Source organism: Psychrobacter sp. I-STPA10, assembly GCF_021012795.1.
Taxonomy (GTDB): Bacteria; Pseudomonadota; Gammaproteobacteria; order Pseudomonadales; family Moraxellaceae; genus Psychrobacter.
In genome coordinates, this window is record NZ_VFYU01000005.1 from 1 (window position 1) to 57,671 (window position 57,671).

General features: G+C 39.4%; 44 protein-coding genes and 2 tRNA genes (1 of these 46 running past the window's edge). 25 read left to right on the plus strand and 21 right to left on the minus strand.

Features of this window, described 5'->3' with window-relative positions:
* The 5 genes from FHK89_RS02475 to FHK89_RS02495 form a co-directional block, all read left to right on the plus strand.
* A partial coding sequence (locus FHK89_RS02475; RefSeq protein WP_230656369.1) for a CHAT domain-containing protein occupies window positions 1-401 on the plus strand: 401 nt, incomplete at its 5' end.
* A gap of 116 nt (window positions 402-517) precedes the next feature.
* Window positions 518-1,141, plus strand: a complete 624-nt coding sequence (locus tag FHK89_RS02480) for an RDD family protein (protein ID WP_230656371.1) — start codon at window positions 518-520, stop codon at window positions 1,139-1,141.
* Between the two features lie 218 nt (window positions 1,142-1,359).
* Window positions 1,360-2,070, plus strand: coding sequence for a hypothetical protein (locus FHK89_RS02485; RefSeq protein WP_230656373.1), 711 nt, complete (start codon window positions 1,360-1,362; stop codon window positions 2,068-2,070).
* Between the two features lie 70 nt (window positions 2,071-2,140).
* On the plus strand, window positions 2,141-5,866 hold the full coding sequence (locus tag FHK89_RS02490; RefSeq protein ID WP_230656376.1) for a CHAT domain-containing protein: 3,726 nt from the start codon (window positions 2,141-2,143) through the stop codon (window positions 5,864-5,866).
* A gap of 314 nt (window positions 5,867-6,180) precedes the next feature.
* Entirely contained in the window at window positions 6,181-7,062 is an 882-nt protein-coding gene (locus FHK89_RS02495) for an IS982 family transposase (protein ID WP_230656379.1), read from the plus strand.
* Window positions 7,063-7,226: 164 nt separating this feature from the next.
* On the opposite strand, the gene FHK89_RS02500 is transcribed toward FHK89_RS02495, so the two are convergent.
* Together FHK89_RS02500 and FHK89_RS02505 are read right to left on the minus strand one after the other, a co-directional pair.
* Entirely contained in the window at window positions 7,227-8,066 is an 840-nt protein-coding gene (locus tag FHK89_RS02500; RefSeq protein ID WP_230656382.1) for a phosphodiester glycosidase family protein, read from the minus strand.
* A 228-nt stretch (window positions 8,067-8,294) separates the two neighbouring features.
* Window positions 8,295-10,016 carry an FMN-binding glutamate synthase family protein gene (locus FHK89_RS02505; protein WP_230656385.1) on the minus strand — a complete coding sequence of 574 codons (1,722 nt, stop codon included), beginning with the start codon at window positions 10,014-10,016 and terminating at the stop codon, window positions 8,295-8,297.
* Window positions 10,017-10,509: 493 nt separating this feature from the next.
* On the opposite strand from FHK89_RS02505, the gene ndk reads away from it, so the two are divergent.
* From ndk to FHK89_RS02555, 10 genes are all read left to right on the plus strand, one after another.
* Window positions 10,510-10,941, plus strand: a complete 432-nt coding sequence (gene ndk, locus FHK89_RS02510) for a nucleoside-diphosphate kinase (protein ID WP_230656387.1) — start codon at window positions 10,510-10,512, stop codon at window positions 10,939-10,941.
* Window positions 10,942-11,257: 316 nt separating this feature from the next.
* Window positions 11,258-12,466, plus strand: a complete 1,209-nt coding sequence (gene rlmN, locus FHK89_RS02515; RefSeq protein ID WP_230656390.1) for a 23S rRNA (adenine(2503)-C(2))-methyltransferase RlmN — start codon at window positions 11,258-11,260, stop codon at window positions 12,464-12,466.
* 174 nt (window positions 12,467-12,640) lie between these two features.
* Entirely contained in the window at window positions 12,641-13,615 is a 975-nt protein-coding gene (gene pilW, locus FHK89_RS02520; RefSeq protein WP_230656393.1) for a type IV pilus biogenesis/stability protein PilW, read from the plus strand.
* A gap of 79 nt (window positions 13,616-13,694) precedes the next feature.
* Window positions 13,695-14,630 (plus strand): helix-turn-helix domain-containing protein, encoded by a 936-nt coding sequence (locus FHK89_RS02525; RefSeq protein WP_230656396.1) that lies wholly within the window; start codon window positions 13,695-13,697, stop codon window positions 14,628-14,630.
* Window positions 14,631-14,847: 217 nt separating this feature from the next.
* On the plus strand, window positions 14,848-15,963 hold the full coding sequence (ispG, locus tag FHK89_RS02530; RefSeq protein WP_230656399.1) for a flavodoxin-dependent (E)-4-hydroxy-3-methylbut-2-enyl-diphosphate synthase: 1,116 nt from the start codon (window positions 14,848-14,850) through the stop codon (window positions 15,961-15,963).
* 199 nt (window positions 15,964-16,162) lie between these two features.
* Window positions 16,163-17,467 (plus strand): histidine--tRNA ligase, encoded by a 1,305-nt coding sequence (hisS, locus tag FHK89_RS02535; RefSeq protein ID WP_230656402.1) that lies wholly within the window; start codon window positions 16,163-16,165, stop codon window positions 17,465-17,467.
* A 102-nt stretch (window positions 17,468-17,569) separates the two neighbouring features.
* The gene (locus tag FHK89_RS02540) at window positions 17,570-18,469 is read left to right on the plus strand and encodes a YfgM family protein (protein WP_230656405.1); all 900 of its coding nucleotides are present in this window, start codon (window positions 17,570-17,572) and stop codon (window positions 18,467-18,469) included.
* Window positions 18,470-18,614: 145 nt separating this feature from the next.
* Entirely contained in the window at window positions 18,615-19,829 is a 1,215-nt protein-coding gene (gene bamB / locus FHK89_RS02545; RefSeq protein WP_230656408.1) for an outer membrane protein assembly factor BamB, read from the plus strand.
* A 91-nt stretch (window positions 19,830-19,920) separates the two neighbouring features.
* Complete coding sequence (gene der, locus FHK89_RS02550; protein WP_230656411.1) at window positions 19,921-21,330, plus strand: ribosome biogenesis GTPase Der; 1,410 nt, start codon at window positions 19,921-19,923, stop codon at window positions 21,328-21,330.
* A 169-nt stretch (window positions 21,331-21,499) separates the two neighbouring features.
* Window positions 21,500-23,350 (plus strand): sensor histidine kinase, encoded by a 1,851-nt coding sequence (locus FHK89_RS02555; protein ID WP_230656414.1) that lies wholly within the window; start codon window positions 21,500-21,502, stop codon window positions 23,348-23,350.
* Window positions 23,351-23,482: 132 nt separating this feature from the next.
* Here the strand turns inward: FHK89_RS02555 and FHK89_RS02560 are convergent, their stop codons facing one another.
* Together FHK89_RS02560 and FHK89_RS02565 are read right to left on the minus strand one after the other, a co-directional pair.
* Window positions 23,483-24,637 carry a D-alanyl-D-alanine carboxypeptidase family protein gene (locus FHK89_RS02560; RefSeq protein WP_230656418.1) on the minus strand — a complete coding sequence of 385 codons (1,155 nt, stop codon included), beginning with the start codon at window positions 24,635-24,637 and terminating at the stop codon, window positions 23,483-23,485.
* 356 nt (window positions 24,638-24,993) lie between these two features.
* Complete coding sequence (locus FHK89_RS02565; protein WP_230656656.1) at window positions 24,994-25,425, minus strand: MCR_0457 family protein; 432 nt, start codon at window positions 25,423-25,425, stop codon at window positions 24,994-24,996.
* A gap of 429 nt (window positions 25,426-25,854) precedes the next feature.
* Here FHK89_RS02565 and FHK89_RS02570 point away from each other — a divergent pair, with 429 nt between their 5' ends.
* A complete protein-coding gene (locus FHK89_RS02570; RefSeq protein ID WP_230656421.1) occupies window positions 25,855-26,709 on the plus strand; it encodes a peptidoglycan DD-metalloendopeptidase family protein in 855 nt (284 codons plus the stop codon).
* Window positions 26,710-27,038: 329 nt separating this feature from the next.
* Here the strand turns inward: FHK89_RS02570 and FHK89_RS02575 are convergent, their stop codons facing one another.
* Both FHK89_RS02575 and FHK89_RS02580 read right to left on the minus strand, forming a co-directional pair.
* Window positions 27,039-28,421: a peptidylprolyl isomerase gene (locus FHK89_RS02575; RefSeq protein ID WP_230656424.1), complete on the minus strand. Its 1,383-nt coding sequence runs from the start codon at window positions 28,419-28,421 to the stop codon at window positions 27,039-27,041.
* A 179-nt stretch (window positions 28,422-28,600) separates the two neighbouring features.
* Window positions 28,601-31,729 carry an LPS-assembly protein LptD gene (locus tag FHK89_RS02580; protein ID WP_230656426.1) on the minus strand — a complete coding sequence of 1,043 codons (3,129 nt, stop codon included), beginning with the start codon at window positions 31,727-31,729 and terminating at the stop codon, window positions 28,601-28,603.
* A 419-nt stretch (window positions 31,730-32,148) separates the two neighbouring features.
* On the opposite strand from FHK89_RS02580, the gene FHK89_RS02585 reads away from it, so the two are divergent.
* On the plus strand, window positions 32,149-33,315 hold the full coding sequence (locus tag FHK89_RS02585) for an aminoglycoside phosphotransferase family protein (protein ID WP_230656429.1): 1,167 nt from the start codon (window positions 32,149-32,151) through the stop codon (window positions 33,313-33,315).
* A 54-nt stretch (window positions 33,316-33,369) separates the two neighbouring features.
* Entirely contained in the window at window positions 33,370-34,098 is a 729-nt protein-coding gene (gene murU / locus FHK89_RS02590; protein ID WP_230656432.1) for an N-acetylmuramate alpha-1-phosphate uridylyltransferase MurU, read from the plus strand.
* Window positions 34,099-34,119: 21 nt separating this feature from the next.
* Here murU and FHK89_RS02595 read toward each other — a convergent pair whose 3' ends face one another.
* Window positions 34,120-34,800 carry a metallophosphoesterase family protein gene (locus FHK89_RS02595; protein WP_230656436.1) on the minus strand — a complete coding sequence of 227 codons (681 nt, stop codon included), beginning with the start codon at window positions 34,798-34,800 and terminating at the stop codon, window positions 34,120-34,122.
* A 142-nt stretch (window positions 34,801-34,942) separates the two neighbouring features.
* On the opposite strand from FHK89_RS02595, the gene FHK89_RS02600 reads away from it, so the two are divergent.
* Window positions 34,943-35,188, plus strand: a complete 246-nt coding sequence (locus FHK89_RS02600; protein WP_230656438.1) for a hypothetical protein — start codon at window positions 34,943-34,945, stop codon at window positions 35,186-35,188.
* 122 nt (window positions 35,189-35,310) lie between these two features.
* On the opposite strand, the gene FHK89_RS02605 is transcribed toward FHK89_RS02600, so the two are convergent.
* The 9 genes from FHK89_RS02605 to FHK89_RS02645 form a co-directional block, all read right to left on the minus strand.
* The gene (locus tag FHK89_RS02605; protein WP_230656441.1) at window positions 35,311-36,360 is read right to left on the minus strand and encodes an aldo/keto reductase; all 1,050 of its coding nucleotides are present in this window, start codon (window positions 36,358-36,360) and stop codon (window positions 35,311-35,313) included.
* Window positions 36,361-36,534: 174 nt separating this feature from the next.
* A complete protein-coding gene (locus FHK89_RS02610; RefSeq protein WP_230656444.1) occupies window positions 36,535-37,446 on the minus strand; it encodes a YwqG family protein in 912 nt (303 codons plus the stop codon).
* A gap of 56 nt (window positions 37,447-37,502) precedes the next feature.
* Entirely contained in the window at window positions 37,503-37,781 is a 279-nt protein-coding gene (locus tag FHK89_RS02615) for a DUF3144 domain-containing protein (RefSeq protein ID WP_230656658.1), read from the minus strand.
* A gap of 278 nt (window positions 37,782-38,059) precedes the next feature.
* Window positions 38,060-39,226 (minus strand): methionine adenosyltransferase, encoded by a 1,167-nt coding sequence (metK, locus tag FHK89_RS02620; protein ID WP_230656447.1) that lies wholly within the window; start codon window positions 39,224-39,226, stop codon window positions 38,060-38,062.
* Window positions 39,227-39,373: 147 nt separating this feature from the next.
* Window positions 39,374-39,970, minus strand: a complete 597-nt coding sequence (locus tag FHK89_RS02625) for a DJ-1/PfpI family protein (protein WP_230656450.1) — start codon at window positions 39,968-39,970, stop codon at window positions 39,374-39,376.
* 221 nt (window positions 39,971-40,191) lie between these two features.
* Window positions 40,192-40,446 carry a Txe/YoeB family addiction module toxin gene (locus FHK89_RS02630; protein ID WP_230656453.1) on the minus strand — a complete coding sequence of 85 codons (255 nt, stop codon included), beginning with the start codon at window positions 40,444-40,446 and terminating at the stop codon, window positions 40,192-40,194.
* Between the two features lie 16 nt (window positions 40,447-40,462).
* Complete coding sequence (locus FHK89_RS02635; protein ID WP_230656457.1) at window positions 40,463-40,723, minus strand: type II toxin-antitoxin system Phd/YefM family antitoxin; 261 nt, start codon at window positions 40,721-40,723, stop codon at window positions 40,463-40,465.
* Window positions 40,724-40,795: 72 nt separating this feature from the next.
* Window positions 40,796-41,491 (minus strand): endonuclease III, encoded by a 696-nt coding sequence (gene nth, locus FHK89_RS02640; RefSeq protein ID WP_230656458.1) that lies wholly within the window; start codon window positions 41,489-41,491, stop codon window positions 40,796-40,798.
* A gap of 98 nt (window positions 41,492-41,589) precedes the next feature.
* Window positions 41,590-42,546: an RnfABCDGE type electron transport complex subunit B gene (locus tag FHK89_RS02645; protein ID WP_230656461.1), complete on the minus strand. Its 957-nt coding sequence runs from the start codon at window positions 42,544-42,546 to the stop codon at window positions 41,590-41,592.
* 545 nt (window positions 42,547-43,091) lie between these two features.
* On the opposite strand from FHK89_RS02645, the gene FHK89_RS02650 reads away from it, so the two are divergent.
* Window positions 43,092-48,452, plus strand: coding sequence for an Lcl domain-containing protein (locus FHK89_RS02650; protein ID WP_230656464.1), 5,361 nt, complete (start codon window positions 43,092-43,094; stop codon window positions 48,450-48,452).
* A 14-nt stretch (window positions 48,453-48,466) separates the two neighbouring features.
* On the plus strand, window positions 48,467-49,033 hold the full coding sequence (locus tag FHK89_RS02655; protein ID WP_230656467.1) for an Lcl C-terminal domain-containing protein: 567 nt from the start codon (window positions 48,467-48,469) through the stop codon (window positions 49,031-49,033).
* Between the two features lie 497 nt (window positions 49,034-49,530).
* Here FHK89_RS02655 and nudC read toward each other — a convergent pair whose 3' ends face one another.
* From nudC to dnaQ, 3 genes are all read right to left on the minus strand, one after another.
* On the minus strand, window positions 49,531-50,388 hold the full coding sequence (gene nudC / locus FHK89_RS02660) for an NAD(+) diphosphatase (RefSeq protein WP_230656470.1): 858 nt from the start codon (window positions 50,386-50,388) through the stop codon (window positions 49,531-49,533).
* A gap of 152 nt (window positions 50,389-50,540) precedes the next feature.
* The gene (locus FHK89_RS02665) at window positions 50,541-52,247 is read right to left on the minus strand and encodes a hypothetical protein (RefSeq protein ID WP_230656473.1); all 1,707 of its coding nucleotides are present in this window, start codon (window positions 52,245-52,247) and stop codon (window positions 50,541-50,543) included.
* Window positions 52,248-52,459: 212 nt separating this feature from the next.
* Entirely contained in the window at window positions 52,460-53,884 is a 1,425-nt protein-coding gene (gene dnaQ / locus FHK89_RS02670; protein ID WP_230656476.1) for a DNA polymerase III subunit epsilon, read from the minus strand.
* 247 nt (window positions 53,885-54,131) lie between these two features.
* On the opposite strand from dnaQ, the gene FHK89_RS02675 reads away from it, so the two are divergent.
* From FHK89_RS02675 to FHK89_RS02685, 3 genes are all read left to right on the plus strand, one after another.
* A complete protein-coding gene (locus tag FHK89_RS02675) occupies window positions 54,132-54,758 on the plus strand; it encodes a hypothetical protein (RefSeq protein ID WP_230656479.1) in 627 nt (208 codons plus the stop codon).
* Between the two features lie 105 nt (window positions 54,759-54,863).
* Entirely contained in the window at window positions 54,864-55,169 is a 306-nt protein-coding gene (locus FHK89_RS02680) for a hypothetical protein (RefSeq protein WP_230656482.1), read from the plus strand.
* 193 nt (window positions 55,170-55,362) lie between these two features.
* Window positions 55,363-56,301, plus strand: coding sequence for an ornithine cyclodeaminase family protein (locus tag FHK89_RS02685; protein ID WP_230656486.1), 939 nt, complete (start codon window positions 55,363-55,365; stop codon window positions 56,299-56,301).
* A gap of 46 nt (window positions 56,302-56,347) precedes the next feature.
* Here the strand turns inward: FHK89_RS02685 and FHK89_RS02690 are convergent.
* Together FHK89_RS02690 and FHK89_RS02695 are read right to left on the minus strand one after the other, a co-directional pair.
* Window positions 56,348-56,434, minus strand: a tRNA-Leu gene (locus FHK89_RS02690).
* 141 nt (window positions 56,435-56,575) lie between these two features.
* A tRNA-Cys gene (locus FHK89_RS02695) sits at window positions 56,576-56,649 on the minus strand.
* Between the two features lie 210 nt (window positions 56,650-56,859).
* Here FHK89_RS02695 and folD point away from each other — a divergent pair.
* Window positions 56,860-57,671 carry the 5' portion of a bifunctional methylenetetrahydrofolate dehydrogenase/methenyltetrahydrofolate cyclohydrolase FolD gene (gene folD, locus FHK89_RS02700; protein ID WP_230656489.1) on the plus strand. Its footprint extends 40 nt past the window's final position, so 812 of the gene's 852 nt are visible here — the first part of the coding sequence; its start codon is at window positions 56,860-56,862; its stop codon lies off the right edge, out of view.

The following is a 57,671-nucleotide window of genomic DNA, read 5'->3' on the forward strand; positions in this document are numbered from 1 at the left end:
TCAAATCAGGAATAGCCCTAACAGGAGCAACAGCAAATAGCTACACTGGCAAAGTTACTGCCTTAGACCTGATGGGCATACAACTAGATGGCACAGACATGGTAGTACTCTCAGCCTGTGACACAGGTAAAGTTGACCCACAAGACAGTCAAAGCATCAGCGCCTTAGCTAAAGCTTTTATTCAAGCAGGTGCAAGCAACGTCATGATGAGCTTATGGTCAGTTAATGACCAGCAGACAGCACAGATGATGAAGTATTATTATCAAGCATTGTATAGTGACACTAAGATGAGTCAGGCAGAGGCATTAAGACAAGCTAAGCTTAAGATGATTACAGAGGCTCGATCAGGTAGTGATAAGCCTGTGTATTGGGCTGCTTTTGTGTTAAATGGCGCTGGATAGAGTTGTGTGGAGTAGGGGATATGACTATAGTGCTTTTGGACTGTATGAAAGGATCTTATATTTAGTAGCTATACTGAGTAGAAAGTGTCGATTGAAAACAATTAAAAGGATAAAAAATGTATTGTCAATCTTGTGATGAACAGTTACCTAAAACTGTAAAAGTATGCCCAAGTTGTGGTAGTCGAGACTTTTCTAGTAACACAAAGGTAAAGATGCCACCCAAGCAGAATATGGGTAATCCTCAGCCTTTACCAAATGTTAATACATCTGCTAGTGTCGTGAACTCTCATCCTCAGCCCTCTACAGGACAGACAATAGATAATGGAAAATATAAGTCACGGTTACCCATACGTTCAGCGGCGAGTATGAGCTATGCTGGTTTTTGGCGTCGATTTTTTGCTTATATTATTGATTGCCTTATATTATTGATTCCTGCCACATTCATCTCATTGATTCTAGGACTAGAAGGAGAGGGTATTGATATAGTCGTTGCCATTCTATTTGTCATTTATTCTACTTTGCTAAATAGTAGTGCTCGTCAAGCAACTTATGGTAAAAGATTGATGGGGTTATGGGTATTTGATATGAAGGGGCAGCGTCTGACAACCATGCATGCTTTAGGGCGTATAGTGGCAAAACTATTTTTCATACTTTTGTTTTTTGTTATGTTTTTTACCCAAAGAAAACAAACGGTGCATGACTTGATCGCAGGTACCGTTGTTTTATATTCACCAGAGTAATGGCTAAAAAAGTAGCTGACTATAAATATGGAAAAACTGTGAAATCGCACATACAGACCTTCGGTTTGTATTAATTACTATGTATATTAAATAGTAGGTAATAGTCTGTTACTTATACATAGAGGATCTTGGTTTATATAGAGTTATGATCGTTCCTTTATGATTGTAGTAAACGCTATTTTTTACAGTCAAGTTGTTGGTAAATAGGGAGATGAAATATGTATAGTGTTCGCAGTAAGGTAGTGTTAACTCATTCTTATCATAAACTTTGTTTTTTATTAATCCCTATTTTTGTGGTTATTCTAACTCTGACAGGTTGTGATCGCCATCGTGAAGCAAGAGAAGCCATGCAGTTGCAGATTAGTCAGCAGCAGCAGCAGTTAGATAGTTTAAATGAACATAAACAGCAGCTTGCACTTGAGGTGTCTCACTATGAGCTTAAAATCTCAGATCAACAACTGGCATTAATCAATTTACAGCAAGCCCAAGACGAGAAAGAGGCTAATCTATTAGCATATCTTGGTAGGCATAAGCTGGCAACGGCAGCTTTAGTATCTACAGGGAGTGCAGCAGTTATTATGGCAAGCGATGAAGTAAGAAATTTGGTTGATAATACGACTGGTCAAGGTAGCAGTAATGTGGCTGTTGGTGTAGGTATATTGGGTGTTGGTTATTGTTTTATTAACGCATCTGAGTGTGGAGAGGTAGCAGCAATGTATGCTGCATACAACACAGAAACTGAAAATATGGATGCTAGGAAGGTTGGTATTGAGAGTAGTATCATCCAGTTGCAGATGAGTAAAGATGAACTGATATTGCAGATGAATAATCTAGACCCTAGAATTAAAAAATTAGAAATAGATATCTCAGACTCAAAGCAGCAATTGGCAAATTTGCAGGACGACTCTTGGTTTGGAATTTCTATATAAATATGTAGTTTTCATAAAAATAATTATTCAAAGAAAGAAGGGTGTCATGAAGGTAGTACAAAGAAAGTCAATGAAATTAAATAAATTAGCTTTGTTAACAGCCATTTTTTTAGGTTCACATTCATTAGCGTGGGCAGAGGAAAGTGAAAGCTTAGGGACTACTGTTGATAGTGGTAGCGACGAGGCTATTGAAGAATCGACTCTATCAGCAGCCGAAAAATATTTACAGCCATCTGCAGACGATAAGGCAATCCAAGATGCTCAGACGGTTTTGCAGGATGCTGAATTGGCAATAGAAGAAGCAGAAAATGGTGAGGATTTATCAATTGATGACAATCTTAAATATGAGATTGAAGATTATATCACTAGCAAGCAATTTGCTAAGGCATTTGACTTACAGCAACAGCTCATTGAAACAGAGTCAAGCAAAGATAATAATGTTAGCAAAGATAGTTATTATAAGTTAAGAAGTATATATCATAGTATGTCAAAAGAATTGCAAGATAAGTATCGAGATAGTTTTGTAGAAATGATGACCCGAGCCTATGATGCATATCCAAATGATAGAGATTTCTCTAATAGTGTATGTTGGTATAATTTATTAGCTAATAACATGGATATAGCCACTAGTATTTGCAAAGCGGCTTACGAAAATGATTTGTTTAGTTCTGTAGCTACTATTAATTATGCGCATATACAATACTATCAAGGAAACAAGGAGGAATTTAATAGTTTATTATTACAAAGTATGGCCTTGTTAGATAATAAGGATGATTATAAAATCCTAAAAGAAGATTTTAACGTTTTGTCAAATATATACTCTGAAAGTGAAGCTAAGAAAATAAAGAAGGAGATGGATGAGAAGTGGGATAAAACTTGGAAGAATTACATTGTATTAACTGAGGAAGTACTAAAAAATAATTCAGATGAAAAATATGATAAATCTCTAGAAATACTAGAAAAGCAAAAAAAAATAGTTAAGGAAAATATTGATGAAAACTCAATTGCTTTTGTACAGTTATTAGATACGCAGTTATATTATTATGATAAGTTGAATATTTCAAATAATTATTTTTTAAGTACACTTGAAAAATCATACGATATTTTTAGAGAATTAGGATTATTGGATGCAGTTATAGGAAGGTACGCTAAAAGTATTTTAATAAATGAGTATTTAAAAAATAAAGATTATAAAAGTGCTTTAGGATTGCAAATTATAGATAAATCTGATGAATCATCTAAAGTAACTATTGAGAACAAAAAAAGTGTATTGCAGTTAAATAAATTAGCGATAGAAAAGTATCCAGAGCTTATATATCTTATATTAAATAATAAGTCAATGGATGATAAGGAGCGTCAATTTTGGTTTGATGTTATACTAAGTATGAGTACCGAAAGAATATACAGGCTTTATGATATCCTAAATACTGAAAAATATAAACTTCATTTATTAGATCTGAAATATGAATATATAATTGAAAAAGATAGTATGGGCAAAGTAATGGATAGTAAACTAGATGCTAAAGTTTGGGAGGAGATAAAGAAAAAAAATATTAAAGAACTAAGTGGATATAATCAATATAGCTGGATAAAAATTAATGAAAATCTAATAAAAGATTATAAAGGAACGGATAAAGTATTAGAATTGTTAATTGAGAATAATAGACTGATAGATGATGAGGTCTCGTCTTTAATAGAAAACATGAGTGTTGATATATTGAATACTTCCTTGGATGAGGATAATTCGACAGGTGACTATAACAATTTTTCTTTTTTATTAGAAATACTATCAAACAAGATGTATCTAGCTGATATGTATAATAGTATGGATAAACATGAAGAGGCTTTAGGGACAATTGATTCATATATTAAATTTTTAGATATATATAAAAACAGTGAGCAAGAATCAAAAAAAATATTATATATTTATGGTAACTATGTTTATGCCAAAGTATTATTGGCTAATAATGATAAAAAACAAGCTTTACAATATTTTAAAAAATCAATCGATGCTATTAACCAATTAAGAATAAAACCATTTGCACTAAGTATTGAAGAGCAATCTGATGAATTAATCCAAGTAGATCCTTATCAAATTTATTTAGAGTATATGCAGTTATTAGCTAAGTCAACACAGGTAGAAGATTTAGCGACCGTATTTGCGACCAGTGAGCAGTCACGAGCCAGACACTTACTGAACCAGTTGATCAAAGATAATGCCATAGATAATAGTGACATACCTAAAAATAAAGCACAAAAGTTAAAAGATTATAGTCAACAGATTACAGAGTTAGAAGCTAAGCTAGAAACAGCTAAGCCAGATGAGCAGCAGAATTTGCTAGATGAGTTGAAACAAGTAAATACTGAGTATAATCAGCTAGATGATGAGCTAAGGAAAAAGTATCCAAGATATGCGTCTTTGACTCAAATTAATACTCTAAACAAAGAGACTGCAGTACAAATATTACCTAGCCAGAGTGTGTTTTTATCCTATCTATATAATAATACTGGTGAGAGGCAAGCCATCAGTATGGCATTAACCAAGTCTGGCACATTAAATGTTAATATTCCAGATTTTGGCGAAGTCGAACGGCTTGCTGAAAGCTATCGTTGGTTACATGCACTGACTACTTCTCATCAGCTAAATATAAAAAATTCACCGCTACGTTTTTATCGTTATCAAGATCAAAATTATCTGACACAAGTCGCTACTATGCCTCAAGATGCGGTTGAGTTAAATCCAAATCATTATGATGCTTATCGTAAACTAATGCTCAAGCAGATTGGACAAAAGCTGAGCGAAATATTATTAGCACCTTATCAGCAACAAATAGGCAACGATAAGGATAAGAAAAAGCGATTAATCATTGCTCCTGATGGACTACTGGCAACTATCCCTTGGGATAATTTACCTTATAAAGAGGGTAAGCTTGCAGATTTTGTAGAAGTCACATTAATTCAAAGCTTGTCAGTATATAAGCTATTACAAGATAGACAGCACCAATATCAACAGCAAGGCAGCCGAGATAAGTCTGTATTGGTTGTGGGAGATGCCATCTACGATAAAACTGACAAAAATAGAAAGCAATGTGATTCGCAAAGTGTAAACGACAACAAAACTGAAATATTTTTTGCGATGGCTCAGCAGGAAGTATCAACCTATGACGGTAGCATACGTGCTGCTGAGGCTGCTTATCAAGATATGCGCAGAAATAAGCTGAGCAATTTAGCTTGTACACGTCCTGAAGTTCAGTATATTGCAGGACTGATGAAAGGGGATGCTATTTTGGGTGAGCAAGCAAGTGAATATACCATTAGAAATATGTCAAAGAATAATAAATTAGATACGTATCAACGTATTCATTTTGCAGCACATGGCTATTTAAACACAGCATACCCTAGCCAGTCAGCCATCATATTGACACAGACAGGTGATGGTAGAGATGAAGATGGTTATATTACTGCTGGTGAATGGCCAAAAATCAATCTGAAAAGTGACTTATTAGTAATGAGTGCTTGCGAGTCTGCGTTAGGTAAGGTAGTCAAAGGAGAAGGAATACAAGGATTACCCTATGCGCTGTATGTAGCAGGTAATAGAGATACATTACTGACGCTTTGGAAGGTAGATGATGCCGCAACTGCCCTATTTATGCAGATATTCTGGGATAAAATTTCTAAAGGAAAAACCCATTACCAAGCACTTGCTGAAACTAAGGATGAGTTTAGTAGTGGTGCTGTTGGTAATCGCTATACAGAGCCTTATTATTGGGCGGGTTTTGTATTATATGGCATATAGGGTAGGTGATAAGAGTTTATTATCTATATCTGTTAATCTATTATGAATTATATAATTCGCATGAATCCAGTATTTTAATTGATAGTCATGTCAAAAAACAGCATGGTTATTAGTTTTTAATGATAAATAAGCCTTAAAAGACCTCACTCTCAACTTCAGTCACTATACTAATTTTTCTAGACTTAAAGTTATTTAAACATCTTGGTATAAATTTTAACTCCAACCTGAATTCGGGATAAGCGAGGTATAAAAAAAGAAGTCCAAAATTGTTAAAGTTAGTTTACCAAGACAAGCCTAACAAAAGGACTTCTTACATGGACAACCTAACCGAACTATACTGCCATATTGACGACTTTTATCAACAATTCAAACCAGAATTTGAAAAGCAGCTTATCGAAAATGGCAGAAAGCGATTAAGAGCATGCAAGATAAGTGTACCAGAGATAATGACCATATTGGTACTGTTTCATCAACTACGTTATCGGCAATTTAAAGGCTTTTACTATCATCATATGCTTGGCATGATGAAAGAATACTTTCCTAATCTACCGAGCTATTCTCGCTTTATAGAACTGATACCTCGCAGCATAATGCCGCTATGTGTTTATCTTAAAAGCTTAATGGGACATTGCACTGGTATTAGTTTTATTGATGCTACTAAACTATCAGTCTGTCATAACAAACGAATCAAACGTCATAAAGTTTTTAAAGGTATTGCTGAACGAGGCAAGACAAGTATGGGTTGGTTTTATGGATTCAAGCTGCACGCTGTTATTAATCATCATGGTGAATTACTGGTCATTAGAGTAACACGAGGCAATATAGATGATAGAGTTCCACTTAAACAGGGCATGGCAGATGATTTGTTTGGCAAGCTATTTGGAGATAAAGGCTATGTTAGTCAGGAGCTTAAAGAAACACTCTTGGAAGATGATATAGACTTCATGACTAAGCTACGTAAAAACATGAAAAAGCAGACGCTTGACCCTTTTGATGAAGGTCTACTTAATCAACGTTCTTTGATTGAGACGGTATTTGATGAGTTGAAGAACTTGTGTCAGATTGAGCATTCTCGTCATCGTAGTGTGTCTGGTTTTGCTGCCAATTTATTGGCAGGATTGGTTGCTTATTGTTGGTTTCCACTTAAACCATCATTGAAAAATGTATCTGCTTATAGACAAGTAGCAAAAACTTAATTATTTTCAGTTGGTTAGTAATTCCCTTATTCCGAATTCAGGTTAACTCCAGTAAAATCAATGGTTTAGGAAAACAAGTTGAGAGTGGAGTTTAAAAGATAAGATTATATCGTTTGATTTAGGTATTAATTAAAATTTTTTTAATTATTTTTTAAATTGGTATTTTACTCTGTCGCCACAACACCCACCATCACCCCCATATTTTTATCATCATGTTGTGATATCTCAGGGGCATAAAGGGCAGAGGCAATACCACCATCTAAGAATAAGGCATTAGGACAATGTAGCTTATCTTTAAACAGGCTGGCAAAATGATAAAAATTAACAGGCTCATCACTATTAACAAACTTAATATACCCATCATCACAAACACCAACACCATTACGGAATTTTTTTGATGTGCTTTCAAGGTTAAATTTAGGGTGAATATGACCGTCAATCACCAGCATCGGGCCGGATTGGGTAGCATACCAAGGTGTGGCTGTACCATCATCTAATAAAGTTTGCATTTGCTGACTTTCAGTAATGTGTACCTTGCCAGATTTATCCCACCACAGTACACCATTGGGTAATAAATGAAAGTTGCCACTGCCTTGTTTGAGATTAAGTGAGCGTATCTCCTTACCTTTGATAACTGTATAACCAATGGGGGCAAACTCAGTATTATACATACCAGCATTGGCAGCAAACTGTAATTTGTCTGTGGCAGGTAAGGTAGAAATTAGGTTAGCAAATTTATATAGTGGGGTGATGTCATGGTTACTATTATCATTATTTGGCTTCCAAAATAACTGTAATGACAGATGTTTATCATGCAGTAGTTTGTCTTGGCTGATTTGGCATAATGAATAAGTAAAAGGGACATTACCTCTATCACAATGGTTGTCATTACTATGATTATGATCATGACTATTGATGCTATCTTTGATACTTGTCACCCAGTCACTAGGATCTGAGTCATTACAGCCTCCAAGCCCACTGCTAAATAGGCAAATGAGCAACATAAATCCAAGCTGATGCGATCTTTTTATAGATGTCCGACTGAGCATCTTAAAAAAATGCTTGGGTGATTGTGTGACTGTAAGTGGTTGAGACAAAGTAACCTCAAAATCAGGGTAGAAAATAATGTAATTTAACTCATTGTAATATATCAATTGTAGTGATGACTATACCATCAATCACTTTATAACAGTAGGATGTGATAAATCAAAGTATTAAAAGTATCAAAAGTATTAATAGCTGACAGCGGTTGTATTTTTACCTTTATCTTTTGAGTGTTTGTTATAGGCAATGAGGGCATCATTATTGGCATCAAAGCTATTAGCATCTGCCATCACCCACATTTGGTTATAGATATCTGCTCGAGCATTGCCTTTAACTAATGCGCCTGCATCCATAAAATAAAAATACTTCGATAGTAGTTTGATTTGCCCATCTTGCATACGTCTGGCGATATGATAGGGTTTTAAATCAGCAGGGTGCTGAAGACCAGTTGCTCCCACAATAGATGCCAGCGACTTTAGGGTATTTTTGTGAAAGCTTGCCACACGATCTGCTTTACTGGGTACATCCAAAGCTTGCTGACGGTAAGGGTCTTGAGTAGCTACGCCAGTAGGACAAGTGTTGGTATGACAAGAACGAGACTGGATACAACCAACGGCAAACATAAATCCACGTGCACTGTTACACCAATCTGCCCCAAGAGAAAGCATGCGAGCGATATCAAAACCTGAGACAATTTTACCACTCACGCCCACTTTTATCTTCTCTCGAATGCCTGCACCCACCAAGGTATTATGTACTAATAAAAACCCATCAATTAATGGCATGCCTACACTGTCCATAAACTCAACTGGTGCTGCGCCTGTGCCACCTTCTGCACCATCAACGACGATAAAGTCAGGATAATTATCCGCCTCTAGCATTGCTTTAACAATTGCCATAAACTGCCATGGTTGTCCGATACATAGTTTAAAGCCCACAGGTTTGCCCCCTGATAGCTCCCGTAACTGTTGCCAAAACGCGACAAGCTCACGAGGAGTTGTAAAGGCACTATGACTGGCAGGAGATACACAGTCTTCTCCCATTGGAATACGCCGAGTATCTGCAATTTCAGGCGTGATTTTTTCGGCGGGTAATACCCCACCTTTGCCGGGTTTTGCCCCTTGTGACAGCTTGATTTCAATCATTTTTACTTGTGGCTCGTTGGCATGCTCAGCAAATAAGTGAGCATCAAATTCCCCTTTTTCATTGCGACAACCAAAATAGCCAGTACCCAGCTCCCAAATAAGGTCTCCACCAAATTTGCGGTGATATGGGCTAATTGCGCCTTCACCTGTATCATGGGTAAAACCGCCTATTTTTGCCCCATGATTTAAAGCCATAATGGCATTGGCAGATAAGCTACCAAAACTCATTGCAGAAATATTGAACACAGACAAAGAGTATGGCTGCTGGCAATGCTCATTACCCACCGTAATCCGAAAATCTGTGTCTTTGACTGGGTGGCTGGTTGCAGATTGTAAAAACCACTCTTTGCCTTTAACATATAAGTTATCTAATGTACCAAATGCATTGGTGTCACTGACATTTTTGGCACGTTGATAGACCAATGCGCGCTGCTGGCGAGAAAACGGCACTTGTTCTTTATCATCTTCTAAGAGATATTGGCGTATCTCAGGGCGATAATCTTCAAATAAATAGCGAATATGACCCGCAATGGGATAGTTTTTTAAGATGGCGTGCTTAGATTGCAGCACATCATAAATGCCTAATGCAACCGCCATGGCAGCAATGACAACCAGCCACCACCATGACAAGATAAGCCCAACAATGATGGCAATAATGGCAATCATCATCACTCCAAAGCGTAGTACCAAACCCACTAAATATTGATGGTTGTTACTTGGTGATTTATTTGGTGTGGGGTTTAAATGAGTACGAGACTTAGGCATGGATATGTCCTTTGGACTTTGGCGAGTGAGTAATGTCTGCTTTGAGTTTTTTAAGTAGACAACGCATGGCTGACGCAATTATAACCAAGATGACAGTTAAAACCTACCTTAGTATTTTTATAGTGGCGAAGAAGCGGCACGAAGTAAGAGGACTGCTGTTGAGTCTTTATTTAATATGTGCTTTTCAGAGCAGAGAAATAGTTTGGTGGGTGCTTATTATTATATGTATGATTCGATACAAGAAAGAGACTATGATGCCATCACTAGGCAGTGGGGAGAGATTGTATCAGCATCAAGGTGTTAAAGCGTATTAAAGGGGTTGGTAATATTATTTATATTTTTTAATGCTATATTTTTAGTTTATATTTTTTCAGTTGTCTCGTTTGTTTTATTAAATGATAAACCACTTTCCTCTATCATTTATCCTAAGAGTCGTTATAATAGGCGATTGAATACATTAATTATTTTTTACCATAAAACAAGGAGTTTTATTATGGCTATCGAACGTACCTTATCTATCATTAAACCTGACGCTGTTGGCGGCAACCATATTGGTGAGATTTATACTCGTTTTGAAAAAAATGGTCTAAAAATCGTAGCTGCAAAAATGCTACATCTAGACGATGAAAAAGCGGGCGGCTTTTATGCAGAGCATAAAGAGCGTCCTTTTTATAATGATCTAAAATCATTCATGACGTCAGGTCCTGTTGTTGTGTCTGTTTTAGAGGGTGAAAATGCCATCGCTAAGCATCGTGAAATCATGGGGGCAACCAACCCTGCTGATGCTGCTGAAGGTACAATTCGTAAAGACTTTGCTAGTAGCATTGATGAAAACGCAGTACATGGCTCAGACTCTGCAGAATCTGCAAAGCGTGAAATTGCTTATTTCTTTAATGATGATGAAGTACTTGAGCGTACACGCTAGGTCATATTTTTATTATCAGCAGTTTAGGGTAATCAGTATTTGATATCATCTATCTAAAATTTACTCGCTGAAATAACTGCTATATATAAATACAAAGACCCTCATATTAAACTGATATGAAGGTCTTTTTTATTATTTTTTATTATTTTGATAGTATGTGTGAGTCATTCTTATTTATCACAAAGCCTATATGAGTCACTTTAACATAAAATGAATTATATGACGCTAATAGGCACTAAATTATGACTTTAGGATTGAATTTGACTATAATGGCAAAATTCAGCCAGTCTTCTCTTATCATATCGGCAAGCTTATTATGACAAAAATCCCACTCGTGAATACTGCAACTGATGCACAATCACCGCACAGTGACGACTCTGTAGTGGCAAAAACCAATTTATTAGGTATGACCCAAAATGAACTGGGTGCATACTTTAAGTCACTGGGCGAAAAGCCTTTTCGGGCATCGCAAGTGATGAAGTGGATTTATCAGCATGGAGTGACTGATTTTGCTGAGATGACCAATTTGTCTAAGGGGTTGCGTGAAAAGCTAAGTAAAAAGGCATGTGTTGTGCCTCCAGCCATCATGCACAAGGAGTTTAGTGAAGATGGTACTCGTAAGTGGGTGTTTAAAGTGGCAGGTGGCTCTTTGGTTGAGACGGTATTGATTCCAGCAGATGACAGCAAAGCCAATGGTCGCAAGACATTATGTATATCTTCTCAGGTGGGCTGTGCTTTGGACTGTAGTTTTTGTAGTACAGGCAAGCAAGGCTTTGAGCGTGATTTGACCGCCGCAGAAATTATTGGGCAACTATGGGTTGCCAATGCGTCATATATGCAAGGTGTTGATAACACTGAGTGGCAAAATCAAGTCACCAATGTGGTGATGATGGGAATGGGTGAGCCACTGCTAAATTATAAACCTGTTATTGCCTCAATGCAGTTGATGCTCTCAGATCATGCCTATGGACTATCTAAACGCCGAGTCACTTTGTCCACTTCGGGTGTTGTGCCGAAGATGTATGATTTGTTTAAAGACATCGATGTGGCGCTTGCCATCTCGCTACATGCACCAAATGATGAGCTACGAAATGAGTTAGTTCCAATTAATAAAAAATATCCACTTGAGCAGTTGATCACAGCAGCGCATGCTTATGTTAATGACAATCCGCGTCATAAAAAACACGTTACCATTGAGTATGTGATGCTGGCAGGCGTCAATGATAGTGATGAACATGCACAGCAATTGGTTCAACTTTTAGATGGGTTGCCAAGCAAAATTAACTTAATTCCATTTAACCCATTTCCGCATGCGCCTTATGACCGATCTAGTAACAACCGTATTCATACATTTAGTAATATATTAAACAATGCAGGATTTGTGTGTACCATTCGTCAAACTCGGGGCGATGATATTGATGCCGCCTGTGGGCAGTTAGTTGGGCAAGTAGCAGACCGTACCCGCCGCTCTGCAAAATGGCAGCAGAAAATACAAGAAAAGCAGACCACCGTAGCGTCATCTTGATGGGCGATGAGAATGAGTAAGCATAATGGATTATGGATATAAACTATAATTCTATAATAGAAATAGATACAAAAATGGATACAAAATTTATAAAGATAAAAAAACTCTATTTATAATAATAGAGTAGGTTTTAAGATACCACTAATATAAAACTACTGATGTAAGACGGTAATTATGACACACTTACTGCCTAAGAAAAATAAATGTGCGCCAATACAATCTGCCATGCAACATGGGAAAACACCATTACTTATGACAAAATTTGTGACAATATCTAACAGTACACAGTCAAACATTTTACAACGGCTGCCAAAGGCAGTGGGTCTAGCGATGATGGGTATCGTTGGCAGCGTTGCATTGAGTGCTTGCCAAAGTGCCCCAAGTGATGCACCAAGTAGCCGTTATACAACCATGACAGAGCCTTCTGGACACAATGTATCTGATCCAGATAAAGTGGCACAAGTACGTACTACGATGGCGGCACAATTTATCCGTCAAAATGACCTTGATTCTGCTCAAAGGCAGCTAGAGAAGGCTTTTGCTGCCAATAGCAGATATGCGCCAGCCTATGATATGATGGGTGTGCTGTTGCAACAAGAGGGCAGTGAGCTCAACTTAGCTAAGGCAGATGGCTTTTTTAAACGTGCCATTGAGATAGATCCACAATTTATGCAAGCTCGTAATAACTATGGGGTATATCTCTCACAGCGTGGGCGCTATAAAGAGGCCATTGCTCAGTTTGAGATAGCAGGTTCGGCTCTAGGTTATGAGGGGCGTATTGGTGCTTTAGAAAATCTTGGGCGTACCGCATTAAAAGTTGGTGATACGCAAACAGCAAACCATGCTTTTATACGAGCATTAGAAGGCAATCGTAACAGTCTGATAGCCCACATTGAATTAATAGACTTATTGATTACTCAAGGTCGCATGGTGCAAGCACAGCAGTTGTATGATGAAGCAGTGATGTTGACAGGGGGTGTGACAAGCAGTCCTCGGTTGTTATTACAAGGTATTAAGTTAGCTGCCGCTCATAATAATTTGCGACAACGTCAACAGTTATCGCAGCAATTATTATCTGCATATCCGCTGAGTGATGAAGCGAAGCTGCTTAAAACTTGGATTCGTAATCCTGAAGCATCATGGAAGTAACGAAGTACAAAGTAATAAATTAATGCAGCAAAATACAGAATATGAGAAAAATAGCAAGAAACATATAAAGAAACATACAATGCAAAAATCAACAAACCAACACCACTCACCAAATCAGCCATCATCTTCAGTTGAGCAGGCTGAAACTTTACTTACAGGAAATAAGATGTCGGAAGCGTTGTCTAATACAGATTCACGTTCATTTGGTGCAACTCTTAAATGGGCACGAGAGCAAAAAAACTGTACGCTGGATGAGGCAGCAGATCACCTGCATATATTAAAGCGCCATTTAGAGGCACTGGAGGCAGAAGATTTTGCTGTATTACCACAGATGACGTTTGCACGAGGTTTTGCCATAAACTATGCAAAATATCTGGGTTTAGATACCAATGCCATTGTCAAAAGCTTTGATGCGGTGTATCCAGAGCATCTTAAAAGTAGTGTCGGAAATATAAAAACACCACTCAAACCACTTGGTACACTACAGCGTGATTCACGACGTCCTAGCTTTCGTATCAATCCATTTTTGATATTGTTTGTTATTGCACTTATTGCATTGGCGGTATTTTTGTTGCGTACAGTCAATAATGCCAGACAAGAAACGGCAGTAGATCCACAAGATGAAATAGCCATTAATAATATATCCAGCTCAGAACAAGCCCAAGGTGCTGCGCTGACAACAGCGACAGATGCTGCTGTAACAGCGACGGGTAGCGCATTAGATATTGCTAATACAGGATCAGCCATTGCAACCACTGAGACGACTGTTGCACAAGCGGATGCCAATTTAGACTTTTGGGTACGTGATAATACTGATATTACAGTAACCGATGCAACAGGGGCAGTATTGCTGTCAGGCGATCAGCCTCGGGGTGGTTACAAAATAAAAGGTCAGCCCCCATTTCAAGTACAAATTAATAATGTGAAAAACGTAACCTTAAATCTAAACCAAGTAAAAGTACCACTTGCAGATTATGCACAAAATGATCAGGCAAATTTTTCATTAGCACCATAATGTGTATGTGAGCTATATAGAAAGATGATTTAGATATTTATCATCTCGTGTCTATTACTCAAAGGTTTAGTATATTCGTCAGTTTGATAAACTTGAGTTACATAAGTTGTAACAGAAGTAACTGTATTTATATTTATTATTACCTAGCTATCTAGCCACTATGCTTACAATGCTGCTTATAATTAATGAGCGTGCAATGATTTGATAAGGACAAAGTATGTCGATACCCTCTCCAATCACCCGTCGTCCCACCAAAAAGATTTATGTGGGTGATGTGGCAATTGGTGGCGATGCACCCATCAGTGTACAGAGTATGACGAATACCAATACTTGTGACGTTGAAGGGACACTGGCACAAATTAAACGCTGCGTTGATGCAGGGGCAGATCTTATGCGGGTATCTACACCGACCATGGATACCGTCGCAGCATTTGCTAAGATTAAGCAACAAAGCAGCGTACCACTGATTGCAGACATTCATTTTGATTACAAGATTGCATTGGCAGTGGCTGAGGTTGGTGCAGATTGTTTGCGTATTAATCCTGGCAATATTGGTAATGAAAAAAAGGTACGTGAAGTGGTTGCCTGTGCCCGACATCATGGTATCCCCATTCGTATTGGAGTCAATGCAGGCTCATTAGAAAAAGACATTCAGCGTAAATATGGTGAGCCAACGGGTGAAGCCATGCTTGAATCTGCACTGCGTCATATTGATATTTTAGAGAAACTCGATTTTGATCAATATAAAATATCAGTGAAAGCCAGTAATGTGTTTTTGACCCTTGATGCGTATCGGCTCATCTCGGCACAAATTGATAACCCTTTGCATTTAGGGGTGACTGAAGCAGGTGTCTATCGTACGGGAACGGTCAAATCTGCCATTGCCTTGGGTGGTTTACTACTTGATGGGATTGGCGATACCATGCGTATTTCTTTGGCGGCAGAGCCAGAAGAGGAGATTAAGATTGGTTTTGATATCTTAAAATCTCTTAATATTCGAGCCAATGGTGTCAATTTTATTGCTTGTCCTAGTTGCTCACGGCAAGAGTTTGATGTGATTCGGGTGATGAATGATCTGGAAGCCAGACTTGAGGATATCCGTGAGCCGATGGATGTTTCAGTGATAGGTTGTAAAGTCAATGGTCCAGGTGAAGCAAAAGAGGCGGATATTGGTGTGGTTGGAGCCAGCCCTAACTCTTTGGTCTATCGTAATGGTGATAAAAGCCATTTAATTGATACCACCAAACTTGCAGATGAAATTGAAAAAATGGTACGAGCAAAAGTCAAAGAGCAAGAGGCAAAGCGAGAAAAAGAGATTATTCGAGTTAAATAACTGATAAGCTGATTATCAACAGATTGGCGTGAGTTAATAGTAGAGATAGTTTTTTATTACCACATTGTTAACTGCTAATAAATAAAGTATGCTTGCTGGTTATGTTTGCTTAGACTGGTTATATTAAAAATATAGCATTTATCAATAGTTTCTATAAACAGTGTTTATAAATAGAGATGAATAGAGAAAAGAAATCATTATGATCAAATCAATCAAAGGGTTTAATGACATTTTGCAAGTAGCAACAGATGTCAGCCGCCCTTGCTCAGAATGGCGTCAGCTTGAAAAAACATTAGTAAATGTACTCGATCGATTTGGCTTTGAGCAAATCCGCTTGCCAATTGTTGAGGAAACTCAACTTTTTGCTCGTGCCATTGGTGATGCAACTGATATCGTTGAAAAAGAAATGTTTAGTTTTACCGATAAGTCTGATCCTCCAACGCCTATTACTTTACGACCTGAAGGGACGGCTGGTGCAGTACGAGCGGTTATTGAACATAATTTATTACGTGGTGATAATCCAAAACTTTGGTATATGGGTCCCATGTTTCGTTATGAACAGCCACAAAAAGGTCGCTATCGCCAGTTTCATCAGTTGGGAGTAGAAAGCTTTGGTAGTGAGCTGCCCGATGCAGATGCTGAGCTGATTGCGATGACTTATATGATGTGGCAGTCTTTGGGCATTGATCATGAGTTAACCTTACAGATTAATAGCTTGGGTGAGCCAGAAGAACGTCGAGCTTATCGCCAAGCCCTCGTTGATTATTTAACCGATAAAAAAGATCAACTCGATGCGGACAGTCAACGTCGCCTAAGCACCAATCCACTGCGTATCTTAGATAGCAAAGATGTCAATACCCAAGCTTTATTAGTTGATGCACCAAAACTAAATGAGTTTTTGGGAGAAGAATCACAGGCACATTTTGCCAAAGTACAGCAGTATTTGACGACACTTGGCATTGAATTTGATATTAATCCCAAACTTGTACGTGGTCTAGATTACTATAATAAAACCGTTTTTGAATGGGTAACAGATAAGTTGGGTGCGCAAGCAACTGTGTGTGCTGGTGGGCGTTATGATGGATTAGTGGGTCAATTAAAAACGTTAAAATCTGATTCAAATAAACCTGCTCAGTCTGCACCAGCCATTGGTTTTGCGATGGGTTTAGAGCGTCTGTTGTTATTAATACAGGCAGTGAATCCATTTGCAGATACAGCTGCTTGTGACGTTTTTGTGGTTGCCCATCCTGATGTTTATGAACAAGGATTAAAATATGCGCAATCATTACGCCAAAATCGTCCTGACTTACGCATCAAAACTGCCAGTGCCACTAGTTTAAAATCACAAATGAAAAAAGCGGATAAATCTGGTGCACAACTGACCGTTATTTTGGCACAAGATGAAATAGATAAGCAGCAAATTAGTATCAAAAACATGCAGACAGGTGAGCAAGCTGTGTATGTAGATACTTGGTTATTTTCGGCTGAAAACTTTGCAGGTTAATGATTTGTAGAATGATCTATTGATATTTGTAGTGATCTTTGCAGTATACATACGAATGATCATGTCGATAGTTTTTTAAGTGAAATTTTATTAGGCAATATTATGGTGAGTAACAGCAACTCAAGCCCTCGTAGTGGCAACGATGACGCACAATCAATAGCAGAATTAAAGCACTATGCTGGCTATATTATTGCTGCGATTGTGTTGGCATTGGCTGGATTTTTTGGCTTTCGATATTGGCAAAGCCATACGGTCAGTCCTGATATAGAAGCGGCACAAGCGTATTCTGCTATCCAACAGATGAACGACAAAGTTGCATTGGCTGAACAAAATCCTGATTTACAGTCATCTGCACTACAAGCTGAGCGCAGCGCACTGGCAACACAGGTAGATAAGTTGGTTACTGCTTATCCTGACTCTGTCTACGCGTGGCAAGCTTTGTTATTAAAAGCACGTCAACAAGCAGATAGTGAAGATTATAAAGGTGCAAGTGAGACACTAAAACGTGCATTGGATATCCCTTTAAAGGATGCCGGTTTAACAGCAATGACTCAGCTACGTTATGCCACTACATTATTGGCAGCTGGTGATGTGGATGCAGCGTTGTCTGCTGCTTCTAAAGAAATGCCTAATGCTTTTGAGCCGAGCAAACAAGAGCTGCTTGGTGATATTTATTTGCAGCAAAATAAAACTCAAGAAGCTGAGCGTGCTTATGAAAATGCTTGGAATTTACTTGTAGGTCGTAAAGAAGATCGAGCAATCTTACGTTTGAAAATGGAAAGTATTGGCATCATGCCGCAAGAAATGCCCAAGAAACCAGCATTAATTGCAAGCGCACCTGTTTCTTTATCAGATGTTACTGTTGAAAATGCTGCTGCTAGTGATGCAAATATTGCCAGTGAAAATGTAACGGATGAATCAAGCACAGAAGCAGAGCAAACGGTTGATGCTGCCAGTGATAACCAAATCAATGATAGCAGTGTAGAGTCTACAGGACAGTAGTAGTTCATATTTATAGTTGATGATATTGTAAAAAGTATGTTCTTTGAAAAACAATCATTGCATACTTTTTGAAGTACTGTCAAAACAGCAATGCTCAATACCTATCTTATTTTGAAGAACTTTTATGATTAAGTGAGTAAATAACATGACAACAACCATTTTTAATACAATGTCATCGCTACGGTATCGCCGTATCACAAAAGGTATTACGGTTGCTTTATTATCCACCGCCTTGGTCGGTGTCGTTAGTTGTACTAAAGGCATTAAACCTGAAGAGCATAAACCAACCCCATTGGTTAAATTAGCCCAATCCGTTGATTTATTGCAACCAGTATTTGTGACAGATGTGGGTAGTAAAGGCAATAGTAAAGACCCACTATCATTACAAGTTGGTTATGATGATGGTCAAGTGATTGCCGCTAGCCGTGATGGCAAAGTATCTGCTTATGATGCTCAAGGCAAACGACTGTGGCAAAGTGATTTAAAAAGTGCAATTATGGGTGGTGTTGCCTTTGATGCTGCTAGTGACACGGTGATAGTGAGCACACGGACAGCAAAAGTTGTGGCATTAAATGCTTCTACAGGTCAGATACGTTGGCAGCAACCAACAACGGGTACTGTTTTAGCGCCTGCTTTGATTCATAATAACCGAGTCATTGTCTCTGGGAATGATGGTCTATTACAAGGATTGTCACTACAAACAGGTAGTCCCGTTTGGCAGTTTGCTACCCAAGCACCAAGTATTAGTGTGCGCGGTAGTGCCTCACCAGTACTTTTAGATAATAGTACAGCGATTATAGCGACAGCAGATGGGCGTTTGCATGCCTTAGATGTCACCACAGGTAAGCCATTATGGTCACGCCGAGTTGGTATTCCTTCTGGTGCGAGTGAAGTGGAGCGCATGACAGATGTGGATGGTGCGCCTGTAATAGATAATAGCCAGCTATTTGCAATCAGCTATAGTGGACAGTTGGTAGGGGTTGATCTTTTAAGCGAGCAAATATTATTTTTACAAGATGCAGGCAGTTTAAAGTCTTTAGCTACTACGGCGAATAGTGTCATTGCGACCACTTTAGATGGTCACGTTAGAGCATTTAATCGCAATACGGGTGCACCTTTGTGGGATAATTCTGAGCTTGCCTATCGACAACTCACCAATCCTGTGGTGATTGGTAATTATGTGGCAGTTGGTGATTTAGAGGGTGTCGTACATTTATTAGATACGTCTACTGGTAAGATAGTTAGCCGTAGCAATACCAAAGGTAAAGGGGCGTTGTCTACGCTACAAACACAAGCAAATACGTTGCTGACTCAAAGTACGACTGGTCAAGTGAGTATTTGGCAATTAAAACGCCAATAGTTTTTGCTGATTTTATCCGATTTGGATATCATAATTTTTAAGTCGTTTTTTTAAAACTTATATATTTATATTTTAGTGAGAGTAATAATCCATGCCAATGAAACCCGTCGTTGCCTTAATTGGACGTCCAAATGTCGGCAAATCGACGATATTTAATCAAATGACAAAAACACGCCAAGCACTGGTTGCTGATTTATCTGGATTGACCAGAGACCGTCAGTATGGAGATGCAAGCCATGAAGGAAAGTCATTTATTGTCGTAGATACAGGTGGCATTGGCGAAGCTGATGATGGTCAAGGTGCGATAGATGACTATATGTCAACCCAATCGCACACTGCCATACATGAGGCAGATATCATCGTTTTTGTTGTTGATGCTCGTGCTGGCATTGTCGGTGCAGATGCAGAAATTGCTAAGCTGTTACACACTCTTGGTAAGCCTGTATATCTAGTAGCAAATAAAATTGATGGGGTGCATGATGCCGCTACAGCTGAGTTTTTTGCCTTAGGGCTAGGAGAGCCATATCCAATGGCTGCCAGTCATGGACGTGGTTTGTCTAATTTACTAGACGATTTAACAGCACCCATGACTGAGCAAGAGATACAAGAGACTCCAGATGGACTAAAATTAGCAGTGATTGGTCGACCAAATGTGGGTAAATCTACCTTGGTAAACCGATTATTGGGTGAAGAGCGTGTTGTGGTCTATGACATGCCAGGAACGACAAGAGACAGTATCTATATACCTTATGAGCGAGATGGTAAACACTATGTCCTCATTGATACGGCGGGTGTACGTCGGCGTGGACGTATTGATGAGAAGGTAGAAAAGTTCTCTGTTATTAAAGCGTTGCAAGCGATAAAAGATGCCAATGTGGCTATCTTAGTGGTAGACGCACAAGAGGGCATTGTCGATCAAGATTTGCACATGCTTGGCTATGCGCTGGATGCGGGTCGTGCCATTGTCATTGCCATTAATAAATGGGATGGGCTCTCTGAAGATAAAAAGCAGATGGTTAAAATTGAAATCGAGCGTCGTTTTGATTTTATTCCTTATGTTAAGGTGCATCTCATTTCTGCTTTACATGGTACGGGTGTGGGTAATCTGTATCCTTCGATTTTGCGGGCTTATCAGTCAGCAATGTTTAAGGTATCAACCAGCCGCTTAACTAGAATTTTAGAAGATGCCATTTCAGCGCATCCACCACCGATGGTATCAGGTCGCCGTATTAAGCTGCGTTATGCTCACCTTGGTGGACATAACCCACCTGTTATCGTTGTTCATGGTAATCAAACTGGATCATTGCCTAATAGTTATCGACGTTATCTTGAAAATGAATTTCGTCAGGTCTTTAAGCTTGAGGGTACGCCTTTAAAAGTTGAATTTAAACTGAATAGTAACCCTTACTCTGGAAAAAAGACAGTACCAACAAAAGCCAAACTGCAACAGCAGCGACAACGTAGACGGGTGCAAAAGTTCAAAAAACAAAAAAAGCGTTAGTCAGCATTCGTCACTGAAATTTGAGTATAGCAAATGTTCTTTATATCCAAGATATTGACGTTGGATGTTGAGCAATACTTGTTAATTTCTAGCTGGTGTGAGGCAGGTTTGGCATACTGCTTTGCTATCTTTTTTTGCTTGTTATCAATGATATTGGTTAGACCCTATTATGAGTCGATTTTGTCCAAAAAATTTAAGTTGGAACATAAAAAAAATAGTTATTATCTCTACAACCGTGCTTTATTTAGTTGCAGTGGGTACTTATATATATCATGAATTAATTGATAATTATCGCCTAAAAAAAATAGAAATAAAAAATTTGTCACAAATATTGGCTGAAAATGCATCGATACCAGATGGTATTTCAGTTGTAGGTCAACAGGTTACTTATTTGCTTGAACAAGATCCTACATTACAGAGTATTTCTTTTTATTCAATTAATCAGTCTTTGAGCTTTTCTGAGGAAAATAAACCTGATTGGCAGGTGGTATTACAAGATGACATTGTCAGTTTTCATCAACCTGTTACCAGTAATATTGACTCCTCAAATAAAGAAGAATTGCCTTTTATTATCCCTAATCAATCTTTGTTAGGTTATATCAATGTTTCTCTTGATCTTGACAGGTTGAGACAGCAGTGGTTTGTACGCCATTCACTCATATTATTAGCATTGTTGCTTTGTTATCTTATCTGGTTAGTATGGGTAATCTGGTGGATTTCCAGACCCATCAATAGTATTAACTCACTGTCAAATTATGCTGATGAGATTAATGATCGCTATAATCCTCTGACCAATCGGGTATTCAAAGATCATACTATCTATGTGCAATTAAATAAGCTGCATCAATCTTTGGAGCTAATGGAACACCTGTATCAACAGGCACAGTCTGAAGTTCATCGTATGAACAACTCAGTACAAGCACCCTCTACAACAGATTTATTGGCTCTGCAACAAAGTAGCTTTCAGAGCATGATCACTCATGAACTAAAAACCTCATTAAATGCGATTTTTGGTGGCTTACAGTTATTAGATAATCAATATACCAGCCAAGAACAAGAAGATGCGATTGGTATTATTAGAAAGGGCAGTACCGATCTTGAGCTGATTTTAAGTCAAATCATACAACTTAATAAGATAGAAAAAGGACAAATGAAGGTTGAGGCGGAAAAGATTGAGCCACTTAAAATCTTAGGTAGCCTCATTCAGAATTATGAAAAATTATCGCAGGATAAGGGTATAGAGGTGATTAGCCGTATTCATCATATGGACACAGCCTTAAAAGGTGATCATCAAAAGATTTATAGTGTTCTCGATGCGCTACTAAATAATGCGGTGAAATTCACAAAAGTGGGTAGTATTACTGTTGAATCATTTTTAGATAAACAAGACAGTTTTATTTATTGGCGTATTGAAATAACAGATACAGGAATTGGCATAGAAGCTAATAATTTAAAAGACATCTTTTTGCCATTTTTTCAGGTTGATCCTTCAATGAGTCGTGAATTTGAAGGCGTTGGCGTTGGGTTAGGCGTGGCACAACGGTTGACAAAATTAATGGATGGCAAGCTAGAGGTTGATAGTGTTTATGGAAAAGGAAGTACCTTTCGTTTGTTGCTACCGTTACAAATTTGGATGCAAAATGAAGACAATCAAATACTATCTGGTAAGCGTATTATTTTCTATACAGTAAAGCCCCCTTCTTATTTTCCTGCGATGATCACCCAGTTTGGGGCGCAAGTCGATGAGTTTAGTGAGATTGATGCACTCATGAATCATATTTTTACCACGTCAGCGTCAGGGTTGATGATTTCATCACAGGTAAAAGTAGTGGATGCAATGATGTTGGCTGAACATATCCGTCAGTTAGAATCAAACCATCGATTATTAATCATCTATTATTATGATGATTTGTCTCAAAAGCAAATGGATGAACTATTAGCATCGGGGGTCGATATTTGTCAAACGACCCAGCTATCGCACAAGGCGCAAGCACAAGCCATTAAAAGTTGGCTTGAGTGAGACATAAAGATAGTTTATAAATAGGGTGTTATGTACTTTTGAGATAAAAGATATAAAATAAAAAAGGGAGCTTGAATATTTTAGTCTCCCTTTTTTATAATATTATTTTATTTAAAATTGTTTAAAATTATATTAAAATAATCCTGTGACCCAGTTTACTAAGTGTTCCCATGCTCGCTTAAAGAATCCAGACTGCTCTACAGAGGTGGTTGCAATTAATGGTACTGAGGCAACCGTTTTGCCATCAACTACTGCCAGTAGCTGTCCCACACTTTGACCTTGAGCAATGGGCGCATCAATCTTGTCATTTAATTGAATGACTGTGCTGAGTTTGTCTTTTTGATCTTTACTGACCAGGACTTTAAGGCTATCTTGGGTGGCGACAGACACGCTGTCTTGTAAGCCAAATGCCACAGGAGCTTGAGCCATGACTTGATTGGCGGGGGCAAGTATGGCGGTATCAAAGTGACCAAACCCCCAGTTGAGTAGCTCACGCGATTGATCAGCCCGTGCTTGCATGCTTTTTGTGCCCATAATCACGGAGATAAGACGCATATCATTGCGCTTACTGGAGGCGACAAGACAGTAGCCTGCGGCATTGGTATGTCCTGTTTTGAGTCCATCAACGGTTGGATCGGTCAGCAGTAGGGCATTACGGTTGCCTTGAGTGATATTATTATAAGTAAATTCTTTTTCAGCATAGATATCATAATACTGCCCACCATTTTTGATAATGGCTCTGGCAAGTTTTGCTAAATCAAGTGCCGATGCTTCATGACCTTCAGCTGGCATACCTGTGGAGTTAACAAAGTGGGTATTTTCCATGCCAAGCTTGGCTGCTTCTTGATTCATCATATCTGCAAAAGCCGATTCACTGCCAGCGATATGCTCTGCCATTGCTTTTGAGGCATCATTGCCAGATTGCACAATAATCCCTCGTAGCATATCAATGACAGAGGCAGATTGATTTACAGGTACATACATACAAGATTGACTGCTACTACCTCGACACCATGCATTTTCACTCATCAACACCGGTTCGTCTTCTTTTAGCTCGCCTGAGATGAGTTTGTCTTCAATAATATAGCTGGTCATCATCTTGGTCAAAGATGCAGGTGGTAAGGGAGTATTAGCATTTTTTTGTGCGAGTATTTCACCTGTATCATAGTCCATAAGCACATAAGCTGCATTATCCATTTGTGGTGGTTCAATGGCAGCATTCGCTACGAAAGGCGCAATCGATAGACTCGCTGCTGTGATAAGGTGTAGCAATTGTTTTTTTCTCATGTTTCTTTCCATAACCACTCATACTGCAATGACCGTCAAAATAAAGAGTATAAAGGCAAGCTGATTTAGCAGTAATCATCATGACTGCTTACCCAAAACAGATATATTAGCAAAATGCCTAAGGTGATGAAATAGGCAATCAAGGTTTTTCCGTGAAACTATTATCAAAGCCATTATTGATACAATTATTGAAACCATTAGTATGGTGATGTGGCGAAATAGTCACGGAAGCTATAAATGAAATGTATGACTTAGTCAAATAAACCAATAATTATATATTAAGAATGATATATAAAAAAACCAATGGCAATTATCGATAAAAGGCATTTTATTTTATAATTTTTATCATATTAAGTTTAAAAATTGGTGTCTGCTAAATCCTGACATAAAGCTTTATTTTCATTTCTTGAGATGCTTGATGTCCATCCACGTATGCTTTGTAGTACCTGCTTGTAATCTTGCTGAGTAGACAAATATTGTATTGCCGATTTTGGATTTTTAATAGTTGGCATTAGTTTTTGCAGCTCAATATTATAAGCTTTATAAAATTTTTGTCTTTGTTGTGTATTGAGCATGGGTGGGCAAATCTCAGAGAGTACATGCATTACTGCAATTTCATACTTAGTGGTACTGATACCTGCTAGGTCTACAGGAATGGTGATCATGTCATTATAGCTAGTGGCAGCATTTACTGTCTGTGTTATCAATCCAATACTACTAATGATTAGCCCAAAACCAAGACGCTTAAGTCGTGAAGCAGATAAACTAGTTTGTATATGTTTGATCATCACGCAAAAAACTCATTAAAAACGTTGTGGTTATAATAATATTTAGGCTGAGCAATGTCACACAAAATTTCCTAAATCTTGTAGAATAAATGTGTCATTCACTTAGATAAGCGTAACATACTACTAAGATATAGGTAGCATAGGGATTTTATTGATTTAGTATGAGGCATTTAATCTAAGTGATTGAGTGAATATAGGTAATCAATACAGTAACTTGGTGCTCAGTTTAGTGACAGATTTATATTTACTCAATAGTTGTATAGATTAACTTTCATGTTACATTTATTTGCTACATTTATCCTCTATTTATTTATATAACTCATTATTGTTACTTTTATTCAAAGTATTGGTTATTTTTTTAATCATTTGTACTATTCTAATATGAATAATTCATTTTTCATTTACTATTGTTAATTTATAAGGATTGCTATGTACATAAAATTATTACAACCAGCCAAAAAGGTTAGGTTGCCCCAATGGCAAAAAGTGGCAGTGTCTTCATCGGTGGTAGCCGCTCTTGTCTGTTTTTCTGGTTGTGCAACTAAGCCAACGTATCATCCTAATAACACTCCAACGATCAGCAAAAATCAGGTGGGTGTGCCTAACTATTATCATGTGCAACAGGGCGATACAGTGAGTGCAATCGCTGCGAGATATGGGCTTAATTATCGTCAAATAGGTGCTTTGAACAATTTAGATCGTCGTTATACCATCTATACAGGACAATGGTTAAAGCTTTGGACTGATACGACAACAAATAATCAACGCTCTTATAATCAGTATGGTCAGCAAAGTGGCTATCAAGCTGCTACCACAGGTGTGCAGTCTAATGAACGTGGTCGCTTTGACAGGACATCGCCTGCCACTAGATCAAATCCATACCCGAGTGCAGCAAGCGTGGTTGAGCCTGTCCCTGCAACGACTTATCGCCTACCATCATCTAATCCAGTCATCAAGCAGTATAATGCTAATCAAGGTATTTTAGGTATGTGGTTTGGCGGTCGAGAGGGGGATACAGTGGTAGCAAGTAATGCAGGCACCGTGCTCTATGCAGGTGATGGTCTACCCGAGTATGGTAATTTGATCATGATTCGTCATGATAAACAGTATGTGACTGCTTATGCGCACAATAGTAAAATTTTGGTCAATGAAGGCGATCAAGTGCAGGCAGGTCAACCCATCGCCATCATGGGGAATACTGGCAACAGCAATCAAGTTGCACTGGAGTTTCAAGTACGTGAAAACGGCAGTCCCATCGATCCAAAAAAAGTGCTTAAACACTAGGTTTGGTTGAGATACTTATTAGTTTAAGATACATTGATAGACAATAGAATCAATATAATCAGGACTTATGTAAAAGTACGATATTAGTCTCATAAAGCGGCGAGCAATTTTTACATGAAAGTAAAAAGTAGCTGTATTTCTTGCAGATATTAGTCTAACGGGGTGAAAGTTCAACAGACCCTAAGCTTTGTGCTTTCAAATCAATCCACCCCCTATCTACCAACACTGTAGTACTGTGGAGGTATGTAGGGAGCGGATCAGTTCTTGGTCCTGTTTACAGAGTGTGGACCTCTGGTTGATGGGTTGATGCCATCATTGTCGATAGTTAACTACATTATTTTGATATAGGCATTGGCTTTTAGTTCTTGTAACCAGTCTTCTTGTGCTTGTGGTGCAAGGCGTTGGAAGATAGCTTCACGTGCTAGGTTACGACGATATTGTTTGCTGACGTCATTTTTACGAGTTTCTTCTACTTTAAGAATATGCCAGCCAAATTGACTTTTGAACGGTTGAGAGATGCTACCCACAGGTGTGGATTTCATTACGGCTTCAAATGCTGGCACTGTATCTCCCTCAGTTATCCATTCTAAATCTCCACCACGTCCTGCTGAACCAGCATCATCAGAGTAGGTGGCAGCAATGGCAGTAAAATCGGCGCCTTGTTGTAGCTGCTGATAGATGTCATTAATTTTTTGTTCAGCCAAAGCGTCATTTTGTTGAGGGTTAGATTTGACTAAAACATGACGTACGTGCCACTGTGGTATGATCAGACGATCATCACTACGTTTATCGACCAATTTAATAACGTCAATTCCTTGTGCAGTCACTTGAGGGGCGGCTACTTCACCTACTTGCAGTTTGGTGATTTTGTTTGCAAGTTCAGTGGGTAGACCTGCCGCAGGATGGTATCCCATGTCACCACCTTGTAGCTCAACGGGATAGTTAATATCCGTATTGCTAGTCACAGCTGCAATGGCTTGATTGGCATCGTCGGTGCTTTGTAGTGCGGTATGTACACGCTGAGCAACTTGCATGGCTTGCTCACGTTGTTGCTCAGTAATACGGCTATAGTCATCTAAATAGGGCACACGGATATGAATGGTACGAAACTCACTTTGTTCTAGTTGTTGCGCTTCTGGAGAGGCAAGGTAGGCATCGATGTCTTGCTCAGTAATACGTACTCGACCAGCGACTTGACGCTGTTGCAGTGCTTTTAGTGATTCATTTTCGATGATTTGTTGGCGCAGTAAGGCATAGCCATTTGGTTGACTGGCATCTAGACGTTGTTGTAATTCACTTAAGCTGCTAAATCCTTGTGATTGAGCAATGGCTTGTAATTGTTGATTGATGGCTTCAGGATTGGGGCGAATACCTGCACGTTGGATTAAGTCGAGTTGTAGCTCACGCAAAATTAAGCCATTGAGTACTTCTTGGTTTAGTTGTTCATTAGGAGGCAGCCTACCACCAGATGCTTGAATGCTTTGTCTGGCTTGTTGTACCGCAGCGGCAAGATCACTTTTTAAAATAGCAGAGTCATTGACAATAGCGATAATACCATCTGTGCTATTAGCAACAGATACATTATTTGTTATTGTGGGCTGTGTGCTTGTATTAGTGGTCACCCCATTTGACTGCGCAGCAATGGCTGGAGTCGATAAACAAAGCGTGGTTAACAGTCCCACACTGATTGCTGTATATAGTTTTTTATACATAAGCTGATGCGAATGGAGCGAGGAATGTAGGTTCATGTTGGTGATGTTTTTAAAGTAAGTCATGGTGATTATCTATGTCCTGTATGTTCTATGTGGCTTTGTATGGATTTGTATGTAAAAGAAGCATGATGTCAATGAATAAATTGAATGAAAAATTTTAACAGATTTTAAGGGTTGTTTTACTGTTTCCAGTAGGCATCAACAGGTTCAAAGCCTGATATTTTCTCTGAGAGTAAGCGAGTTAAACGGCTGTCACTGCTGCTACTACCAAAACCATTAATACGAAATTCAGCCATAATAGCACGAGTAGGGTCACTGTCTAAATTTAGGTTGTTGTAATAGTTGCGTCCATAAATAGCAAAACCATAACAACAATCTTGGTAGTCTATACCAACCAGTGCATCAATCATTTTATTGTTGTGGTTATCATACTGTCCTTGTGCCAATACTCGCCAGTTATTTTTGATTGGAAATATGGTGGAGGCAGTAAAAGCAGATAACGGTTGTTGACGGGTATTATTATCTCCCAGTCGTTTGATGAAACCAACATTGAATAAACTATTTGCTGTGGGCTGATAGCGTAGCTGTGTGGTAACAAAATTAAGTGAGTTATCAGACTTTAATGCCCCATCAAAGTCCAACCACAAATTTTGGTAGGGTTGTGCGCTACTATTCCACACAATACCTGAGTTAGCATTGGTAAATATCGCATCATTTTTTGATAAAGTCACTCTACCATTTTGTAGATAAAACTGTTTGCCAATACTAGCATCAAATCGTGTCACACCCATTGCATCGATGTAACGATAGTTGATTCCTGGTGTCACTGCATTGTAGTCGGGTAGGCGGTCATGACCCAAAAACCAGCTATCAGCAAATAATTGTGAATAATTTAATGAGGCAATACGTGTGTTAAAGTTAGGAACATCATTTTGATCACGATAAGGGGCATATATGTATTTTAATCTAGGGCTAAGTAGCTGATAACCTCCTAGCGAATCATCAAACCAGTGCATGGGTGAGCCTGCTTGATAGAAAATTAGCCCAGCATCAATGCTATATTGTGGTACAAAAACAGATTGGCTTTTATCATCTTTTGCTAAGTTGTTGTCAAGCCTGCTGGTTTCATCATAGGTAGTGTATAAATGTTGCAGACTAACTTTAGGGGTAACATACCCCCATGAGCGTTGTAATGGATAACTGGCACTTAGTTGATTATAGACGCGTAAGCCACTTTTTTCATTCTCTGAGCCATCATCAATGGATTTTTTAAAATAAGCAGAGTCATGTACCCCTGTAATGTTTAGATTTTCGAACCAAGGTAGGCGATAGTTGACAGCTATCTGTGGTAAGCGAGAGTATGGCTTATCTTTATCAAGAACTCTATTGCCGTCTGCATCAATGCTTGCTAAGCTTTGAAAGGTTTCTATTTTAAGTTGTCCTGTTAAATAGTCATTATAGTAGTTTGCTTCGGCACGTCTCGGTAGATTGATGGTATTATCAGATAGACCTAAGTCATCAAAATCATTCAGATAGTTAGGATCAGATACATAGTTATAGATAACATTGGCACTTAAATGTGGCATGGTATCAGATGTCCAATTATGACTATAAAAAAGCCCTTTGCGATCTTTATGGTGATACTGCTTATCATGAGGTAGATAAGATGCCAGTAATTTGCCAGTACCATAATTGTGAGTTAAATAACGCATCTCACCACTTAGCATTGGGTTGCGATTACTAAATAGCTGTGTGGTTACAGTGGCATCATAATTGGGTGCGATATTAATGTAATAGGGAAGGCTAACTTGCACCCCACTTTGAGTATCAATACTGGCTCGTGGTAATAAAAATCCACTGGCACGGCGACTGTCGATAGGAAAGTTAAAGTAAGGCAGATAGAGGATGGGCACATTACCTAGGCGAAAAGTCATATCATAAGCTTCACCACGACCAGTAGACGTATCTAAATCAATTTGCGCTGCTTCTAGCTGCCATTTACGGTCATTAGGCGGGCAGGTGCTAAACATCACTTTATCAAGCTCAATCGTTGTATCGTTGGGTCTATTAAGCTGCTGTGCATAACCATGGGCTTGCATGGGGATGCTGGCAAAAGCAACCTCTTTAGCAGTTGCTTGTCCATTTGCATTGTATGCCAACTCATTTGCCACCCCGATGAGCCCTATACCAGCAGCTAGGGGCTGGCTGGTGGATGAATTTGGTATATCTGTTGTAGATGTGGATGCGTTACTAGCGGTGGCAGCATTGGTAAATAATATATTACCTTTAGCACCACCTATGCCTTGGTTGAGGTTAATAACCAATTGATCTGACTGAATAAATTGTCCTGCTTGAACAACTTGTACATCTCCTACTAGCTCTAAATAAGATAAACTATCGTAATAGGCATAGTCTGCTTGTGCAAACATTGGTAATGCGTTGTTAGATTGCTTGGCATCAGTTGGATTCAAATAGGCTTGTTGCTGAAGTACACGTTGGTAATCTGAAGGTAATACAGGGTTGACCCAAGTACCATAACAACGAGCAGGAGCGTTTTGCTGTAATCGGTAATAAATGCTGGGTGCAATGACAGGTGCGATGCTGGTGGCTACGGTTGGCTTGGTCTGCTGAGTCGTAGTATTTGTATCAGTCAAAGGCGACTGAGATTGTGATAGATTGGACTCTGAGGCATGATTAGGCTTATATTGATAAAATTGTGCTAAGCGTTCTAGACTGCGAGCTGCTTCGTCAGTTTCTAGACTGTCTGTAACCTTATTTGCTAAATACTGTGGTAAGTTTTGAGTCAAGGCGGTGTTATTGATATTGGTAGGAGGTGTCTTATCAGTTATAACAGCCTGTGTATCAGTATTGGTAGCATCAGTAGTTTGTTGTTTTTGGTTATTGGTAGTAGACTCATCAGCAGACAAAACTGCGGGTAGAGGTTCAGGTAACAGTTCGTCTTGCTGCGACTGCTTCAAATGAGAATCAATACTAAGATTTGCTTCGTCTATGTCTGGACGAAGTTTATTGTTGCTGTTTATCTTGGGATTAGACTCTATCGCAATACTGTTAAGAGTATCGTTATTAAGTGTATTGGTCTCATCTATTATGACATCATTGGTGATGAGGACATTTTTTGTGGCATTAAAGAGATGCTGATCTGCTGTTAAGGCATCAGAATCGACAGAAGTTTTTGCATTCTGCTGTACTTGGGCATGCGACTGTGAGGTGATCAATAATGATACTGGTAACCCTGTGGCAGCAATAAGTACCAAACGAATACTGTAATAAAGCGGAGAGTAAAGCAAACGTACCTCTATCTTTGATGAGTCTTAATGTAAAACCAATGTGAATACAAGACAACTATATATTTATGGTTTGCCTAATATCAAACCATCATGGTATTAGCCATGTCCGATATATTACATATACTATCTATACTTATCTTGATTAACAATTATTATCATTAGTATGCTGACATCAGTTAAATATGAGAAATGTGTAGATCCATAAGGTCATATCATAGTCAAAAAAAGGCAAATGGGCTACACTATGGCAGCATTTTACTACAAAACTTATTGTATGGGCTGATTTTAGCACAGTAGATATTTTGTACTTTTATCCCTTGTGGCTGACTTGAAAATAATTATTGCAATCAAGTCTGATATTAAAATCAGCCACTGACTTCTCTTTTGTTTTTTTTAATGGTGAATATTTAGGGTTTTTTATGACTCAACAAAAAAGCGACCAAGCTTTAGCAACAACAGCATTAACAGCGGAAAACAGGCTGCGTATGCAGCAGTTGACAGATTGGCTTAATGACGTATTTTCTGGACAAGAATATCACTTAACTTCCTTACCAGGTGATGCCAGTTTCCGTCGTTATCATCGTATTGCATTGACACAGATGGATGATACAAGTGAAGCAGTGACGCAGTCGGAATCAACCGTACGTTATATTATTATGGATGCACCACCACAAAAAGAGTCCATCACTGAGTTTGTCGCAGTTGATGAGCTACTAGCAGCCGTAGTTAATGTACCGACGATCATTGCTAAAGATATGCAGCAGGGGTTTTTGGTGCTACAAGATTTTGGTACGACAGAATTTGCGCATTTATTACAACAGTTACCCGAAGATGGCCAAAAAGCACAACGGGTCAATGATTACTATCAATGGGCGATGCGAACGCTTATTGAGTTGCAAGGGTTAGATATTAATCAGGCTCGTCAGCAAGCCAACCTGCCTGATTATGATGTGAACAAGCTCAATGATGAGATGGCGTTATTTAGCGATTGGTTTTTGCCTTATTTTGATATCAGTATGAGTACGTCTGCACAGCAAGTATGGCAGCAGTTAACCCAATGGCTGACAAAGCAAATAACCTCGCAGCCACAAGTGGTGGTGCATCGTGATTATCATAGTCGTAACTTAATGCTCGATAGACAAAATGTTGACAAGCTGGGGGTGATTGACTTTCAAGATGCAGTAATAGGGGCTTATAGTTATGATTTGCTGTCATTATTACGTGATGCGTATGTCAATTGGGATGAGCAAACCATTAAAGATTGGGTCAGTGATTTTTGGCAGTATCAACAGTCTTCAGGCTTAAAAACCGCAGCAACGGCTGATGAGTTTTATCAAGATATGAACATAGTAGGGGTGCAGCGTCATTTAAAAATTTTGGGTATTTTTATTCGTCTAGCAAAACGTGATGGCAAGCTAAGATATCTGGCAGATATTGCAAAGGTGATGCAGGATTTACGTTTTGAGCTGGCGTGGCTTAGTCAACAGGGCGATGTAGAGGCTCAGGAGGCGGTGGCAGCATTTACTCAGTGGTTTGAAGCTGAGGTTGTACCTGTGTATGAGCAAAAGCAGCATTTGCTAGGATAGATATCCTCACTTGATAAGCGGTATTATTAAATTGTATTGATTAAGGATTCGACTATGCCTATCTCACAAGCGATGATTTTGGCAGCAGGCAAAGGTACACGTTTGCAGCCCATTACCAATGAAATTCCTAAGCCTTTGGTGAAAGTGGGTGGACAGCCATTAATTGTTTGGCACATTAAAGCGTTAAAAGCGGCTGGCATCACTGATATCACTATCAATACTGCTTGGTTATCAGATAAGTTGATGCAAGCCATTGGTGATGGGGACGATTATGGGGTTAATATCCATTGGTCAGTAGAAGAAGAGCCACTAGAGACAGCAGGGGGAATTTTTTATGCGCTACAGACAAACAAGCTCAAAGATGAACCATTTATTTTAGTCAATGGTGATATATGGACAACGTATGATTTTGCCCAGTTGGTTGATTATGAGATGAGTGCCGACCAGTTAGCTCATTTGTTAATGATTGATAATCCTAGTCATAATGGGCAAGGTGACTTTGCTATTCAAAATGGGCTGGCAAGTGAGCAAGCAATTGCAGATGCTGAAAAATATACTTTTTCAGGTATCAGTGTGATGTCTCCTAAGTTGGTTGCAGAGCAAGTGGTGGGTCAAGCTGCGCCGCTTGCACCGCTACTTAAAAAAGCGATGCCAAAGTTTCAAATCACTGCTGAGCTGATACAAGATAACTGGATAGATGTGGGTACACCTGAGCGTTTACAGCAAATTAATGATTATATTGCTGATAAGGGTGCTGAGGCGCATCAAGGTCGCCCCAATTAATCAATCTATTGCGGAAAAATATCAGAACAAGTTAAGCAGTGTTTTAAGACATCTGCCATCTGATTGTGCTTGCCAAGCTGTCAAAGTCTCTACTTCCAATGCAGTTAATACGCCACAACCATAAGCAAAGGTATCAATACAAATGATGCCCTCTTGCTGCTTGACTTGTCCATTTCGTTGCTCACTATGACCACAAATAATGGTTTTACCAGAAATGTGTCTACCGTCAGCTTTTCTAAGTTTGCGCCAACGCAGACCTTCATCTCCTTGGGTATCCATACTAATATCAGCTTTTGGTGTGGCATGACAAAAGATAAAATCTACCGTTTCATAGTAATTACGCAGAGACTCAAGCCAGCATTTATATTTAAAAGGAATATGTTTTATCTGCTCAAGACTTGGCTGTAAACCAAATGATTGCATTGCCTCAGCCCCACCATAACGCAGCCAAAACTTAGCCGTTTCTGTATCACTCATACTACCAAGCATCATCTCTTCATGATTGCCTTTAATCACAATAACATGACATTGTTTTTCAAGCATCATCACACAGTCCAAAACACCTTTGCTGTCTTCTCCTCTATCCACCATATCACCCAAAAATATCAAGGTATCGTCTTGTGTAGGCTGAATATGGGCTAACAATGTCTTTAATAGGCTCAGGCAACCATGAATATCACCAATAGCAAAGGTGCGCGGCATAAATATTCCTTGTCAATTCTATTTTTACCCAGTTATGAGGTGCAAATAACGATGCTCAAATAACGATATTCAAATAACTATGATACACTATTTTTGATGGGTTATATTGTGGGGTAGGGATTATGACAAATGGAAGATACTGATGATGTTATCATCAACCAACAAAGCAAACAAAGCAAAAAATATATTTCAAAAACCATATATTAAAATTGCTATTGTTGTGATATCAATTGGCTTTATTAATGAATGTAGTTCTGATTTAGATGACATACATGATGTGCAGTTTTCTAATGATTTATGGCCAGAAAGTATTGCCCCGACGCAAGAAAGTTGCCGAGAGTATTATGGCGAAAAAAAAGGTGAAGAAGAAATTTGCACTCGATATTAACCAGCCTTGTTTGTATGAGGTTGGTATAAGTTTAAATAACAAAACCCCCACGCCAATCATGGTTTGGAGGGTTAACTGTGTTTAGGCAAAAAGCCATCATTGAAGATGGTAAATACAGGTTTCTAGAGTTGTAACGGTTTAATATCAGTTTCAGCCTGTTGCATAATCAAGCCTTGTTGTTTTAATTGTTGCCAAAACTCTTGGGGAATAGCAACTTGTAATGAGGCGATATTTTGTTGAACCTGCTCGGCTGAACTGGCACCGACCACAATGGAAGTGACTGCCTCAGGAGCTGTAGCAAACTGCAATGCTGCTGTACGCAAATCGACATTAAAGTCATCAGCAATTTTTTGCAGTTTATTACGTTTGGCAACCAGCTCTGGGGTGACGTTGTTAGGCTGATACGCATAACGGTTTTTACCTGCTAAAAATCCAGACTCTAAAACCCCGCCCAAGACAATTTGCATGTTGCGTTTTTTGGCTTCGGGGAAGAGGCGATTAATTGAATCGGCTTGTTTAATCAGCGAGTATTGCTGTGCTGATAAGCTAATGTCAGGGTCCGATACTTGCATGGCACGAATGATGGGTTCAACCTCATTAACACCGATACCCCAACCTTTGATAATGCCTTCTTCACGCATACGAATTAGCTCAGGAAATGCCCCTTTTTCACATTCCTTAAAGCGTACTTCCCAATCAATATCGCTGTTTCTTGAATCAATATCATGGACAAAAACGTAGTCTAAATGGGACAGCCCCATACGGTTTAGGCTGTCTTCGATAGAGCGTCTGACCCCTGAGGCACTATAATCATAGTGATAATTTTGGTAGGTTTTGCCCTTCCAAAAGGTATCATCAGGATAGCTGTAGGCAGGGTCACCCCAAAATAGCCGACCAATTTTACTAGACAATACATAGTCATCACGATTTTGCGTAAATAAAAATCGACCCAAACGGCGTTCGCTTAAACCATTACCATAGCGAGGCGAGGTGTCATAATAACGTATCCCTAAATCCCATGCTTGCTGTAAAGCGTTATGTATCTGTTCATCAGAATTTTCATTCATGCCACTACCAACGGCAACACAGCCCAAACCAAAAGCATGGGTTAGTTTGCTGTCAGGATTGGGTGCAAAGGCAGGTTTGGGATTGCGTGTTTTATGTTCATTCATAGTATGACCTTAATTAGATTTAGATAGTGCTGATTGGTTTAATGAGTGGCAATACAGCGATATCATATCGTGTTTGTCTTATATTTATCAGCTAACCCCTATTATCTAATTTTTATGCCATAATTAATGTAAGTGTTTGAAATAAAAAGTAATATGAATGTTTTAATGGTTTGGCTAATAACAATCCCAATTATAAACCAAGCGACTAAAGTTTTTGTTTTTCAACTCATTAGGTGTGATAAAGAAATTGGCAATGCCAGAATCTCCCCACATTAAATTAGCTTTATCATCTGTATCTATTTGTAAGAGTAAAATATGATTTGCTAAAGAGGCATTATTGTATCGAAGGTCACATTGGGTAAAAAAAGGATATCCTAATAACTGGTGACCTTGACAGTTGGCAAGGTCACCATAATCAATAACAGTATCGTAAGGGTCTGCTATGTCTAAATTATTATTTTTAGCATACTCTTCAATATAATCCTCTATATCTTTATCAGCAATATCTGGAATAATCTTTGTTTTTAATTTTTCATATTCATAACAATCTATATTACAAGATTGCACCGCTAGCTTAAATGTAATAGCAAGCTCATCTGGCTCATCTATATGGTTAAATGGTAGATAATAATCACCATTATCATTGGCTAACTTCTCAAGGTCAGCTTTTGCTTGCTCCAAAGCCGTTTGATTCACTGGTAGTGTTATATCTTGCCAAAAGCGTACTTGATATTTTTCACTGGGGAATGGATTATCAAAATCTGCGCCATATAAATCATCTTCACCATCAATATAAATCTGCAAAATTCCTGATTCAGGCAAAGGCTGTGGCAGTTGTGATAAATCTACCGCACCAGCTACCTCAGCAAAATTAATTTGTACCAATAAAGCCAATGGCGTGCCATTAGCTTTACTTGGATAAGTTTCATTTTCTGGTAGATAACCAAACCCACCGATTTTACTAGCGGTTAGAGCAAGCTCTTTATCTGCTTTTTGTAAGCTTATAGACACTACGTTTACCTTACTTTGCTCAAGTAGGGCTTGTATGGGGGCAGGTAGGCTTATCAGATTTTCTTGGTTGCTCATAATAACTTCCTTGTTTTGAAGATGAGTAAGGTTGCTAATATATTGTATTTATCTGCCTACTTATCTAATTGCACGTATTTATCAAAGTTTTGGGCATAATCTTCTAAGTTATCGCTCAGCATTTGGCGATATTGTTTGGCATAAAATTCGATAATTTCTTCTTTTTCTTTGCGCAAATCATCACCTTTGACAAAGCCAATAGAGGCAACCGAAGCACTATAACGGGCAGCAGCATAAAGCAGTGATGCACCGACTTGACCAGAGTGTGACTCGGGACTTAGTTGGCTATTTGCCAGCTCAATGATGGCATCGGCACGTTGATAAAAGGCTTGCATTTCTGGAGTGATTTCAACGGTGGTTTGGTCAGTATTTTGGGGATTATTTTGGGTGTCATCTTGAGGGTTTTGGCTGTTTGTATTTTGTTGGCTCATGGCTTTATCCTTTTGCTGAATGATTGATGGGGGTAAATTTAGACATAAAAAAACTGGATAGATTTTATCATATCCAGTTTTGGTAGTGTTCTAAAAAGTATGCTGTCTCCCTTCCCCAAAGTTGGAGGGTACTGTTCCCCCTCATACTGGGAGGGGGCTAGGAGGAGGGGAAAAATAACAGGCTAAATACCTGCATCAGCTCTTAATAACTCGGCTCTATCGGTTTTTTCCCAAGTAAAGGCAGTATCACTACCTTGACGACCAAAGTGCCCATAAGTAGCCGTTTGTTGGTACATAGGCTGCAATAAGTTAAGCATACGAGTGATGCCATAAGGACGCAGGTCAAAATGCTGGCGAATCAGCTCAATGATGGCATCGGTACTGATTTTTCCTGTGCCAAACGTATTGACTGAAATAGAGGTGGGCTGAGCCACACCAATGGCGTAGCTTACTTGTACTTCACAACGGTCGGCAAGCCCTGCTGCGACGATGTTTTTGGCAACATAGCGTCCTGCATAAGCGGCACTGCGGTCAACTTTTGAGGGGTCTTTGCCACTAAATGCACCGCCACCATGACGTGCCATACCGCCATAGGTATCAACGATAATTTTGCGACCTGTTAAACCTGCATCACCAACAGGACCACCGATGACAAACTTACCAGTAGGATTGATGTGATAGCGAGTATCGGCATGTAATAGATGCGCAGGGATAACCTGTTTGATAATCTCTTCCATCACCGCTTCTTGCAAGTCTTTTTGTGAAATACTGGGGTCGTGTTGGGTAGATAAAACCACGGCATCAATGGCGGTTGGTTTATCACCATCATATTTTAGTGTCACTTGGGCTTTGGCATCAGGGCGTAACCAAGGTAGATGTCCTGAGCGGCGCAGCTCAGATTGACGCTCCATCAAGCGATGCGCAAATTCAATTGGAGCAGGCATCAGCACTTCAGTTTCATTGCTGGCATAGCCAAACATTAAACCTTGGTCGCCAGCACCTTGGTCTTCTGGATTACTACGGTCAACCCCTTGGGCAATTTCGGGCGATTGCTTACCAATCATGTTAATTACCGCACAGGTTTCGCCATCAAATCCTAAGTCTGAATGCTGATAGCCAATGCCTTTAACCGTATCACGCACGATACGCTCAATATCAATATTGGCGGTGGTGGAGATTTCTCCTGCCAGCACCACAGCCCCTGTTTTTACTAAGGTTTCACAGGCGACACGGGCATGCAAGTCTTCACGCAAAATGGCATCGAGTAGGGCGTCGGAGATTTGGTCAGCCATTTTGTCAGGATGACCTTCGCTAACAGATTCGGAGGTAAACAGTTGGTAATCACGCATAAGGTAAGTCGCTTAATTGGTTAATTTTAATGGTTATTTTAATACGAGCGGGATATAAGAAAGTCATCAACCATCGTAATATTTTATAAGAAAAACTGCCCTATTTTACTCTGAATTGTCAAAAAACGCTAATGAAAGTCATTCATATCATAATCGGCAAAACTCATCTTGAGTACTGACTTTATGCCAGCGATATTCAATGTCATGGGCAATTTGCCGAGCAACCTCAATGCCATGTCTATCAGCAATAAATCCCAGTGCCATATCCATACCTGCGCTGACCCCCGATGAGGTATAAAATTTGCCATCAACCACCCAGCGAGCTTGAGCAACCCAGTTTACTTGCGATGATTGGCTGATGACCCATTGCCAAGCGCGTTTGTTTGAGGTGGCTTGTATATCATCTAATAGCCCTGCTTTTGCCAACAACGCACTGCCAGTACAGACACTCAGTATCCAATCAGCAGAGGTAGCAAGATGGGTTAGGGCTTGTAAAAACTGTTTATCATTCACCAGTTGTCGTGTGCCTTGACCACCAATAACCAATAAAATATCGGTTGCACATTCTAATTGTTCAATGGTTGTGGTGGTTAAGGTAACGTTATGTTGGTTATGAATGATACCACCTGAGAGTGAGGCAAATTGGATACGATAATGCTCAGGCAAACTACCGAACATCTCAATGACCCCATATAAATCGAGGGTTTCAAAATTATCAAAAACTAAAGCGGTGAGGGTTTGCATAGAGAATTTTATCCATAAAATTAAAGCTAATGTCTAATGCTAACTAAGAACCTGTATTCACAACCCACAAAGGTGGCTTTTTGCCTAAAATAGACGTACTACGGCGTTAAATTTTGGGTTAAATAGAATGACTATTCGCCCCAAAATTTGCCTTGTATTACGCAATTTTAGTCTAAAAATCCCCTGATTTTGGATTATGAATACAGGTTCTAAGACAGATTTTAATAATGAAAGCGACATTGCACAATAATAATGTGTTCTTCTTGGACCTCATAAACTAAGCGGTGTTCTTGGTCAATACGTCTTGACCAGTAACCCGCCAACTCATGCTTTAAAGGCTCTGGCTTACCAATCCCTTCAAATGGTGTGCGTTTGATGGCTGTAATTAAGGTATTAATGCGTTTTAAATTTGCTTTGCTGTGTTTTTGCCAATATAAATAATCTTCCCACGCATCATCTGTCCATGATAGTAGCATTTGTTAGACCTCAGTATTAGTCTTCAAGCTCAATTAATTCTCTAGAGGTTACTTTGGCTGACTTTGCATCACTAATGGAACGTCTTAAGCGCTTGGCGTTATTGGGATTGCTCAATAGATAAGCTGTTTCTTGATAAGCATTAAAATCTTGGAGGCTAATTAATACCATAGGTTCAGCATTTTGCCGAGTAATTATTAATGGATTACGGTCAGCCACCACTTTGTCAAAAGAGTGGGATAAGTTTTTGCGTAATTCGGTGTAGCTAATAACGTCCATCGTACTCCCCATTGATAACGAATTTAGTACTTATTATTGTACATTATTGGTGATATTTACAGTATTTTTTTTCTAAACCTCCACAAACTCTGCCTTATCCTTAAACATACATTCTTCATACACAGGACACGCCCCACATTTTGGTGTGCGAGCTTGGCACGTATAACGCCCATGTAATATCAAATAATGGTGAGCATCAAGGATAAATTCTTTTGGAATACGTTCAAGCAACTTTTTTTCTACCGCCAATACCGTTTTGCCTGTTGCCAACCCTGTGCGATTACTCACCCGAAAAATATGCGTATCCACCGCCATTGTCGGTTGCCCAAAGGCGGTATTGAGTACCACATTGGCGGTTTTACGTCCGACCCCTGCCAATGCCTCAAGCTCTTTGCGAGTTTCGGGTACTTGGCTGTTATGCTTATCAATTAACATCTGACAAGTTTTGATGATATTTTTACCTTTGGCGTTATATAGCCCGATGGTTTTGATATATTCTTTTAAGCCGTCTTCACCCAATGCCAAAATACTCTCTGGGGTATTGGCAACAGGGAATAGTTTGCGAGTGGCAATATTGACACTAACGTCAGTGGCTTGAGCAGAGAGTATTACTGCAATCAACAGCTCAAAAGTGCTGTTATATTCCAGTTCGGTGACAGGCTCGTCAATGGTATCTGCCAGCTTTTGAAAAAAAGGACGTACTTTGGCGTTTGCCATACGTCTTGATGGTGGGGTATCGGCGGTCTTGTGTTTAACGGCTTTACTCATAAGGATTGATTCATACAGTTGAGTTGGCTAATTAAAGAGGGGTAATGGGTAGGGGTAGGAATAGTTTATCTAAAATTATCTGACGGTCTTACTTTTACCTATCCCATTTCCCACATTGGTATGGAAGATTTTTCCACTTGTGCTAGCTGTGCTTGCAGTTGCTCAAGTTCGGCTTGTTTTTTGGGATTGGCTCGCACCGATAGCTGTTTTTGTAGCTTTTTGATTTTGGTGCGTAGTTTGGCTTGCTCGATGGTGTTTTTGGCTTGAGCCTCATCAATATCAATGCTTTGGTTAGTGGCGTTGTTAAGTTTGGCTTGTACCATACTAACCACAGGTTTAGTGTTGGCTTTGTCCTGCATTTGTTTGGCAACTCGATTTAGGTGAGTATGGTAACGACCGCGCAAATGGCTTTGTTCGGCTTGGCGTTGTGCCTCACTTGGTACGCGCTCAATCTCTACTAAGTCAATGCAGTCAACAGGGCAGGGGGGTAGGCACAGCTCACAGCCAGTACATAGGTCAGTAAAAATGGTGTGCATGTGTTTGCCTGTACCGACAATGGCATCGACAGGGCAAGCAGGGATACATTTGGTACAGCCAATACAGTCATCTTCACGAATGATGGCTCGTACTTCGGTGGGACGTTGGGTATCTGGATTGGTCTGCCATTTAGAAGCAACGGCTTCAAGGTAAGAACGTCCTAATATATCGGCGATATGGTCACTAACAGGTTGCCCACCCGGGACGCATTTATTATGTGCTTCATTTTGCATGACAATGGCGGTGGCATAAGGCAGACAGCCATCAGGGTGGTCGCATAGTCCACATTGGGTTTGTGGTAGGCAAGCATCTATTTGGGCGATAAGTTGCTGTTTGTCTAAAGGGGCTTGCGATAATTGTAATTCATCAAACAAAATAGGCAGATTTTGCAGACGAATTAAGCCTAGCGAGTGTTGCTCACGATACTTACTGTCAGCACCTTGTGTATTATTTGCGGTGCTTGTATGTGTAGGTAGGTTTAGGGTTGTGATGGTGTCTGTATCTGTGTTATTGGGCATAACATAACTTTATATGATTTGGGTTCTGGCGTAGCGAGCTTAGAGTAAGGTGCATGGCTAGAAATCGGATATTCTAACAGGATTTAGTAAAAAAATCCGCCTGAATTGATGTGTCAAAATTACCTATAGTCAATTTCACCACAAGGCAACCAAGTGAAGATAGTACAAGTAGTACATCGAGTGAGGTTAACACCGTGTTGAATTTATATTAGTTATAATATATTTACTATTTAATTATATTTACTAAAAACCAAGACTTTCTTTAGAAAGCATTGGGCTACTTGAGTATGTAACTTTTTTGTTATATAGGCTACTTAAGATTTATAAAAAATTACTAATATTTTTATGATGTTATTTAATTTTACTAAAAATTTTCAATTATAAGGATAAACTTGTTTTTATTTCTGTGATATAACTAGATGTAAAATTTATTTGTTAAAATTAAGATAAAAGTTATCTATACAACCCATCTATAAATAGAATAGAAATTTTGTATCATTGTGTTTTGATATTTTTTTAATTTAACTACATAAGGAATTTGTATCATGAATTGGCAGAATTTAAAGCCCCTTAGTATTGCCGTCAGCACGGCTATGGTATTAACAGCTTGTAGTGGTGGCTCTAGCCATCATGATAAGACTTCAGTAACAAATACACCACCAACCAATGTTCAATTAAAAGAAGTAAGCTCACCATCTCAAGGAGAACTGAGGGTTAGTTGGCTAGCTGCGAAAGATAATAATACGTCACATAAACAGTTACGTTATGAGTTACATGCAGGTGCTAATGCAGACTTTTTGCCCAATAAAAGTACGCAAATATATACAGGCAAAAATGTCACTTCTGCCAAAATATCAGATAAGCTGCAAGCAGGCAAAAAATACTATATTAAACTGGTAGTGATAGATAAAGAGGGAGCAAGTACAGTCAGTGAGGGTATGCCTATTGTCATTACCGATAACAAGAATAGTGAGACTAAAAACCATACAGACATCAAAGGCTCAATCGATAGCAAATTATTTGCTTATGGTGGCAAAATTAACCTTGCCAAAGCCAATACACCTGATACCAGCCTAGCCAGCATAAATAGCACTGATGGCAATTTTACCCTAAAAGATGTGGATATTAAGCCACAAGATTATTATCTACTCAGTATTCAGCCCTTTGCTGAAAATAAAAAACCCTATATCGGCAACTTAAAACTACTCATCACAGGGCAAGAGCTAAAACAAGCTAAAAATATCAATATCAACTTATTAACCGACATGGCATATCGCTTTGCCATGCACAGCAAAAATCCTCAAAATAACCAGCAACTTAGCCAAGCACTCAATCAATTTGCCAAATTGGTCACCCAAGACATTAACAACGACCAACAAGTCAATTATCAAGACCTATATAACTATCAAGACACTGCCAATAACAAATTAAAATTACTGGTCAACCAAAGCGATTTGTATAACTATCTGTTACCACTGGTACTCAATAACGCAGATACAACCCAACTATTACAACAACAAATCGCCCTATTAAATCCTAAAATTACCCTAAAAAATGGCAACTTCCAAGCCTTACCCGTTGCGAATCAAACCCTAAAATTAGACTTTATCCCTGATGGTTTAGAAGTTCGTTATCAGCTTAATAACAAGCCCATTACAGGTGACACCTTATCTATTAATCAAGCAGACGCTTATACCATCGAAGCTAAGGTGTATCAAGGTGATACTCTGATTTATAGCACGGTGACTGATTTGGTCGCTTATCAGAGTCAGCCTGTCAAGCAACGCATTAGCACTGATAGCGATAATCATAGCCAAGTCATTAGCGTAGAAAGTGACGTTAGCAAGCATAACTTAGGTGGTCTAACCGTTGAAGTACCTGATGGCAACCCCACCACTGCTCAGCAAATCCAAGTCTCGGCAATGAAAGACGCTTATATCCCTACCAGACGGGAAATTGGTATCGCTAACCCCTTTGAGTTATCGCCTTCGGGAGCAAACTTTGACAAGCCTGTATTGGTCACTGTTCCTGTCAATCTTGACTATGTCAGCAATATTAATGACATTGTCGTCGCTCGGCAAAGTGAGAACGGCACGATTGATATTGTCCAGCCTGAATTTGTTGATATGCAAAAGGGGCTGGTCGGCTTTAAAACCTCACACTTTACCCGTTTTCAGATTAAGTCAAAATATTGGTTTGGCTTGGGTGGGCATAGTCAAAATAGCCAAACTACCTTGGATACAGTGCGTAATTTAGACCCACGTTTTAAAAACTTATCAGACCAGCGTATCTTAGATATCTTAAATACGCCTGTTACTGATGAATTAGCAGTGTTTGACTTTTATCAAGACTTTGTCGTGAGCAAACAAAGCAAGCAGTTGATTGCCAATGGTCAATATATGGACGCATTAAAACTACGTAATCCCAATGCTGAAATTACCAATCAAGGACAAAAGCTATTTCGTGATTTAAACAGAACGTTAGAGATTGCCCAAAGTGTGACAAATATTACTAGTTCAGCAGGTAGTCTAGTAAAATATAAAAATAATGAAATATTTGAATTTACCAAAGATGGTGTTAAGCAAGTATTAGGTGACCTAACAAAATTATTGGGTATTCCTAATAGCCCCACTGATTTATTCTTTAAACCCTATGAATATGTGCAAAAATCATTGAATAACTTATTTGGTGTACTTAACAACCAAAATGTTGGCTTTTATTATCGTGAAGGCAAAGCATTAGAAGATGTACTAAATAATTTTGGTGCAGATAAAGAGCGTATGATTCATCTGATTGAGCAGATGAAAACTAAAAATGAGAATTTTCAAGAAGCATCAGCACAGCGAGAGCTTATTAAATTGCTGTCTGCAAGCAATAAAACCCTAGAGGACAACCAAAACCCAAGAGTATCTGCTTATCTTAATATTAATGACAATAAAAAATTCACCAGTGGGCTAACCGAAACCATCAACTATAGTATAGATAGTGGTGGACTACCCAATATTGGGCAAGGAAAACAGCAAGTCACGGTACGCTTGCGTTTGGTCAATCGTAACGACCCTAATACTATCGATAAATTTGGTAGAATATCGTTATCAAAACCGCTACTTGAACAGCAACAAACCATTACCCTAAATGCTGATGGGCAGTATCAAGGTAGCTTTAAAGTCACCATGCCGAGTACCAAAGACAAAATCGTACCCACGGTTCGGCTAACCGTTGCCAATGATGACGCACAAAGGGTAGATAATGCTGATAAATCCATCACCATCTACCCCAAAACTATCGTGAAAAAGCTTGATATTAGCCAGCAACCTAACGTCAGTTATCAAAAGTTATCCTTTAGACACCCCGAGAGAAATCCTGTCTGTTTTAACTTTAACTATCAGCTATATAACGATAAGCAAGAAAAAATCTTTGCCCAAAATGTCAGCTTTGACCCACACATCAACGGTCAAGCCATTGATACCAAAGATAATAGCCTATACCAGTACAGTAGTGATGGCTTTCAATACTGCTCCAATGCCATTGACCTGCAAACACACCCAGAAAAATATCGCAACTTTACCATCACGCCAAAAATTAATGATAACACCATTGATAACCAAGCAACCCTAAGCCCACGCCAATATGACTTAGTCAAAGCGTATGACAATTACCTTTACCAAACCAAAAACAAGCCTGCCCAATTTAAGCTTTATGCAGACCAAAGCGACTGTTTGGGAGGTGCTCCTTTTGATGGTCAAGGACATACCTTTGCCAAAGGCTCACAAGTCTGTGCCAGTATTGATTTGAGCAACATCAAACAGGTCAATCAAGTCAATCTAAACGGACAGCTTATCAGCGGTGAAACAGCCATTAATCAACTAAAACGCAATCAAGGTCATAACTCACAGCTAGAGGCGACTTATCTGGTGACCATGAGTCAAAACCTGCAAAACTTCCAGCCCTATATCAATGTCACCTATATAGACGGTAGCACAGGCACGATAACTGCCCCAACCATACAAGTGCTACCCTTTGACAAACAGCTAACCAATTATCCAGTAGATAGTAGCAAAACCCGTGTACAAAATCTTGAACATGGGCATATCAGTGTCAACCAACCAACCCTGATTATTGCCAATGGGCAACAGCTCCCCAGCAACCTACAACTTATCAGCAGTAACCCACAAGATACCTGCAATGCCATCTCAGCTAGCCCCACTCGTATCTTGTACGACTGCACCTTTACCCAAACAGGCAAACACAGCCTAACCCCAACTGTTGACACACTAGGTATTGGCAAACCGCTCACCATCATGGTCAGCACTGCCAGCCAGCAAAATACACCGCCTGTCATTCATCGAGTAAGCAGTACGGGCAATCAAATTGGTGGTGGTACAATCAACCTAACCGCCCATGCCTCAGACGCAGATAATGACACCCTAAGCTACCAATGGCACGTACGCAACCTAAGCGACAGCACCGCCGATAAGGTCAGCATCATCAGTGGGGCAAGCAGTGACAACCTCACTCTACAACTGCCTCATGCCAAAGCAGATAGCAATACCGTTGTAGCGACCCTTGTCGTAAGTGACGGCAAGGGACATCAAGTCAGCCAAAATAAAATCATCAGTTATGGCAAAGCCAACTTGCTAACCACTGTCAAACAAACCATTGGCAACTTTATCCCTGACCTAAGCGGTGTCACCACTGCCCTTGCCAACGTCTATATCTATATCACTGACGCACTGGGCAAACTGGTTCAATTGACTACTAAAGCCGACCAGACAGGTCATTATCAACTTGACCACACCAGCACACCACAAGTACCCAAACTGCAACAAGGCAATTATGAAATCCTTACCAAAACGGTCGCACCCGATGGCACAATAGAGCGGGCAAATAATACAGGAACCATGCTTGCAAAAGCACAAATGGACTTCCCAACCACTGCCAGCACCAGCCGTGACTACAAAGCCACTGCTCACTTTGCAGACTGCCCAACCATCGTTAAGACTAACTGGGGCGATGGTAATATCGACCAGTTTAACCAAGATGTCAGCAATAACCGCTGTCAAACGGACATCAAGCTCAGCCACCGTTATCAAAACGCTGGCGAGCAAACTATCCAAATGACCGCCATCATGGCAAATGGCAATCAATATATTAATAATAGTAAGGTGGTGGTGGAAAAAGGCGGTAAGGAAAGCTACTCCACACTGCCTGTGACAGGTATAACAAGTTGTGTAAATGGTACAAAAGGTATGCTTGAATGTAGCCTACAAGCTTTAGGTAGTGACTGGTATGGACTGGGTCAAGATGGCGAAATACAAGCAGGTCAGCCAATGAGCCATACTTTGTTACACCATAACGGCGAAACCTGTATTAAGGATAACGTTACAGGATTGGTATGGGAACGAAAAACCAGTGATGGTGGCTTAAGAGATAAAAATCATCGTTATACATGGTATAACTCTGCTCTTAAAAATAGTCCTGCAGGTTATGAGGATAGATATGATTATGAAGTAAAATATGACAATAACAAAATTATGTCTTATGGTGAAACTTGTAATTATAGCCTAGCTAAATGTAATACCCAAGCCTATATCGAAACCCTAAATAATACCAACTATTGTGGCTATAATGATTGGCGACTGCCACAAATGGAGGAGCTATCCAGTATTGTTGATTATTCAAAAGTATTATCAGATGAGGATAGACAAGCTGGTAAAAATATTTTTGCCAGTCCGCTATTTATAACGGCTGATTATGAGAAGGTTCAATCAACTTATGGTGGTAGTAGTATTTGGTCAAATGAGATGAACGCAGGTAGCAGGGTATGGGTTAAGGATTTTTTGTATAGGGGCGATGATAATACTATGGATAAACAGGATTATTTGTTTATTATTGCAGTACGCTAAAAGGAGATATAAAAATGAATATAAAATATGTGATGTTTTGTTTATTTACCAGTTTATTAAGTAGCGGTTATACATATGCTTATTGTCCGCATGATGTGGCAGTTACCAAACCTAATAGTAGATACCAAATTTTAACAAGTGGCTCAGAAGTATTGGATAAAAAAACCAATCTTATCTGGCAACGCTGTTCATTAGGATATACATGGAATGGTACAACTTGTAAGTATGATGAAAAAATAGGTGAAACCACATACACATGGCAGGAGGCGTTAAAAGCCAGTCAAGCATTAGGAAATGGCTATCGCCTACCTAATATTAAAGAGTTAGAAAGTTTGGCTGAACGTTCCTGTTCTCCCATGATTAATGAAAAAATGTTTCCAGATATTTCTATTATTCGTCTTGGTGGACATCGTTGGGTTCAGTTTTGGTCAAGTAGTGCAAGATTTACTTCCAAAAATTCAGGTCGAATGGCTTATTCTTTTGGCTATATAAGCTTGGGTGTTGGCAGTTCTTCACTAGCTCGCTTCAATTTTGTCAGACCTGTACGAGAGAATACTAATCCCCTGCTAAACTCCCCTTAATAGAGAAAATGTGCAGGATATAGCTCCCCTCCCTTTGGGACGTTAATCGATAACCACCCCCTGACCCCCTCCTTAAAAAGGAGGGGGGACATATCTTTTAGAATTTGGGAAGGGAGCTAGACTTTGAAACACAAGCACCATTTAAAAAGAACGTTCCCTCCCCTTGATTAAGGGGAGGGCTAGGGAGGGGTTTAACTTAGTAAATCAGAAAAAATATTGATGGAGGGGTTATATGACTCAAAAATTCGCCCCACCTAACCTCCCTTTTTTGGAATTTCTATTTAAAGCCAATTCTATAAAAAGCCCCTTGCAAGTCTAAAATTGCAGTACCTGCTTTGATAAATAGGCTTTAACGGCTCTCAGGGGGAGGAACTGCAACACTTTTAGAAATTATGCAGGATATAGCTCCCCGCCCTTTGGGAGGGGCTGGGGGAGGGAAAAGACGTAAAGCCATACTCGAAATGGGGAGGGAGTAAAAGAGTTAAGTTAGGCAAGCTCTAACTTAGCTTATTTAAATCTCTATTCCTCACCTTATCAATCAACTGATATGCAATCGTGCCTTTATCAGGAATTTTTGGCAAATTATCAACATCAAAAAATTTCGCATCACTCAGTTCTGCTTGCTCAATGACAATATTCCCTGCTTTATAATCGACAATAAAACCCATCATCAGATTGGACGGATAAGGCCAAGGCTGGCTGGCGATATAACGAATATTACTCACGGTTAATCCCACTTCTTCCTTTACCTCACGGTGTATGGCTTGCTCAAGGCTTTCACCCACTTCGACAAAACCAGCTATCAAGCCATACATTGGGCGTTGGTCGGGCTTGCTATGGCGGTGATGATGCGCCAGCAAAATTTGTGGTTGTTGGGTGGCAGGATTAGTACGAGTAATGGCGATAATCACACAAGGCTGAATACGTGGATATTGATGCAAATCACAGCTAGGACAGACCATAGCAGGTTCTCCGCTAGCATGGGGCTTTGCCTGTGTGCCACAACGACTACAAAATCGGGTTTCCTCTTGCCAACGCAGTAGTTGCATGGCATGAGTAATGGCAGTGACTTCATTAACAGCAAGCTGAGTTAATAACGCTCGATAAGGGATAAACTCTGCTTGAGAGTCCCAAGTTATGTCGTGCTTTTGGGCAAAGGTCGTGGTGATGGCGTGATTTACATGGGTTAAAGCTCCCATATCTTTAGCCCCTATTTGAGACAAATTGAGCGCTACGCTACCTTGTAGGGTTAAGGTAGTGAGGTCAGATAGCGATAGAATATAAGGGGTGTATCCTGTTTCAGTTGGCAGACATAAGATGTTATCTTGTTGCAGAATAAGGGAGGAAATGGACATAACAGTAGACCTAAAAAGAGGGTAATAAAATAGGCTGACATCAACAAGATGTCAGCCTATTGTCAGTTAGAGCGTCAGACATGTTAATCAAACTAAATGGCTTAATGATTGTGTAGCATGTCACTTATAAAAATTGTCACTTATAAATAAGCTTAGGCAGCCGCTAATAATTTATTTAAACTGTGATGACCAACCTTCATTGCATGTGTGCCAACAGGTTGTGTATTTTCTAGTCCTTGCAATTTATAATCTACAGCCATAAGTATATTGGCAATATAATTTAAGACTGATATCTCTATAATGCCATCGCTATTAGCGGCAACAACTGCGGGTAGATTGGTAGTCATAAAGTCGGTAAGCTTAGCAAGTAAATTTGCCGCATCTTTGAGTCCAAGAAAGCGCAGTGCACCAGATACTTGTTGTATTGCTTCTGAGCAGTCTTGGATACTGGCAAAATCTTTAGCATCGTTACTAGCAACGGCATAGGCATTAAAAGTTTGCTCAACATTGGCAAGGGCAACTCGACTTTGTTTAATCAATGTCTCATAAGCAGTATCTAGTTGATACAAAGAGATATGTGGGTCGTGTAGTGGTAAAGTGATTGCTCCTGGTGTGTGTGACTTTGCCATTTGGATTGCTGCATTTTCTGCAATCATCATCTCTGCTAGCAGTGTATCAAAATCTTCGGGTGTTGGTGTTTGCCAAGCTTCGACTTGTTTGGCAGCACCTGCTAAGGCACGACTGGCATTAGGTAAATCTAGTAAGGTCAGTACTGAACTTAAATGTGTTAATTTTTGTGCAATTTTTTGTGCATCACTATCAGAAGGATTGTGGTCATCAGCACGAGCAAAGGTATCTACTTGTTCTTTGATACTGCTAATCTCGGTTTGAATCAACTCATTTAAGGTATCAGTGACTTCACGGTTTGGTCCAAACAAGAAGCGTTTCATGGCAGCTATTTGTTGCTCGTCCAAACGATTGCCAACATATTGCTGTTTCAGACTTTGAGCCAGTTCATGTTCGCGCTGACAGGCAAGACTCACTAAATCAGCAAAGCGGCGGTCTGTGGCGGGCAGATAGTCATGAAACTGTTGCTCAAGATAAATAAGGGTACGTTTTTGTGGATTTGTCAAAGGCAATAAACTTGCTAAATCTTTGGTTGCGGCTGCGGCTGCTTGCCAAAATAGACAGTCAGATTGTTTAGCAGGTATGACACATGCTTGAGCCATACTCGATAATTTGAGTTTGTCTTGTTCACTCAGCACCCCATCTGTATTGGAGAGAGCAACCTCTAGACCCGCACGATATGCAGTGGATAGTAATTGAATATCTAGATTTAAGCGGCTAAGTGGCTGATAGTTTTGCTCAGGATTGGCGATAGAGATGCTAGAGTGACCATAGACACTAAAACTCTCTTCACTGACCAGTTCACGACCTGTAGACTGATTAATACGATTAATAACAGGAATTAATAGGCTTGGTTCTAGGGTTTCTTTGAGTAAAACAAATTCAATATAGCGACCTAAGGTCATCACACCTTCAGAGATGTCTAAAATAAGCTCATCATCCGTATTACCCTCTGTGTCATATAATCTTTGCAGACCTGCTGCAATTGCTGCTGCCAAATCGCTACCACCACACAATGAAATCAAATTAAGTACAGAAGTAATTTGCTGCAATACTTCTATCGAATCAAGTAATAAGGGTGCTTTTGATACATCATCATTAAACTGACTCAAGTTTTTTTCTGTGTTTTTTAAAGCAGTATCAATTTCATTGCGTAGTAAGTGTAATGAGGGTAAGTCAAAATTGGTCGTACTAATAGTATTTGACTTTTGAGCATTATTAGCGGATAGCATAGTGATCATTCCAATAAATATTATAAGATGAGTCTGTTGTCTGTTAAATCAGTGTTGATGTTATTTTGTATATGATGATAAGTCCAAATTTAATTATAGTCAAAAACTGGATAAAAAAAACCAAATAACTCTCTAAATATCAATCTATAAGAGAAAATTTATAAAAAATACATTAAGATTTATGCTTTAGCGAGCTTGCTTGGCAAATATATCTAACTCCATTTGCTGGCAAGCTCAGGATAATTCTCACTAAGCTTGTTTAACCAGTTTTGATGTGCTTCATCATCAGTGATTGAGTGAATCAGTTGATTGGCAAGATGTGCAAATGGCTTATGAGCACCTCCTGTATCACTCATATTCACTTCATCAATGGCCAAAGAGACCTGCCCACCAGTCATTGCTAAATATACTTCGGCGAGAATTTCAGCATCGAGCAATGCGCCGTGAAAAGTACGATCTTGTTTACCAACATTGAGCCTGCGTACTAGCGCATCTAGGGTGTTTTTTTGTCCTGGATATTGTTGTTTTGCCATGGTCAGTGAGTCGGTGACATGTACCTGTTGTACAAAATCTTTGAGTCCAACTTTATCAAACTCCATCGACAAAAAGCCCATATCAAAAGGGGCATTGTGAGCGATGATTTCAGCACCTGCCATAAAGTCATACAGTGGTTGTGCCACTTGTGCAAAAGTCGGTTTGTCAGCCAAAAATGCCTCAGAGATGCCATGAATACGGATCACTTCTTCATCCATACCCCGCTCAGGATTGATGTATACATGTAGCTTCTCACCCGTAAACTTGCGCCCGATCAGCTCTACAATGCCCACTTCAATGATGCGATGCCCTTTGTTTGGATCTAACCCTGTGGTTTCAGTATCCATAATCAATTGTCGGTCTGCTTCACCGTGATGTATTGGTTTTGGTAGGCGTGGACGAAAATTTGGATTGGCTCGGCTGGTGTCACCATCAAACTCGGGTAGCTCTTTTTGTTCTAATAAGCTGTCATCTTTTGCGTCTGTTATTGTGTCATCTATTATTTCAGCAGCCAAATCTTCTGCATCTAGCGCATCAAACCCTAAAATATCATTGGTTAGCCAGTCTTGTTCATCAACATGATAATTGTTATTTATACTATTGCTATTTTGGCTATGCTGTTGTGGCGTATTGTTTGTGCTAGAATTTGCCACTTGCGCAGCTCCTTGATTGGCAAGCTCATCTGCTTTTTCATTGCCTGCATGTCCTGCATGACCTTTGACCCAGTGCCAATCGACTTGACGAGACTGGCAAAGTGCATCTAATTGTTGCCATAACGCTTGATTGGCAACGGGTTTTTTACTGGCAGTCATCCAGCCTTTTTGTTTCCAGCCATGTATCCAAGAGGTAATGCCATCTTTGACGTAGCTAGAATCTGTCCAAATCTCTAGGCGCATATTTGTAGGGCTGTTTTGTAAGGCTTGAATTGCGCCCATCAGTTCCATACGATTGTTGGTGGTTTGTGGTTCACCGCCAAAAAGAGATTGTGTTTGTCCATCAGCAAATATCAAATAAGCACCCCAACCACCCACGCCAGGGTTGCCTTTACAAGCACCATCAGTAAAGGCAACCGTCGTATTTGGTTTGGCAGTGAGTACAGACATACAACCTCATCGAGTAAGAAATAGAGTAAAAAGAATTTTTTGCTTTGATTAGCAGCATATTATAGCAAAATAGTGTCTTGGTTTTTTAGCTGATTTTTTATTAGCACAGTAGGAGGATTTGTTAGTTATCTCTGTTGTATCAGTTACATCTGCTGGCTAAAAACAGGCAAAAAAATTTGCTAAAATATAGCACATACTGATATACAAATATTCCCTTACTCTTTGTCACACTCATATTGGAAATATAATGCCCCATCATAAGGTAGCTAATTTGTCTAAAGTCCATAATAAGCTTTATCATAAACATCATCAATACGCTTTAAACCTGTTTGTTGTGGTATTGGTCACTATGGGGCTAGTGAGTTGTGAGCAGACAAATAATAATAATATCACTAATGAGCCAGTCACTATAAAAGAAGCTGATTTTGATGCATTTGCAGGTTGTTATACTGTAACCTATGGAGAGCCTGCACAGATTAAAATCAGCAAGCAGGCAGATGGTTGGGTGATGCAGATGAAAGAGCCTGCCAGAAAAAACCGAGTATGGGATATGCCAGAACCACTACAAGAGGTTGATAAGCGTCAGATTGGGCAGTATTTTTCGATTGATGGACAGCATGTGACCGCGATGATTGGTAGACCAGATAGAGTATTGGTATTAGCGCATGTTACTGAGGCGTATACCAATATTGATCCACTGCTTGATAGCCAGTATTTGGCATATATTTATCAAGGTGCAAATACCATTTATAAAGTACCTTGTGATAATACCAATACTGATATTGTAGCAAATCCACATGCCAATATTATTATTGAACAAGTTACGCCTAGTAATGAGGCTGATACGATGGATAAGACCAATTCGCTAAAATAACTGATAATTGATCGCTGTCAAACTTATTTAGCTGGCTAAATATAGATACTAAAGAGTAGACACTAAAGCCAATCAAAAAATATCACTGATAAGTAAGGATAAGGTGTGGGATTTTTAAATTATTTATTATTAGGTACATTAGCATTTGCTTCAGGGTGGGCAATACGTGTGTATGTATTGGCTAAAAAGCCAGACCCAAAAAGACCTTATAGCCTAAAACATCCTGTTATTTTATCTTATTTGGCAATATTTTTTGCCATTATGTTACTGGTATCTTGGTTAATAGGAAAGTATTTATTAGGTCATGAGCATTTAGATGTGCCATTTGTGTTAGTGAATTCTGCGGTGGCAACCTTTGTATTCTCGTTTGGTATTAGCCCCGATTTAGCAGGCTATGATGTGCCTGATTGAGCCTATATTTGGTATCAGATGACTAACTTCTAATACTCCACTCTCAACTTGTTTTTCTAATCTGATTTTACTAGCGTCAAAAGAAGTTGAGAGTGAGGTTTCTAATAGTCAAAACCGTCTTTATTAAAACCAAAGGGCGGTTTATTTTTTTTGTATCAATAAAGTTGTGTTCATTGTCTAAATAGGATTTGTTATGAAAATTTTTGATAAACAGCAAACCATTGCTGCCATGCCTTATGATGCTTTAATTGAAGCCATTTGGCAGATGTTTAAACAAGGCTGTGTGGTACCACGTCGTCATATTCATTCTATTGATAGTGATGATGCAGGTTCGACATTGCTGATTATGCCTGCATGGCAAAAAAATCATTATCTTGGCATTAAACAAGTCACTATTTATCCTGAAAATAGTAAAAAATTTGGCATTGCAGGGCTGTTTTCAACTTATACCCTATTTGATGCAAAAAATGGTATGCCCGTTGCTGTTATTGATGGTGATGCCATTACTTGTCGGCGAACCGTCGCTGCATCGGCTCTAGCTGCCAAATTCTTAGCGCGTAAACAGTCTAAGAAATTGCTGATTGTGGGTGCAGGCAATGTTGCTCGTGAACTTGCTTTTGCTTATGCTGAGGTGTTTGAGTTATCAACCATTGAGGTGTGGAATATCACTTATGAGCGTGCAGTTAATCTTGCCAATGAATTGCAAGCCAAAGGTTTTTCTGCTGTAGCAGTTAAGGATCTGAAAGAGGCTGTTAGTCGTAGTGATATTGTTAGTTGTGCCACATTATCGACTGATGCCTTGATACGACGAGAATGGGTTAAAAAGGGCACACATATCGATTTAATTGGTAGCTTTAAACCTAATATGCGTGAAACAGATGATGCCATGTTTGCAGACACTTGTGTATTTGTAGACACAAGCGAGGCTTTAGACAAAGCGGGTGACTTACTCTCACCTATGGCAGCAGGTGTATTAAACCGTGATGAGGTGAAAGCAGATCTAGAAGCATTATGCCAAGGTAAACACCAAGGTCGCCTACATGATGAGGAGATAACAGTCTATAAAGCGGTAGGCACAGCGATGGAAGATTTGGCAGCGGCTATTTTAGTATATGAAAATAGTACATCATAAACATCAATAAAAAAGGCTTCCAATTGCTTGGAAGCCTTTTAGTATATGGTACCCGGAGCCGGACTTGAACCGGCACGCTATTTCTAGCGAGGGATTTTAAATCCCTTGTGTCTACCAATTTCACCACCCGGGCAAAACTTGTGTTATCAACTTTGTTTGATAGTGTTGATAAGTGAGGCGTATTATAATGCGTTATAAAAATAAAGCAAGTAATAACATCACAATAGATTAAAAATCTTTTTTTAACCACATCAAACATATTGATGATAAAAACTGGAGGCTGGAGCCGGAATCGAACCGGCGATCATGGAGTTGCAGTCCAGTGCATTACCACTTTGCTATCCAGCCAATTAAGGCTGACTATATTAACAAACTGATTATAAATTACAAGCAGTTTTTTTAATTATATGGTAAAAATAAAATTTTTTTTTGCAACAAGCGCTATCTGTCCTCAGAATCGCCATAATTTGATATGATGACAGACAAGTATGGATATTTTTTACAATAGCATATCCACTTGAATTGAAATAATCTTTAGTCAAACCATAGGGGAGAGATATGTCAGCCATTAAGCTAGATGGTAAAGCCTTAGCCAAGCAAATAGAGCAGGATTTAAGTACGCGCGTACAAGCGATTATTGACAAAACAGGGCGTACACCCATATTAGCCACCATATTAGTGGGTGATGATCCTGCCTCAGCGACGTATGTGCGTATGAAAGGCAATGCCTGTCGCCGTGTGGGCATGGAATCAATCAAAGTAGAAATGCCTAGTGCAACCACCACCGACGAGCTACTAGCCAAGATAGAAGAGCTGAATAACAATCCTGATGTACATGGTATTTTGCTGCAACATCCTGTGCCCAGCCAAATTGATGAGCGGGCGTGTTTTGATGCCATTGCCCTCGAAAAAGATGTTGATGGCGTCACTTGTCTTGGGTTTGGGCGTATGAGTATGGATGAGCCTGCCTACGGTTCGTGTACTCCGCAAGGTATCATGCATTTGTTGAATCATTATGACATTGAATTGGCTGGTAAAGATGCGGTAGTTGTTGGACGTAGTGCTATTTTAGGCAAACCAATGGCACAAATGCTGCTCAATGCCAACTGTACAGTAACCATCTGTCATTCAAAAACGCAAAATTTGGCAGTGCATGTCGGTCGTGCTGATATTGTGGTAGGGGCAGTGGGCGTCGCCGAGCTGATCAAAAAAGAGTGGATTAAACAGGGCGCAGTGGTGGTGGATGCAGGCTTTCATCCGACTGATGATGGTGGTGTTGGTGACATTGAGCTGGCAGGCATTGAAGAGATTGCCAGTGCTTATACCCCTGTACCAGGTGGGGTTGGACCAATGACCATTAATACGCTGAT

Coding starts and splice junctions, on each gene's coding strand:
- pilW (WP_230656393.1), top strand. CDS start 12,641: ATGACACACTTACTGCCTAAGAAAAATAAATGTGCGCCAATACAATCT.
- FHK89_RS02585 (WP_230656429.1), top strand. CDS start 32,149: ATGACTCAACAAAAAAGCGACCAAGCTTTAGCAACAACAGCATTAACA.
- bamB (WP_230656408.1), top strand. CDS start 18,615: ATGACAACAACCATTTTTAATACAATGTCATCGCTACGGTATCGCCGT.
- dnaQ (WP_230656476.1), bottom strand. CDS start 53,884: ATGTCTGTACTCACTGCCAAACCAAATACGACGGTTGCCTTTACTGAT.
- ndk (WP_230656387.1), top strand. CDS start 10,510: ATGGCTATCGAACGTACCTTATCTATCATTAAACCTGACGCTGTTGGC.
- ispG (WP_230656399.1), top strand. CDS start 14,848: ATGTCGATACCCTCTCCAATCACCCGTCGTCCCACCAAAAAGATTTAT.
- FHK89_RS02490 (WP_230656376.1), top strand. CDS start 2,141: ATGAAATTAAATAAATTAGCTTTGTTAACAGCCATTTTTTTAGGTTCA.
- FHK89_RS02480 (WP_230656371.1), top strand. CDS start 518: ATGTATTGTCAATCTTGTGATGAACAGTTACCTAAAACTGTAAAAGTA.
- FHK89_RS02605 (WP_230656441.1), bottom strand. CDS start 36,360: ATGAATGAACATAAAACACGCAATCCCAAACCTGCCTTTGCACCCAAT.
- FHK89_RS02595 (WP_230656436.1), bottom strand. CDS start 34,800: ATGCCGCGCACCTTTGCTATTGGTGATATTCATGGTTGCCTGAGCCTA.
- FHK89_RS02505 (WP_230656385.1), bottom strand. CDS start 10,016: ATGCCTAAGTCTCGTACTCATTTAAACCCCACACCAAATAAATCACCA.
- FHK89_RS02625 (WP_230656450.1), bottom strand. CDS start 39,970: ATGCAAACCCTCACCGCTTTAGTTTTTGATAATTTTGAAACCCTCGAT.
- FHK89_RS02685 (WP_230656486.1), top strand. CDS start 55,363: ATGAAAATTTTTGATAAACAGCAAACCATTGCTGCCATGCCTTATGAT.
- FHK89_RS02565 (WP_230656656.1), bottom strand. CDS start 25,425: ATGATCAAACATATACAAACTAGTTTATCTGCTTCACGACTTAAGCGT.
- FHK89_RS02610 (WP_230656444.1), bottom strand. CDS start 37,446: ATGAGCAACCAAGAAAATCTGATAAGCCTACCTGCCCCCATACAAGCC.
- metK (WP_230656447.1), bottom strand. CDS start 39,226: ATGCGTGATTACCAACTGTTTACCTCCGAATCTGTTAGCGAAGGTCAT.
- FHK89_RS02665 (WP_230656473.1), bottom strand. CDS start 52,247: ATGCTATCCGCTAATAATGCTCAAAAGTCAAATACTATTAGTACGACC.
- FHK89_RS02540 (WP_230656405.1), top strand. CDS start 17,570: ATGGTGAGTAACAGCAACTCAAGCCCTCGTAGTGGCAACGATGACGCA.
- FHK89_RS02495 (WP_230656379.1), top strand. CDS start 6,181: ATGGACAACCTAACCGAACTATACTGCCATATTGACGACTTTTATCAA.
- der (WP_230656411.1), top strand. CDS start 19,921: ATGCCAATGAAACCCGTCGTTGCCTTAATTGGACGTCCAAATGTCGGC.
- nth (WP_230656458.1), bottom strand. CDS start 41,491: ATGAGTAAAGCCGTTAAACACAAGACCGCCGATACCCCACCATCAAGA.
- murU (WP_230656432.1), top strand. CDS start 33,370: ATGCCTATCTCACAAGCGATGATTTTGGCAGCAGGCAAAGGTACACGT.
- FHK89_RS02575 (WP_230656424.1), bottom strand. CDS start 28,421: ATGTATAAAAAACTATATACAGCAATCAGTGTGGGACTGTTAACCACG.
- FHK89_RS02675 (WP_230656479.1), top strand. CDS start 54,132: ATGCCCCATCATAAGGTAGCTAATTTGTCTAAAGTCCATAATAAGCTT.
- FHK89_RS02500 (WP_230656382.1), bottom strand. CDS start 8,066: ATGTTGCTCATTTGCCTATTTAGCAGTGGGCTTGGAGGCTGTAATGAC.
- FHK89_RS02615 (WP_230656658.1), bottom strand. CDS start 37,781: ATGCAAGCCTTTTATCAACGTGCCGATGCCATCATTGAGCTGGCAAAT.
- hisS (WP_230656402.1), top strand. CDS start 16,163: ATGATCAAATCAATCAAAGGGTTTAATGACATTTTGCAAGTAGCAACA.
- FHK89_RS02485 (WP_230656373.1), top strand. CDS start 1,360: ATGTATAGTGTTCGCAGTAAGGTAGTGTTAACTCATTCTTATCATAAA.
- FHK89_RS02600 (WP_230656438.1), top strand. CDS start 34,943: ATGATGTTATCATCAACCAACAAAGCAAACAAAGCAAAAAATATATTT.
- FHK89_RS02525 (WP_230656396.1), top strand. CDS start 13,695: ATGCAAAAATCAACAAACCAACACCACTCACCAAATCAGCCATCATCT.
- FHK89_RS02570 (WP_230656421.1), top strand. CDS start 25,855: ATGTACATAAAATTATTACAACCAGCCAAAAAGGTTAGGTTGCCCCAA.
- FHK89_RS02555 (WP_230656414.1), top strand. CDS start 21,500: ATGAGTCGATTTTGTCCAAAAAATTTAAGTTGGAACATAAAAAAAATA.
- rlmN (WP_230656390.1), top strand. CDS start 11,258: ATGACAAAAATCCCACTCGTGAATACTGCAACTGATGCACAATCACCG.
- FHK89_RS02650 (WP_230656464.1), top strand. CDS start 43,092: ATGAATTGGCAGAATTTAAAGCCCCTTAGTATTGCCGTCAGCACGGCT.
- FHK89_RS02630 (WP_230656453.1), bottom strand. CDS start 40,446: ATGCTACTATCATGGACAGATGATGCGTGGGAAGATTATTTATATTGG.
- FHK89_RS02635 (WP_230656457.1), bottom strand. CDS start 40,723: ATGGACGTTATTAGCTACACCGAATTACGCAAAAACTTATCCCACTCT.
- FHK89_RS02655 (WP_230656467.1), top strand. CDS start 48,467: ATGAATATAAAATATGTGATGTTTTGTTTATTTACCAGTTTATTAAGT.
- FHK89_RS02560 (WP_230656418.1), bottom strand. CDS start 24,637: ATGAGAAAAAAACAATTGCTACACCTTATCACAGCAGCGAGTCTATCG.
- FHK89_RS02645 (WP_230656461.1), bottom strand. CDS start 42,546: ATGCCCAATAACACAGATACAGACACCATCACAACCCTAAACCTACCT.
- nudC (WP_230656470.1), bottom strand. CDS start 50,388: ATGTCCATTTCCTCCCTTATTCTGCAACAAGATAACATCTTATGTCTG.